This window comes from Achromobacter sp. SD115 (genome assembly GCF_017355315.1).
GTDB lineage: Bacteria > Pseudomonadota > Gammaproteobacteria > Burkholderiales > Burkholderiaceae_B > Achromobacter > Achromobacter xylosoxidans_B.
Genome location: NZ_JADIJM010000007.1, coordinates 113,780 through 171,450, shown reverse-complemented (window position 1 = coordinate 171,450; position 57,671 = coordinate 113,780). Strand labels below are relative to the sequence as shown.

Annotated in this window: 50 protein-coding genes (2 of these 50 running past the window's edge); 30 read left to right on the top strand and 20 right to left on the bottom strand. The window is 67.2% G+C overall.

Going from position 1 to position 57,671, the window contains the following annotated elements:
- The 7 genes from IPU70_RS12545 to IPU70_RS12515 all read right to left on the bottom strand — a co-directional run.
- A protein-coding gene (locus IPU70_RS12545) for a PepSY domain-containing protein (protein WP_207467656.1) crosses the window boundary here: on the bottom strand, nt 1-379 show its start. Its footprint begins 1,481 nt before the window's first position; only the first 379 of its 1,860 coding nucleotides appear in the window; the start codon lies at nt 377-379; its stop codon lies beyond the left edge, outside the window.
- Nucleotides 380-449: 70 nt separating this feature from the next.
- Nucleotides 450-2,918, bottom strand: a complete 2,469-nt coding sequence (locus IPU70_RS12540) for a TonB-dependent receptor (RefSeq protein WP_207467655.1) — start codon at nt 2,916-2,918, stop codon at nt 450-452.
- A 121-nt stretch (nt 2,919-3,039) separates the two neighbouring features.
- The gene (locus IPU70_RS12535; protein ID WP_242702453.1) at nt 3,040-4,062 is read right to left on the bottom strand and encodes a FecR domain-containing protein; all 1,023 of its coding nucleotides are present in this window, start codon (nt 4,060-4,062) and stop codon (nt 3,040-3,042) included.
- A gap of 38 nt (nt 4,063-4,100) precedes the next feature.
- Nucleotides 4,101-4,769, bottom strand: a complete 669-nt coding sequence (locus tag IPU70_RS12530) for an RNA polymerase sigma factor (protein WP_013393579.1) — start codon at nt 4,767-4,769, stop codon at nt 4,101-4,103.
- 107 nt (nt 4,770-4,876) lie between these two features.
- Nucleotides 4,877-5,344, bottom strand: coding sequence for a YMGG-like glycine zipper-containing protein (locus tag IPU70_RS12525; RefSeq protein WP_013393578.1), 468 nt, complete (start codon nt 5,342-5,344; stop codon nt 4,877-4,879).
- A 94-nt stretch (nt 5,345-5,438) separates the two neighbouring features.
- Complete coding sequence (locus IPU70_RS12520) at nt 5,439-6,338, bottom strand: GNAT family N-acetyltransferase (protein WP_207467653.1); 900 nt, start codon at nt 6,336-6,338, stop codon at nt 5,439-5,441.
- A gap of 232 nt (nt 6,339-6,570) precedes the next feature.
- Complete coding sequence (locus tag IPU70_RS12515; RefSeq protein ID WP_207467652.1) at nt 6,571-7,419, bottom strand: DUF4189 domain-containing protein; 849 nt, start codon at nt 7,417-7,419, stop codon at nt 6,571-6,573.
- Between the two features lie 371 nt (nt 7,420-7,790).
- Between IPU70_RS12515 and IPU70_RS12510 the strand changes: the two genes are divergently transcribed.
- From IPU70_RS12510 to IPU70_RS12485, 6 genes are all read left to right on the top strand, one after another.
- Nucleotides 7,791-8,354 (top strand): hypothetical protein, encoded by a 564-nt coding sequence (locus IPU70_RS12510; protein WP_013393576.1) that lies wholly within the window; start codon nt 7,791-7,793, stop codon nt 8,352-8,354.
- A 13-nt stretch (nt 8,355-8,367) separates the two neighbouring features.
- Entirely contained in the window at nt 8,368-9,114 is a 747-nt protein-coding gene (locus IPU70_RS12505) for a hypothetical protein (RefSeq protein ID WP_207467651.1), read from the top strand.
- 24 nt (nt 9,115-9,138) lie between these two features.
- Nucleotides 9,139-9,615 carry a GNAT family N-acetyltransferase gene (locus tag IPU70_RS12500; RefSeq protein WP_371818924.1) on the top strand — a complete coding sequence of 159 codons (477 nt, stop codon included), beginning with the start codon at nt 9,139-9,141 and terminating at the stop codon, nt 9,613-9,615.
- 145 nt (nt 9,616-9,760) lie between these two features.
- On the top strand, nt 9,761-10,933 hold the full coding sequence (locus tag IPU70_RS12495) for an efflux RND transporter periplasmic adaptor subunit (RefSeq protein ID WP_207467649.1): 1,173 nt from the start codon (nt 9,761-9,763) through the stop codon (nt 10,931-10,933).
- Nucleotides 10,930-14,010: a multidrug efflux RND transporter permease subunit gene (locus IPU70_RS12490; protein ID WP_207467647.1), complete on the top strand. Its 3,081-nt coding sequence runs from the start codon at nt 10,930-10,932 to the stop codon at nt 14,008-14,010. Before IPU70_RS12495 ends, IPU70_RS12490 begins: the two co-directional genes overlap by 4 nt.
- Nucleotides 14,007-17,096 (top strand): efflux RND transporter permease subunit, encoded by a 3,090-nt coding sequence (locus tag IPU70_RS12485; protein WP_207467645.1) that lies wholly within the window; start codon nt 14,007-14,009, stop codon nt 17,094-17,096. Before IPU70_RS12490 ends, IPU70_RS12485 begins: the two co-directional genes overlap by 4 nt.
- Nucleotides 17,097-17,117: 21 nt before the next feature.
- Here the strand turns inward: IPU70_RS12485 and IPU70_RS12480 are convergent, their stop codons facing one another.
- The 4 genes from IPU70_RS12480 to IPU70_RS12465 form a co-directional block, all read right to left on the bottom strand.
- Nucleotides 17,118-18,098, bottom strand: a complete 981-nt coding sequence (locus IPU70_RS12480) for a tripartite tricarboxylate transporter substrate binding protein (RefSeq protein ID WP_242702451.1) — start codon at nt 18,096-18,098, stop codon at nt 17,118-17,120.
- A 33-nt stretch (nt 18,099-18,131) separates the two neighbouring features.
- Complete coding sequence (locus IPU70_RS12475) at nt 18,132-19,118, bottom strand: tripartite tricarboxylate transporter substrate binding protein (RefSeq protein ID WP_207467642.1); 987 nt, start codon at nt 19,116-19,118, stop codon at nt 18,132-18,134.
- Nucleotides 19,119-19,120: 2 nt separating this feature from the next.
- The gene (locus tag IPU70_RS12470) at nt 19,121-20,317 is read right to left on the bottom strand and encodes a CaiB/BaiF CoA-transferase family protein (protein ID WP_207467641.1); all 1,197 of its coding nucleotides are present in this window, start codon (nt 20,315-20,317) and stop codon (nt 19,121-19,123) included.
- Between the two features lie 91 nt (nt 20,318-20,408).
- The gene (locus IPU70_RS12465) at nt 20,409-21,347 is read right to left on the bottom strand and encodes a hydroxymethylglutaryl-CoA lyase (RefSeq protein ID WP_207467640.1); all 939 of its coding nucleotides are present in this window, start codon (nt 21,345-21,347) and stop codon (nt 20,409-20,411) included.
- 199 nt (nt 21,348-21,546) lie between these two features.
- On the opposite strand from IPU70_RS12465, the gene IPU70_RS12460 reads away from it, so the two are divergent.
- Nucleotides 21,547-22,275, top strand: a complete 729-nt coding sequence (locus IPU70_RS12460) for an IclR family transcriptional regulator (RefSeq protein ID WP_207467639.1) — start codon at nt 21,547-21,549, stop codon at nt 22,273-22,275.
- A 412-nt stretch (nt 22,276-22,687) separates the two neighbouring features.
- Here IPU70_RS12460 and IPU70_RS12455 read toward each other — a convergent pair whose 3' ends face one another.
- Nucleotides 22,688-23,398 (bottom strand): TetR/AcrR family transcriptional regulator, encoded by a 711-nt coding sequence (locus IPU70_RS12455; RefSeq protein ID WP_207467638.1) that lies wholly within the window; start codon nt 23,396-23,398, stop codon nt 22,688-22,690.
- Nucleotides 23,399-23,617: 219 nt separating this feature from the next.
- Here IPU70_RS12455 and IPU70_RS12450 point away from each other — a divergent pair, with 219 nt between their 5' ends.
- The 6 genes from IPU70_RS12450 (at nt 23,618) to IPU70_RS12425 (ending at nt 30,203) form a co-directional block, all read left to right on the top strand.
- Nucleotides 23,618-24,877 (top strand): alpha/beta hydrolase, encoded by a 1,260-nt coding sequence (locus IPU70_RS12450; RefSeq protein WP_207467636.1) that lies wholly within the window; start codon nt 23,618-23,620, stop codon nt 24,875-24,877.
- Nucleotides 24,878-24,900: 23 nt separating this feature from the next.
- On the top strand, nt 24,901-25,800 hold the full coding sequence (locus IPU70_RS12445) for a VOC family protein (RefSeq protein WP_207467635.1): 900 nt from the start codon (nt 24,901-24,903) through the stop codon (nt 25,798-25,800).
- Nucleotides 25,801-25,824: 24 nt separating this feature from the next.
- On the top strand, nt 25,825-27,513 hold the full coding sequence (locus IPU70_RS12440; RefSeq protein WP_207467634.1) for an AMP-binding protein: 1,689 nt from the start codon (nt 25,825-25,827) through the stop codon (nt 27,511-27,513).
- On the top strand, nt 27,500-27,976 hold the full coding sequence (locus IPU70_RS12435; protein WP_207467633.1) for a thioesterase family protein: 477 nt from the start codon (nt 27,500-27,502) through the stop codon (nt 27,974-27,976). Before IPU70_RS12440 ends, IPU70_RS12435 begins: the two co-directional genes overlap by 14 nt.
- Nucleotides 27,973-29,121, top strand: coding sequence for an FAD-dependent monooxygenase (locus tag IPU70_RS12430; protein ID WP_207467632.1), 1,149 nt, complete (start codon nt 27,973-27,975; stop codon nt 29,119-29,121). The genes IPU70_RS12435 and IPU70_RS12430 overlap by 4 nt, the downstream gene beginning before the upstream one ends.
- Before the next feature lie 107 nt (nt 29,122-29,228).
- Nucleotides 29,229-30,203 carry a tripartite tricarboxylate transporter substrate binding protein gene (locus IPU70_RS12425; protein WP_013393561.1) on the top strand — a complete coding sequence of 325 codons (975 nt, stop codon included), beginning with the start codon at nt 29,229-29,231 and terminating at the stop codon, nt 30,201-30,203.
- Nucleotides 30,204-30,275: 72 nt separating this feature from the next.
- On the opposite strand, the gene IPU70_RS12420 is transcribed toward IPU70_RS12425, so the two are convergent.
- Nucleotides 30,276-31,193: a LysR family transcriptional regulator gene (locus IPU70_RS12420; protein WP_207467631.1), complete on the bottom strand. Its 918-nt coding sequence runs from the start codon at nt 31,191-31,193 to the stop codon at nt 30,276-30,278.
- 111 nt (nt 31,194-31,304) lie between these two features.
- Here IPU70_RS12420 and IPU70_RS12415 point away from each other — a divergent pair, with 111 nt between their 5' ends.
- Entirely contained in the window at nt 31,305-32,726 is a 1,422-nt protein-coding gene (locus tag IPU70_RS12415; RefSeq protein WP_207467630.1) for a M20 family metallopeptidase, read from the top strand.
- Between the two features lie 14 nt (nt 32,727-32,740).
- Complete coding sequence (locus tag IPU70_RS12410) at nt 32,741-33,721, top strand: tripartite tricarboxylate transporter substrate binding protein (protein WP_207467629.1); 981 nt, start codon at nt 32,741-32,743, stop codon at nt 33,719-33,721.
- A gap of 23 nt (nt 33,722-33,744) precedes the next feature.
- Here the strand turns inward: IPU70_RS12410 and IPU70_RS12405 are convergent, their stop codons facing one another.
- The 3 genes from IPU70_RS12405 to IPU70_RS12400 all read right to left on the bottom strand — a co-directional run bounded on the left by IPU70_RS12405 (nt 33,745) and on the right by IPU70_RS12400 (nt 35,194).
- Nucleotides 33,745-34,299, bottom strand: coding sequence for a YSC84-related protein (locus IPU70_RS12405; RefSeq protein WP_193353249.1), 555 nt, complete (start codon nt 34,297-34,299; stop codon nt 33,745-33,747).
- A 148-nt stretch (nt 34,300-34,447) separates the two neighbouring features.
- Nucleotides 34,448-34,570, bottom strand: a complete 123-nt coding sequence (locus tag IPU70_RS32980; protein WP_256439234.1) for a hypothetical protein — start codon at nt 34,568-34,570, stop codon at nt 34,448-34,450.
- A gap of 9 nt (nt 34,571-34,579) precedes the next feature.
- Entirely contained in the window at nt 34,580-35,194 is a 615-nt protein-coding gene (locus IPU70_RS12400; protein WP_207467628.1) for a hypothetical protein, read from the bottom strand.
- Between the two features lie 287 nt (nt 35,195-35,481).
- Between IPU70_RS12400 and IPU70_RS12395 the strand changes: the two genes are divergently transcribed.
- The 8 genes from IPU70_RS12395 (at nt 35,482) to IPU70_RS12360 (ending at nt 45,143) form a co-directional block, all read left to right on the top strand.
- Nucleotides 35,482-37,089, top strand: coding sequence for a PepSY domain-containing protein (locus tag IPU70_RS12395; RefSeq protein WP_207467627.1), 1,608 nt, complete (start codon nt 35,482-35,484; stop codon nt 37,087-37,089).
- Nucleotides 37,086-37,436: a DUF3325 domain-containing protein gene (locus IPU70_RS12390; protein ID WP_207467625.1), complete on the top strand. Its 351-nt coding sequence runs from the start codon at nt 37,086-37,088 to the stop codon at nt 37,434-37,436. Before IPU70_RS12395 ends, IPU70_RS12390 begins: the two co-directional genes overlap by 4 nt.
- A 129-nt stretch (nt 37,437-37,565) precedes the next feature.
- Nucleotides 37,566-39,560, top strand: a complete 1,995-nt coding sequence (locus IPU70_RS12385; protein WP_041655537.1) for a ribonucleoside triphosphate reductase — start codon at nt 37,566-37,568, stop codon at nt 39,558-39,560.
- 73 nt (nt 39,561-39,633) lie between these two features.
- A complete protein-coding gene (nrdD, locus tag IPU70_RS12380; protein WP_013393551.1) occupies nt 39,634-39,816 on the top strand; it encodes an anaerobic ribonucleoside-triphosphate reductase in 183 nt (60 codons plus the stop codon).
- Nucleotides 39,782-40,594 carry an anaerobic ribonucleoside-triphosphate reductase activating protein gene (locus IPU70_RS12375; RefSeq protein ID WP_207467624.1) on the top strand — a complete coding sequence of 271 codons (813 nt, stop codon included), beginning with the start codon at nt 39,782-39,784 and terminating at the stop codon, nt 40,592-40,594. The genes nrdD and IPU70_RS12375 overlap by 35 nt, the downstream gene beginning before the upstream one ends.
- 89 nt (nt 40,595-40,683) lie before the next feature.
- Nucleotides 40,684-41,841, top strand: coding sequence for a nitronate monooxygenase family protein (locus IPU70_RS12370; protein ID WP_013393549.1), 1,158 nt, complete (start codon nt 40,684-40,686; stop codon nt 41,839-41,841).
- Between the two features lie 96 nt (nt 41,842-41,937).
- Complete coding sequence (locus IPU70_RS12365; RefSeq protein WP_371818922.1) at nt 41,938-42,573, top strand: TetR/AcrR family transcriptional regulator; 636 nt, start codon at nt 41,938-41,940, stop codon at nt 42,571-42,573.
- A complete protein-coding gene (locus IPU70_RS12360; RefSeq protein ID WP_207467622.1) occupies nt 42,570-45,143 on the top strand; it encodes a PEP/pyruvate-binding domain-containing protein in 2,574 nt (857 codons plus the stop codon). Before IPU70_RS12365 ends, IPU70_RS12360 begins: the two co-directional genes overlap by 4 nt.
- Nucleotides 45,144-45,189: 46 nt before the next feature.
- Here the strand turns inward: IPU70_RS12360 and IPU70_RS33085 are convergent, their stop codons facing one another.
- Together IPU70_RS33085 and IPU70_RS12350 are read right to left on the bottom strand one after the other, a co-directional pair.
- Entirely contained in the window at nt 45,190-46,662 is a 1,473-nt protein-coding gene (locus tag IPU70_RS33085) for a HAMP domain-containing sensor histidine kinase (protein WP_207467621.1), read from the bottom strand.
- Nucleotides 46,659-47,387, bottom strand: coding sequence for a response regulator transcription factor (locus tag IPU70_RS12350; RefSeq protein ID WP_207467620.1), 729 nt, complete (start codon nt 47,385-47,387; stop codon nt 46,659-46,661). The genes IPU70_RS33085 and IPU70_RS12350 overlap by 4 nt, the downstream gene beginning before the upstream one ends.
- Before the next feature lie 150 nt (nt 47,388-47,537).
- On the opposite strand from IPU70_RS12350, the gene IPU70_RS12345 reads away from it, so the two are divergent.
- From IPU70_RS12345 to msrA, 5 genes are read left to right on the top strand one after another with little or no spacing between them, the layout of a single operon-like run.
- Complete coding sequence (locus IPU70_RS12345) at nt 47,538-48,170, top strand: cytochrome b/b6 domain-containing protein (RefSeq protein ID WP_207467619.1); 633 nt, start codon at nt 47,538-47,540, stop codon at nt 48,168-48,170.
- A 10-nt stretch (nt 48,171-48,180) separates the two neighbouring features.
- Nucleotides 48,181-48,972, top strand: a complete 792-nt coding sequence (locus IPU70_RS12340; protein ID WP_207467617.1) for a molybdopterin-dependent oxidoreductase — start codon at nt 48,181-48,183, stop codon at nt 48,970-48,972.
- Nucleotides 48,973-49,006: 34 nt separating this feature from the next.
- Nucleotides 49,007-49,366 carry a pentapeptide MXKDX repeat protein gene (locus IPU70_RS12335; protein WP_207467616.1) on the top strand — a complete coding sequence of 120 codons (360 nt, stop codon included), beginning with the start codon at nt 49,007-49,009 and terminating at the stop codon, nt 49,364-49,366.
- Between the two features lie 34 nt (nt 49,367-49,400).
- Nucleotides 49,401-49,901: a peptide-methionine (R)-S-oxide reductase MsrB gene (msrB, locus tag IPU70_RS12330; RefSeq protein ID WP_207467615.1), complete on the top strand. Its 501-nt coding sequence runs from the start codon at nt 49,401-49,403 to the stop codon at nt 49,899-49,901.
- A gap of 43 nt (nt 49,902-49,944) precedes the next feature.
- Nucleotides 49,945-50,637 carry a peptide-methionine (S)-S-oxide reductase MsrA gene (msrA, locus tag IPU70_RS12325; RefSeq protein ID WP_207467614.1) on the top strand — a complete coding sequence of 231 codons (693 nt, stop codon included), beginning with the start codon at nt 49,945-49,947 and terminating at the stop codon, nt 50,635-50,637.
- Nucleotides 50,638-50,707: 70 nt separating this feature from the next.
- Here msrA and IPU70_RS12320 read toward each other — a convergent pair whose 3' ends face one another.
- Nucleotides 50,708-51,754: a GNAT family N-acetyltransferase gene (locus tag IPU70_RS12320; protein WP_207467613.1), complete on the bottom strand. Its 1,047-nt coding sequence runs from the start codon at nt 51,752-51,754 to the stop codon at nt 50,708-50,710.
- 706 nt (nt 51,755-52,460) lie between these two features.
- Here IPU70_RS12320 and IPU70_RS12315 point away from each other — a divergent pair.
- Together IPU70_RS12315 and IPU70_RS12310 are read left to right on the top strand one after the other, a co-directional pair.
- Nucleotides 52,461-56,561, top strand: coding sequence for a non-ribosomal peptide synthetase (locus IPU70_RS12315; protein ID WP_207467612.1), 4,101 nt, complete (start codon nt 52,461-52,463; stop codon nt 56,559-56,561).
- A 259-nt stretch (nt 56,562-56,820) separates the two neighbouring features.
- Nucleotides 56,821-57,321, top strand: a complete 501-nt coding sequence (locus IPU70_RS12310) for a hypothetical protein (protein ID WP_207467611.1) — start codon at nt 56,821-56,823, stop codon at nt 57,319-57,321.
- A gap of 39 nt (nt 57,322-57,360) precedes the next feature.
- On the opposite strand, the gene IPU70_RS12305 is transcribed toward IPU70_RS12310, so the two are convergent.
- On the bottom strand, nt 57,361-57,671 hold the final stretch of the coding sequence (locus IPU70_RS12305) for a TonB-dependent siderophore receptor (RefSeq protein ID WP_371818933.1). It continues 2,056 nt past the right edge of the window; 311 of the gene's 2,367 nt are visible here — the last part of the coding sequence; its start codon lies off the right edge, out of view; its stop codon occupies nt 57,361-57,363.

The window sequence follows — 57,671 nt, the reverse complement described above, 5'->3', positions numbered from 1 at the left end:
GCAAGGTGTAGTGGAAGGACATGAAATGCCGGCCGCCCTCCGTCTCGCGCATCTGGGGCGCAGGCTGCACCGCGCCCGTCCGCGAGTCCAGCCAGACCTCATGACGAACGCCATCGCCCGTGCGCCAGGACAGCTGCACGGGCCAGCCTGGCTGAGCCGGCAGGGAGATGTCCCAGGCGGAAGCCGCCGCTGCCCGCGACGACAACTCCTGCGTCGCGCGCGCCAGCCACTGCCGCGCGTCGGCTGCGGGAGCCGGCGGCGGCCCCGCTTCCATCCAGCGCGTGATGGGTTCCCGGAAGACGCTGAGCGTGCCGGTCAGGAAAATCGCGCACAGCAGCCAGCCGCAGGTCAGGCCGCACCAGGTGTGCAGCCAGGACATGCTCTGGCGGAATCCCCCCTTCACGCCGACGCCCGCTGGCCGCTGCAATCACCGGCCCGCGCATGGCCGGTCACAGCGTACCCCGCAAGGTCAGCATCACGTTGCGAGGTTCGCCATAATGGTTGCCGCGACGGATCTGGCTGACCATGCCGTAATAGTCCTTGTCGAACGCGTTCGCCACGTTCAGGCTGGCGGACCAATGCTTGTTGATGCGATAGCCCGCGCGCAGATCCCATACGGCGCGGCCGGGCGCGCCCATCCGCACCGACTCGTCGTCGTAGGCATCGTATGAGTAGCCGCTTTGCGCCGACACGCCGCCGCCGACGCTGAAGGCATTCCAGCGGCCCGGCAGTTGGTACGTGGTGGACAGGCGGAACAGATGGCGCGGGGTCTCCGCGCTGATCGTCCCGCCCTCGTCGTCGCGGCTGGTGAGGTAGGTGTAGCCTGCCATCACCTGCCAACCCGGCGAGATCGCACCGCTCGCTTCCAGTTCGAAACCCTTGCTGCGCAGGGTGCCGCCGTTGCGATAGCAAACGGGGTTGCCCTGCGTCCCCGGGCAGCTTCCGGTGGCCGCCATGTCTTCCACCGCGATGCCGGACTTCTTCACGGCGAACACCGCCGCGGAAACGTTCAGGCGCCCGTCGTAGAGTTCACCCTTCACCCCGGCCTCGTAGTTGGCGCCGATGGCAGGGTCCAGCGGCTTGCCCGAAGACGTTACGTAGCTGCTCTGCGGCTGGTAGGTGTCCGCATAGCTGGTGTAGACGGACCATTGCTGGTCCAGGTCGTAGACCAGTCCGGCGTAGGGTGTGAATTCATGCTTCTGCTCATAGTCCCGGGTCATCTTGCCCGTCATCCCATCGTTGGACCGGTACTTCAGCCAGCTGAACTTGCCGCCCAGCAGCAAGTGCAGCGGGTCCGCCAGTTGCAGCCGCATGCTGCCGTACAGGCTGGTCTGCTCCAGCCGCGACGTTTCCCCGCTGTCCCAGGCCGGACGCGCGGGCTTCGGGATGGAGGAATGGTCAGGGTCATACACGTTGATGGGCGTGTCGCTGTCCAGATTCGCCCATTTCTGGTTGACGCGCTGGCGCGACCAGCTGGCGCCAAGCAGGACCTGGTGCGTGCCGCCCAGCGCCTGGAAACTGCCCGTGGTGTTCAGGTCGATGCCGTCGCTCTTCACGTGCGCATCGTTGAAATAGATGGTGTAGAAGCGCGAACCCACGCCGGTCGCCCGATCCACGCCGCCGATCGGAATGGCCACGCGCTGGTCCAGATCGACCTCGGTATGGTTGAGCGACAGCCGCGCCTTCCAGTCCTTGTTGAACCGGTGCTCGGCTTCGGCGAACACTTCGTTCACCTGACCCTTCTGCCGGTTCCAGTCCTGCAGCAGCGAGGTCGAACGCGACACGTCCAGTGCGCCGCCGTCGGTATAGCGCGGCAGGCCGAAAATCCAGTAGCCGTCCGTGTCGGTGGCTTGGTGGCGCGCACCGAACGTCAGCGTGGTGTCGCTCCCGAGATCGGCGTCGATAACGCCGTAGACCAGGGGCGATTTCGACTTGGTGCCGTCATAGAAGTAATGGCGGTCCTGGTACGCGGTGACCAGCCGGCCGCGCACCGTGCCGGACTCGTTGAGCGGCCCGCCGCCGTCGAGTTCCATGCGGTAGTTGTCCCAAGAACCCACCGTCGTGAATCCCTCGAAATGGCCTTCGCCGCGCGGACGCTTGCGCACCATGTTGATCGCGCCGCTGGGATCCGCCGAGCCCAGCATCAAGCCCGCCGCGCCGCGCAGCACTTCCACCCGGTCGAAGACGGCGGTATCGATGGGCAGCCAGCCCACCGGGGCGTAGACCACGCCGGCCACGCCGTCGACCAGGTAGTTGTTGTCGTCTACCGTGAACCCGCGTATCGAGAACTTGTGGTTGCCAAAGTTTCTTGCGGACTTCGTTACGCCAGTCGTCTGCGCCAGCGCCTCGTCCAGCGTGGTCAGGTTCTTATCGGTGAGCAACTGGCGCGTGAGCACGCTGACCGACTGCGGCGTCTCCCTGACCGACTGCGTCATCTTGCTGATCGTGATGGCATCGCTGGTGTACGAGCCGGTTCCTTCGGTGGTCGGACCACCCATGCCGCTGCCGGTGACCGTCACCGATTGCAGCATCACCGCGTCGGACGAGGATTGCCCGACCACCGTCAAGGTGTACACGTTCGGCCTGGCGCTATTGACGCGCACATTCGTGCCGGCCAGCAGTTGGTCGAGCGCTTCCCGCGGCGTGTAGCGGCCATTGACCGCAGGGGCGCGCTTGCCCGCCACCACCGCCTCGTCGAACAGCACCTGATGCCGGGATTGCTCGGAGAACAGTCTCAAGGCATGCTCCAGCGGCTGCGCCGGAATGCTGAAATCCGCCTGCGCCTGCTGCGCCTGCACTGCGACGGGCGACGCCAGAACGGCAAGCGCGCACGCCACCATCACCGGCATGGCCCTGAGCTGCATGCCCGCCGTCAACGCGCCGCCAGCAAGCGCGTCTTTCAACAATCCCCGTCCCATTCCCACTCCCATTGTTGTTGGCCGCTACCGGCCTTGCGGGAGTAAACGGATTCCGGGACGGGATTGGGAACCCGCGCACCGCATATAAACAAAAATAATTTTCAGCTAGATTTCCGGACGCTCAGCGGTCCAGGATGAGATAGCCGCCGTCAGGCGCGCGCTTGACCTGCACCGGCAGCAAATCCGGCAAGGCTTCCAGGAATGCGGCGGGCGCGTTGGTCGCGGCGAAGCCCGAGACGGGCAGGGATTTCAGGCCCGGGCTGGCCAGCGCAACCGGCTTGCCCAGGTACTGCGCGACTTCCTGGGCCACCTCGCCCAACGGCGTGCGCCGGTACACCAGACGGCCATTGCGCCATCCGCCCACGCCGTCCGGCACCGCCGCCACCGCCTGATAGGTGGCGTTTCGCGCATCCACGGTCACGCCTTGCTCCGCGCCCAACGACAACTCCGACCCAGCCTTGCCGCGATCGGGCTGCACCCGCACACGGCCATGCGACACCTTGACGATGACTTCATCGGGCGTGTTGCGCACATTGAAGGCCGTGCCCACCACGGTGATCCGGCTCTGGCGCGCATCGACGGTAAATGGCCGGCCTGTGTCCGGCGCCACGTCAAAGAACCCTTCGCCCTGGTTCAGCACCAGTTCGCGGCGCCGCGGATAGTAGCGGACCTCCAGCGTGCTGCCGAAATTCAGCGCGACATGGGAGCCGTCGGGCAGGTCCAGCTGACGCACCTCTCCCGCCGCCGTGCTCACGCTCAGCACATAGCCAGGCGTGTTGTCCCAGCGATACCAGCCGTAGCCGCCGCCCACGACCAGCGCCGCACAGGCGGCGGCGAAAGCCTTCGAGAAGACGGGTTGCCCCAGCAACGCCCCCCAGAATCCTGGCTGGACGGCTCGGCGGCCGGACGCATTTCCCGGCGCTTTTCGCGGCGAGGATCTGGTTGGACTTGCGGTGGCCTGCCCGTCGGAGGCCAGCGCAGGCCGCGGCGCCTGCGACAAGTCCTGCCAGGTTCGCGACACCCGCGAATACGCCTGCCGATGCGCGGGACGGGCGGCAAGCCAGGCATGCAGTTCCTGCTCATCCGCGTCCGACCAGCTGGCGTCCTGGCGACGCACCAGCCACTCGGCGGCCGCCTCATGCAAGGCGAGCCTATCCGGCGAGGCTGAGGAAGACGTATCGGTCATGACGAGGCGGAGTCGCTATTGTTGTTATTGTCCAGGCCGGCGTCATCGCCGACGGGCCGATGCAATTGCTGCATTTGCGCAACCGTAGCATAGTGCACCCGGACCTCGCAGTAGGCGATGGCGCGCGCCAGATGCTTGACCACCATGCGCCGCGAAATCTGCATGCGGGCGGCGACTTCGTCCTGGGTCAGCCCATCGAAACGGCTCAGCACAAAGGCTTCGCGCTGGCGCTCGGGGAGTTCCTGCAAGGCAGCGCCCAGCCGCTCCAGACGCTGTTGATGCGCCGCCGCGCGCATGGGACATGAGGCATCGCCCGCCGCCAGCGCCTGCACGCCCACTTCGGCCTCGTCGAACGACACCGTCTGCAGCCGCCGACCCGCCTTGCGTTCGCGGAACTCGTCGGCCACGCCGTTCAACACCGTCCTGCGCAAGTAGGCGCCCTGCTCATCCGTGGAGTCCAACGCGGGACTGGCCGCCACCCATTTGACGACCCCATCGTGCAGCGCATCTTCGGCGCTGCCGATGCTGCCCTTGAACCGGGCCAGGCCACGCATGAGCGGCAGCCGCCAGCGCGCGTAGGCTTTGGCGATCGCGCTGGCGTTCCCGTTCGTGTCGTCGGCGGATGCGGGCGTCGTGTTGGACGCCAGCAAAGGGTTGCGGCTCATGCGGCGCAGGTCGTTTGAAAGTGGCCGGATTGTACTGAGATCTATTCTCAATCGCAACTCAAAGCCGCCCCGCGCCGTTCATCGGTCAGCCCTGCAACCCTCGCGGATCACGGCGCCACTTGATACCCGCGCTGCTGCATGCAAGTGCTATACGTGGAGGCGGCTGCCGAATTCTGCTGCGACGCTTCAGCTCGATCCTGACGGCGGTCCTGGCGTTGCCGCGAACCGCCCACGACCATCCCTGCCGCCGCCGCGTCCTTGGCCTGGTTCTGCCGGTATTGCTGCTTGGCGTCATCGCTCATCCGATCGTAGACCTCCTCGTGCTGATTGCCTCGCGCGCCGGCTACCGCCGCACCCGCTGCCGCGCCGGCTGCTGCGCCACGGACGCGCCCGCCGGATTTAGGATCGTCTGTGCTGGCGCTGGCGCCGCTGCCTGCTAGAGCCTGGCATGCGCTGATGTCTTGCTGGGTGGTTTGGGGCGACTGCCCTTTGAGCGGAGTGACGGTCTGTGCGGCGGCGCACAGGCAGAACAGGGAAAGAAGCGTCGCGGTACTGGGGTATATGGACTTTTTCATGAAAAGCTCCATCGGTGGCGAGAGACCCCGGAGCTTGCAGTGTAGCGCCGTATCCCTGGCCCGAACCACCCGCTTTTGCCGGATGGAGGCGGACTTACATAAAGCCCGGATTGCGCGGCAGATACCGCGTCCAATCGCCGTAATCACGCGCCGACATCAGCACCATGGGCAACGCCAACCGCATGCCCAGTTCAAGAGCGATCGCAAGCGCCGCGCTGGCCCCCGGTATGAAGACCGAAACCTGCTTGCCCGGCCCCGCCGCGGCGATGTCCAGGGCGGCCCGGAATGCGCCAGGCATTGCGTCCCTGCGCATGACCGCCATTGGGCCGATATGACCCGTCGCCCCTATATAGGCGTAGCCAAGGCGCGCGCGCCCATCGTCCAGGAAAACCCCTCTGATGCTGGCATCGTCCAGCAGATACCGATGATGCTTCTCCCGCGAAATGCCAAGGGCTGCCGCATCCAGCTTGCGCAGTGCATCGAAATCAGCACCCGTCCGAGCGATCGGCGTGGCGTGAATAGCGGCGTCCTGCAAGCGCGGCGCCAAGGACTCGCGGTCCACGCGGCACAAATGGATAGGCACCCGCGGCAACAGGCCATGCCGCACATACAGTCCCTGTGACGCGACATTGAAGGCAAAGGTAATCAGGCATTTTTCGCTGGCGCCGGTCTGGCTGGCATGCGCCAAGGTGCTGCGCAGGAGCTTGTCGCCTATGCCTTGCCCCTGCCGGCCGGGAGCGACGAACAGCTCCGCGAGAAACCAGAGACGGTCGCAGACCCAGCTCAGGGCGAAGCCGGCGATATCGCCCTCATCCTCGGCCACCCACAAGCCGCGGGGATCGTCCCGCAGACAAAAGGCCTGGAAATCCGGAGGCCGCGGCGTAGCGATGGATCCGAAACCGTGGCGAACGGCAAGATCGTTGATGCTGCGCGTGACCAGTTCCTGCGCCCGCGACAGGTCCCCCGCATGCGCGGGCCGAACGATGAGGGTCATGGAAACCTCCTCTATCCGGGATCAACCGGATGAGCCGGTGGCAGACTCGGGCTGCGACGCCTGCGTGGAAAAGCCCCGGCGGCCATGGCGCTGCGCGTCGCAAGCCATCTTCCACAGAATCGTTCCGGCCACGCCTTTGGTCAAGTACTGCCCGACGCCGAAGACTGCGCCATCGCGCCGGGGCGCTGGCCTCGGCCGCAGTCCTGTTCGGATCGTGGCCTGAGCATCGCGCTCAGTTGGCCTTTTCGTCCTCGCCCTTGTACCCGCTGATATATGCGCGCCCCGAGCAGCGTACGAAGGCCACGCAGGTCAGGCCGCCGCTCTTGGCGTCGCAGGTAGCGCGCGCTTCGTTGCGCGCGGCCACCGGATCGGGGTTCTTCGCGGTAAAGCTGGTGCCGCGGCCCTCGCTGCCCTTGCCCCAGGCCATGCCGACGCAGGTATCGGTGTAGGTGAGCACCGTGCGGCAGCCGACGCAGTCTTCCCACTTGAGCAAGGCGTCGACCGCTTCCTTTTCGCTCGGATAGCCGTCGGCGTAGGTCAGTTGGCCCGACTCCTTCTCGGCCACGGAGCCCCAGTAGCCGCGCGAATCCAGCTTGGCCGACAGGGCTTCGAGCTGGGCGGGCGTGGCGGTGTCGGGCGCCTTCAGTTCGGCTTCGCTGTAGCCGGGACCGGCGCACAGGGGCATGACGGCAAGCTTGCACTTGCCGTCGGCGCTGTCGTTGGTGCAAGTGCGGATCGCCTTCTTCGCGGCGACTTCCGACGACACGCTGGTGCCCCAGAACAGGTCATTGCGCGAATTACGCGAGAACGCCACGCAGCTGTCCGAAAACGAGGTGACGTTCTTGCAGCCCTTGCCGCCAGCTTTGTTGCACTTCGCCAGCGCGGCGTCCTGCGCTTCCTTGGTGGAGGTTTCGGGCATGACCCAATACAGCTTGGCGTGCGCTTCGTCGGTGGCCACGGCGCCGTAGAGCGTGTCGGCGTGCGCCGACGGCGCGGCGGCGAGACCCAGGGCCAACGCGCCTGCGCCGGCCAGTGCGGCCGCAGTGGAACGGAACTGAACGAGCAATCGCGCGAGCATCATGGGTGTGCAATATCCAGTAGTTGTGACGCGGCGCGCCCCGCGATATCTCATCGCCAAGGGCACCCCCGGGGCGCAGAACGCGCGGATCGTAGCACGTTACAGTTTGTCTTCCGCGAGCCGGTTTGGCGCGTTTCCAGGTATTACGTAACCAATTTTGCGGCGCCTGAAAACTGATGTGCCACTATTTTTTCGGTAACATCGGCCCCTTCCGGCGCAGCGTTGCGCGGGCGCTTGCGGGTTCTCCGCTGCCCTGTCAGCGTTGCGGCCGAGCGATACGACTCGTCACGAAACGAAACCAAAACAAGACAAAATCTTGCGGCCGCTGAATTATGTTGCGGCACGCCGGATCTTTGAGGGAGCTTGGGCTCAGCATGAATACATCGCGACTCCGTTCGACCTGGTGGCTGGGCCGCGCCCTGCCGGTGTCGCTGGCCCTGGCTGCCTTGGGCGGCTGCGCGCCGATGCCCACCGGAGGCAGCTCGACGCTGCCGTCGCTGACCAATATCTTCTCGTCGGGGCTGTCGCTATCGCCCAGCGTGAACGTGGCCAAGAACATGAAGGGCCGTCCGGTGGCCGACGCCATCACGGCGCTGGGCGAGCCGTCGAAAAAGCGCGGGGTGGGCAACACCATGGAGCTGATCTGGTCCGATTACCAGACCGCACCCTATACAGAATGGGTTTCGACCGGCACCTCGCAGCAGGTGGTCGGCATGATTCCCGCCACCTCGACCAGCGCCGCCACGCCCGTGTTCCAGAATACCAACCACGGCTACTACAGCGGCCGCACGAAGGTCTATGAATGCAGCGTGGTGATGCGCATGCAGAACAGCATCATCATCGACAGCCAGGTGGACGGCAACGTCTGCCCCGAGTTCATCGCCGCGCTGCGCAAATGGGCCGGTGAGCGCGAAGCCAACAACTACCGCAGCAAGTAAGGCGCAGACCCCCTTGTCGACCAAACCCGGAGCACGCCGCTTCCTCGCAGCGACGGCTGGCGCCATCCGCCTGCACGGCCGCGCCATGCTGGCCGCCGCGCCCTGGTCCTTGGCGGTATTCACCCTGTCGCTGCCCTTCGCCTTGTTGATTGCCAACCTGTTTCCGTATGGAGGCTGGTTGTTTCTCGCCTTGGCGCTGATCAATCTGATCGCCTTGGCGCGCATGACCTTCGCCTGGCATTGCGTCGTCGCTCTGCCAGCCTCGCCAGGCGTCGCCGCCGCCCGCGGCGGCGCGGCGCAAGCCCGCCATCTGGCGCTGCTCGGCATACTGGTCATCGCGGTGACGGCTGTGGCCCGCGCCACCGGGGACCTGCCCTATGTAATCTACATGGTGCTGAGCGGGTCGAACGACACTCTGTTCTGGGGCGCCCTGTTCGCCTCGCTGGCGCTGATCTGGGCGCCGGTGCTGTACGCGCTTGCGGTGTATGGTCTGGGACTGCCGCGCGCGGCAGTGACCGGCGAGTACGGTTTTCGCGGCACGCGGGGCGCGATGCCTTACAAGCGCTGGCCGCTGATGCTCGCGCTCTTGCTGCTGGTCGCGGTGGCGGGCCACGCCGGCTCCAGCTTGCGCATGCTCGCGTACGACTACACGGCCACCGGCCTGGCGCAGAGCGCGGTGAGCGTGCTGCTTTGCATTCCGATCACGTTCGCGGTAGCAACGATGTATGCCGTCGCGTATCGCGATTCGGTCAATCGGTAGCATTGTGGAACATTGCAAAGACCCGTGAATAAACAAGACATGGCCCTCTCGCTGCACAGGTTTTCCGACATCCCTGTCGAAGACTGGCTGGAGTTATTGAACCACCCGGCAGTAATACGCCACATGCCGCTCACGGTTGGCAATTGGACCGCTCACGCCGCCTCCGACTGGGCCAAGGGAAAAGACGCGCAGTGGCTGGATCACGGGTACGGCCCCTGGTCAATTCGAATCGGCGGCAAGTTCGCCGGCTGGGGCGGTTTTCAGCGGGAAGGTGAAGAAGCCGACCTGGCCTTGGTTCTGTTGCCGGCGTACTGGGGACAAGGCGCCAGAATTTTTCGCCACTTGATGAGCCTGCGGGCTGAACTGGGCATTGGCCCAGTAAGCGTCCTGCTGCCGCCGAACCGGTCCCGATTCAAAGGTCTGGCCAGACTCGGGTTCGTATTTGCGGGAGAGTTGACCTACGAAGGCCAACGATTCCTGAAATTCCGCACCTGCGACTAGGCAATGGCCGCGGCGAGGCCCCGCCACCACGTGGTCGATCACTCGCCGTCCTCGGCAACCTGACGATCTCCTGACGCAAAAACGCGAATAGTTTTTATTCATATAGAATTCCGACTGTCCGTAACCCCCACGCTTGGCAGTCCTGATGTCCCAGCCCCCCTCCACGGGCCCCGCTTCCCCACGTCAACGCCTGGTCCTGATTGCCGCTGCATTCGCGCTGGCAACCCTGGCCACCCTGGCGTTCTGGTACGCCGGATCCAAGGGTTCCCCCGCCGCGCGCCCCCCCGAGTACGGCCAGATTCCGGTTGCCGTCGCGATCGAGGCAGCCACCGCCGGTCCGCTGCAGCGCGATCTGCATGCGCTCGGAACCATTACACCGTTGGCGCAGGTCACGTTGCGCAGCCAGATCGATGGCGAACTGCTGAAGCTGCATTTCACCGAAGGCGAGGCCGTTGCGCGCGGCCAGTTGCTGGCCGAGATCGACGCGCGTCCCTACCTGGCGGCGCTGGCCGCGGCCGAAGGCGAACTGGCGCGGACCCAGGCGCTGCTGGATAACGCCCAGGCGGACCTGCAGCGCTACCGCAAACTGGCGCGGCAGGAAGCGGTGGCGGGCCAGCAACTCGATACCGCCGAAGCCCAGGTGCGCGCCTACGCGGCCCAGCGGCAACGCAACCAGGCCCAGGTGGCCGACGCCCGCCGGCTGCTGGATCACACGCGCATCGTCGCGCCGCACGACGGCCGCATCGGGCTACGCCGTGTCGATGCCGGCAACCACGTACGCGCCGACGACGCCAACGGTCTGACCACGCTGGTCCAGACCCGGCCCATCTCGGCCCTCTTCAGCATTTCGGAAACGCGCCTGGACATCCTGCGCCAGGCCCAGGCGCGCGACGCCGCGCTACGGGTCCAGGCCTGGGATGCGGATGACCGCCGCCTGTTGGCCGAGGGCACGCTGGAAGCGCTGGACAATCGCATCCAGGCCGCCAGCGGCACGGTCAAGCTGCGCGCGCGCTTTTCCAATGCCGACGAGTCGCTGTTTCCGAACCAGTTCGTGAACATCCGCCTGGCGGTGGTGCAACAGGACAACGTCATTACCATCCCCACGGCGGCCATCCAATATGGATCCGAAGGCGCCTTTGTGTTCGTCATCGGGGAAGACAGTCGCGCCAGCCGCCGCGTGCTGGAGCTGGGCCCCGCCAACGCCGGCCGCATCGTCGTGCAATCCGGCCTGGCCGAGAATGAGCGCGTGGTGGTCGAAGGCGTGGACCGCCTGCATGACGGCCGCGACGTGCAGATAGTCGAACCGCAGAAATCATGAGCCTGTCGCGCCCCTTTATCCTGCGCCCTGTCGCCACGTCCTTCCTGATGATCGCCCTGTTGCTGTCGGGCATCCTGGCGTGGCGCATGCTGCCCGTGGCGGCGCTGCCGCAGGTGGACTACCCCATCATCCAGGTCACCACGCAGTATCCCGGGGCCAGTCCGAACGTGACGGCGCGCACCGTCACCGCGCCGCTGGAACGGCGCTTCGGGCAGATACCGGGCCTGAAGCAGATGTCCTCCACCAGCGGCAGCGGCATCTCGGTGATCACGCTGCAATTTTCGCTGGACGTGTCGCTGGGCGTGGCCGAGCAGGAAGTCCAGGCAGCCATCAGCGCCAGCGGCGCACTGCTGCCCAACGACCTGCCGACGCCGCCCGTATACCGCAAGGTCAACCCCGCCGACGTGCCGATCCTGACCCTGGCGGTCACCTCGGACTCCCTGCCGCTGCCCCAGGTCTACGACCTGGTCGACACGCGCATGACGCAGCGCCTGTCGCAGTTGTCCGGCGTGGGCATGGTCAGCCTGGCCGGTGGCCAGCGGCCGGCGGTGCGGGTGCAGGTCAATCCCATGGCGCTGGCCGCGCGCGGACTGCAGCTGGCCGACGTGCAGGAAGCCATCTCCAAGGCCAATTCGAACCAGCCCAAGGGCAGCTTCGACGGGCCGGTGCGCTCGGTCATCATGGACGCCAACGACCAATTGCAAAGCGCCGAGGAGTACCGCGAGCTGATCGTGGCCTGGCGCAACGGCGCGCCGGTGCGGCTGGGCCAGGTTGCTACCGTCGAGGACGGGGCGGAAGACCGCTACCTGGCCGCCTGGGTCGACAAGCAACCGGCCGTGCTGGTCAACATCCAGCGCCAGCCGGGCGCCAACGTCATCGCCGTGGCCGACCAGGTCAAGGCCCTGCTGCCGCAGTTGACGGCCAGCCTGCCGGCGGCCGCGCAGGTTCGCGTGCTGACGGACCGTACCGAAAGCATCCGCGCGTCGGTGCGCGGCGTGCAATGGGAGCTGGCCTTCGCCGTGGGCCTGGTGGTGCTGGTGACCTTCCTGTTCCTGCGCAACCTGCCCGCCACGCTGATACCCAGCCTGGCCGTGCCGCTGTCCCTGATCGGCACCTTCGGCTTCATGCACCTGGCGGGGTTCTCCACCAACAACCTGACCTTGATGGCGCTGACCATAGGCGCGGGCTTCGTGGTGGACGATGCCATCGTGATGCTGGAGAACATTGCACGCTACCGCGAGCAGGGCCACAGCCCCATGGCGGCGGCGCTCAAGGGCGCCGGGCAGATCGGCTTCACGCTGGTGTCCCTGACGCTGTCGCTGATCGCGGTGCTGATCCCGCTACTGTTCATGGAAGACGTGGTCGGCAGGCTGTTCCGCGAGTTCGCGGTTACGCTGGCGGTCGCCATTCTGATATCCCTGGCGGTGTCGCTGACGCTGACGCCCATGATGTGCGCGCGGCTGCTGCCGGCGCACGAGCCGACGCGCCCCGGGCTGCTGGACCGCGTCCAGGCGCGTTACGCCGGCTGGCTGGACCTGACCTTGCGCCATCAGCGGCTGACACTGGCCGTGATGCTGGCAACCGTGGCGCTGACCGGCCTGCTGTACCTGGCCGTGCCCAAGGGCTTCTTTCCGACGCAGGACGGCGGCACGCTGCAAGGCGTGACGCAATCGTCCCAAAGCACTTCGTTCGACGCCATGTCGCGCCGCCAGCAGGCGGTGGCCGAGGCGATACTGGCGGACCCGGACGTGGCCAGCCTGTCGTCCTTCATCGGCATCGACAGCATGAACGCCACGCTGAACACCGGCCGGCTGCTGATCAACCTGAAGCTCTGGTCGGAGCGCAGCGCGCCGCTGGCGGACATCATGGCGCGGCTCGATGCGCGCGCCCGCGCGGTCCACGGCATCTCGCTGTTCCTGCAGCCGGTGCAGGAGCTCAATATCGAGGACCGCGTCAGCCGCGGCCAGTACCAGTTCACGCTGACTTCGCCGGACAGCGAGCTGCTGGCGCGCTGGAGCCATGCGCTGACGGCGCGCCTGGCGCAGGCGCCCGAACTGGCCGACATCTCCAGCGACCTGCAAGGCGACGGCCGCCAGGCCTATCTGCAGGTCTCGCGCGACGCCGCGGCCCGCCTGGGCGTGACGATGGACGACGTGGCGCAGACGCTTTACAACGCCTTCGGCCAGCGCCAGGTGGCCACGCTGTTCACCCAGTCGAACCAGTACCGGGTCGTGCTGGAAGTGGACCGCAAGCTGGCGCTGGACCCGGACGCGCTGGAACGCATCCATCTGCAGACCGAAGACGGGCAAGCAATCCCCCTGTCGGCGCTGGCCGCCGTCAGCGAACGCGCGGTGCCGCTGGCCGTGAACCACTTGTCGCAGTTTCCCGCGGTCAACCTGTCGTTCAACCTGCCGGCGGACGGCTCGCTGGGCGAGGCCATCGCCGCGATCGAATCGGCGCGGCAGGAAATCGGCATGCCGCTCAGCGTGGAGCTGCGTCTGCAAGGCGCGGCGGCGGCGTTCCAGGCTTCGCTGTCGAATACGCTGTGGCTGATGCTGGCCGCGGTGGTCACCATGTACCTGGTGCTGGGCATGCTGTATGAAAGCGCCATTCATCCGGTGACCATCCTGTCCACCCTGCCCTCGGCCGCGGTGGGCGCCTTACTCGCGCTGCTGCTTACCGGACGTCCGCTGGACCTGATCGCGGTCATCGGCATCATCCTGCTGATCGGGCTGGTGAAGAAGAACGGCATCATGATGGTGGACTTCGCGCTGGAGGCCGAACGCTCGCGCGGCCTGGCGCCGCAGGCCGCGATCCGCGAGGCCGCCCTGCTGCGCCTGCGCCCCATCCTGATGACCACGCTGGCCGCGCTGTTCGGCGCGCTGCCGCTGATGCTGGCCACGGGTTCGGGCGCGGAGTTGCGCCAGCCGCTGGGCTGGGTCATGGTGGGCGGGCTGCTGGTCAGCCAGGTGCTGACCCTGTTCACCACGCCCGCCGTGTACCTGTTCTTCCATCGCCTGGGCCAGCGCCGCGGCGCCGCGGCCGCCAAGCCCGGGGTTGAAGGCCCGGCGCCATGATCCGCGCCTTGCTGCACCGCCCGACCGCCTGCATCTTCCTGGCGATCGCGCTGACCCTGCTGGGCGCGGTCGCGTGGCGGCTGCTGCCGGTGGCGCCGTTGCCCCAGGTCGACTTCCCCACCATCGAAGTACGGGCCGAGCTGCCGGGCGCCAGCCCCGAAAGCATGGCCAGCACCGTGGCCGCGCCGCTGGAACGCGCACTGGGCAGCATCGCGGGCGTCAGTTCGATGAGCTCGTCCAGCAACCAGGGCGCCACCCGCGTGCAGTTGCAGTTCGACCTGGACCGCGACATCAACGAAGCCGCCCGCGACGTGCAGGCCGCCATCAACGCCGCCCGCGCCGAGCTGCCTTCCGGCATGCCCGGCAATCCCAGCTACCGCAAGGTCAATCCGTCTCAGGCGCCCATCATGGCGCTGGCGCTCAGTTCGTCCACGCGCCCCGCGGGCGAGCTCTACGACCTGGGTTCGACGGTGCTGGCGCAGAAGATCTCGCAGATCAACGGCGTGGGCGAAGTGACCATGGGCGGCAGTTCCCTGCCCGCGGTGCGGGTGCAGGTCAATTCCAACGCCCTGGCCCACTATGGCGTGGCGCTGGACGACGTGCGCCAGGCCATCGCCGACGCCGCGCCCATGCGGCCGCAGGGCCAGCTGGACTCCGCCAGCCGGCGCTGGGAGGTCGGCACGCCCGAACAGCCCCGCGCCGCGCGCGACTACGAAAGCCTGATCGTGCGCCACCAGGACGGCGCGGTGATCCGGCTGTCGCAGATCGCTCGCGTCAGCGACTCGGTCGAGAACCGCTACAGCAGCGGCTTTCATAACCGCAACCCGGCCGTGGTTCTGACCATCAGCCGCCAACCCGGCTCGAACATCATCGAAACCATAGACGCCATCAACCAGGCCCTGCCCGGGCTGCGCGCGCTGATGCCGGCCGACGTGGACCTGACCGTGGCGCTGGACCGCTCGCCCGGCATCAACGCCACCCTGCGCGAAGCGCATATCACGCTGGCGCTGGCCACCGCGTTGGTGATCCTGGTGGTGTGGGCGTTCCTGGGCAATGCGCGGGCTGCCGCGATACCAAGCGTGGCGATTCCGGTGTGCCTGATCGCCACCTTTGCCGTCATGTACCTGTGGGGCTTCTCGCTGAACAACCTGTCGCTGATGGCGCTGATCGTCGCGGCCGGCCTGGTGGTCGACGACGCCATCGTGGTGCTGGAGAACATCTCGCGCCACATCGAGCGCGGCCTGTCGCCGCGCAAGGCCGCGCTGCGCGGCGTGCGCGAGGTGGGCTTCACGCTGGTGGCCATGACGGTCGCGCTGAGCGTGGTCTTCGTGTCCATCCTGTTCATGGGCGGCCTGGTCGAGCGGCTGTTCCGCGAGTTCTCCATCACCCTGGTCGCCGCCACCGTCATCTCGCTGGTGGTCTCGGTGGCCATCATCCCCAGCCTGTGCGCCCGCTGGCTCAAGCCCGCCAATCCGGCGGCGTCCGGCGCGGACATACGCCCGTCGCGCATGCAGGCGGCCTTCGAACGCATCCACGCCTGGTACGGCAGCACCCTGTGGCGGGTGCTGGGCCACGCCCGGCTGACGCTGTTACTGCTGGCTGGCGTAGTCGGGCTGAATGTCTACCTGTACGTGCAGGCGCCCAAGGGCTTCCTGCCGGTGCAGGACACCGGCCAACTGGTGGGCTTCGTGCGCGGCGACGACGGCTTTTCGTTCCAGGTCATGCAGCCCAAGATCGACATGTACCGCCAACTGGTGCTCAAGCATCCGGCGGTGCAGGACGTCATCGGCTACAACGGCGGCAGCCTGGGGATCAGCAATTCCCTGTTCCTGATCCGCCTGAAGCCCGCCGCCGAACGCAAGGAATCGTCGACCGAGGTCATCAACTGGCTGCGCACCAACGCCCCGGCGGTGCCGGGCGGCATGTTCTTCCTGAACGTGGACCAGGACCTGCGTATGCCCGGCGGCTTCGGCAACTCCGGCGACCATGAGCTGGCCATCATGGCCAGCGACGTGCCGGCCTTGCGGCAATGGTCGCGCAAGATCTCCAAGGCCATGCAGGAGATACCCGAGCTGCGCGACGTGGACGCGCAAGGCGATGGCGCCACCCAGCAAGTGGTGATCGACATCGACCGCGCCGCGGCCCAGCGCCTGGGCGTGGACATGGGCACCATCAGCAGCGTGCTCAGCAACTCCTTCAGCCAGCGCCAGGTCGCGACTTTGTATGACGCCATGAACCAGTACCGCGTGGTGCTGGAACTGGATCCCCGCTACACCGAGGATCCCGAGGTCCTGGAACAGGTGCAGGTGGTAGCGGCGGACGGCACCCGCGTGCCGTTGACCGCCTTCGCCACCTACGACTACGGGCTGGTGAACGATCGCGTGTTCCATGACGGCCTGTTCGCGGCCGTGGGCGTGGGCTTTTCGCTGGCCGAGGGCGTGTCGCTGGAGCAGGCCCTGGTGGCCATCGACGCCGCCATGGCCAAGCTGATGGTGCCCTCTTACATCCAGACCCGTCTGGGCGGCGACGCGCGCAACTTCCAGCAAAGCCTGCAGGACCAGCCCTGGCTGATCCTGGCGGTGCTGGTGGCGATCTACCTGGTACTGGGCATCCTGTATGAAAGCCCGCTGCATCCGCTCACCATCCTGTCGACCCTGCCCTCGGCCGGCGTGGGCGCGCTGCTGGCGCTGCGGCTGGCGGGCATCGAATTCACGCTCATCGCGCTATTGGGGCTGTTCCTGCTGGTGGGCATCGTCATGAAGAACGCCATCCTGATGATCGACTTCGCGCTCAGCCTGGAACGGCGCGAAGGACTGACGCCCGAACAAGCCATCCACCGCGCCGCCATGCTGCGGCTGCGGCCCATCGTCATGACCAACCTGGCGGGGCTGCTGGGCGCCCTGCCCCTGGTGCTGGGCATGGGCGAAGGCTCGGAGCTGCGCCGCCCGCTGGGCATCGCCATCGTCGGCGGCCTGCTGATCAGCCAGTTCCTGACGCTGTACACCACGCCCATCGTGTATCTGGCGCTGGAACGGCTGCGGCTGAAATGGAAGGCTGGCCGGCTGCGTCCTGGCCCCGAGGCCTGAAGCGCGGGCCAGCCTGCAAGTTCAGTCCGGGAGTATTCCCGCCGCCTTGATGACCTGCGCCCACTTGCGCTGCTCGGCCAGCTGGAAGTCCGCCAGTTCGCCCGGCGTGCCGCCCGCCGGAATCGCACCCAGTTCAGCCAGCCGCTGCTTCACCGCGGCGTCGCCCAAAGCCTGGTTGATGGCCAAGGACAGCTTTTGCTGCACTGCCTGCGGCGTGCCTGCGGGCGCATACATCGCGAACCAGGACGAGGCCTCGAAATCCGGCGCGCCCAAGGCCTCGGCCATCGTCGGCACTTGCGGATAGTCCGGCAGCCGCTGCGCGGTCGTGACGGCCAGCATGCGCAATTTTCCTGCCTTCACGAAGGGCGTGCTGGTCAGCAGCGTATCGAACATGACCTGGACCTGCCCGGCCACCAGATCGGTCACGGCCGGGCTTGAGCCCTTGTAGGGAATGTGGGTCATGGAGGTGTTGGTCTTGTACTTGAAGTACTCCGGCACCAAGTGGGAAGACCCGCCATTCCCCGCCGAGCCGTAGTTCACGCGGTCGGGGTGGGCTTTCAGGTAGTCCACCAGCTCGCCCACGGTCCGCACCGGCATCTGTTGCGGGTTGACCACGACCGCGATGGGCACGGTGAGGACCAGCGCCAGGGGCGTGAAGTCCTTGTTCGCGTCGTAGGGAATGTCGGGATAGAGCCCCGGATTGATCGCCATGGTGCCGATGCTGGCCATCATCAGCGTGTATCCGTCCGGCTTGCTGCGCGCAACGTCGCCGGCGCCGATGAAGCCATGCGCGCCGGCCTTGTTCTCGATGACGAAAGGCGTGTCCAGACGGTCGGCGAGCGCCTTGCCGAGCACGCGCGCGGCGATGTCGGTCGGACCGCCGGCGGGGAACGGAACGACCAGCCGGATGGGACGTTCGGGCCATTGCGCCCCGGTATTGCCCAGGGCGGGCTGCGCCGCGACAGCGCACGCGAGCGCGGCGGCTACTAAAAGATGCTTCATTGATTTGTCTCCTGGCATGTTCTACGGGGCGCCTCAGGCGGCGGTCTGGATGCCGGCTTCGCGTATCAGGCGCGCCCACTTCTTCTGTTCTTCCTGGATGTAGCGCTGCGCGGCCTCCGGCGAGCCGCCCATGGCCGTGCTGCCCTCGGCGGTGAACATGGCCACCGTGGCCGGATCGGCCAGCACCTTCTCCACGACCGCATTGACGGCCTTGACGACCTCGGGCGGCGTGCCGGCCGGCGCGACCAGCGCCTTCCAGTCCAGCGCCTCGAATCCCTCGTAGCCGGACTCGGCCACGGTAGGCACATCGGGCAGGATCGCCAGCCGCGCGCGGGAACTGACGGCCAGCGGTCGCAGCACCTTGCCCTTGAGCATTTCCTGGGCCGCCTGCGGCGTGGCGAACATGTAGTCGGTATTGCCGCCCAACAGGTCGTTGAGCGCCGGCGCCGCGCCACGGTATGGCACGTTCAACACCTGGAACTTGCCCTGATAGGCGAGCAGTTCGCCCGCCAGATGGCCCACCGTGCCGGAACCCGCCAGAGCCTGCTTGATGCCGCCGGGATCGGCGCGCGCATCCTTGACCAGGTCGGCCAGGGTCTGCCAGCGCGCGTTGGCCTTGACCACCAGCACCACCGGCAGCGAAGCGATCAGGGAGACTGCGGCGAAGTCCTTTTCCGCGTCGAACGGAATCTGCGGCATCAGGGCAGGATTGATGGCCAGGTTGGCGGTCTGGCCCAAGCCCAGCATGTAGCCGTCCGGCTTGGCCTTGGCCACGAAGTCCATGCCGATGTTGCCGCCTGCGCCGGGGCGGTTTTCCACCACCACCGACCAGCCGGCCATTGCCGTGACCTTGGCCGCGATGGCGCGCGCCACCGAGTCCGTGCCGCCGCCCGGGGTGTAGGGAACGATAAGGCGCACGGGTCGGCCGTTCGGATAGCGGCCCGCGGTCTGGGCGCGCAGCGGCAAGGCGGCGGCGCAAAGCGCGGTGCCCAGGAAGGCGCGGCGGGATAGCGTGATCATGGTTAGTCTCCTTGTGTGATTTGCCTTGCTTTCAAGGCCGCGATTTCATCGTCGCGATAGCCGACGCCGCGCAGCAACGCGTCGGTGTGTTCGCCCACCGCCGGCGGCTGCAGGCGTATTCCGGGCTGGGCGCCGCCCAGCGTGAAGGGCGCCAGCGGCACCCGCGATTCCCGGCCGTCTTCCAGCACGATGGGTGCCAGGCCGCCCGTGGCCGCCAGATGGGGATCCTCGAACAGCTGCTCCGGCCGCGTGATCGGCGCGAAGGGCAGGCCTTCGCGCTCGAACACCGCCGCCAAATCGGCCGCGCTGCGCACCGCCAGATGCGAGCGCAACTGCGGCATCAACCAATCGCGTGCCTGCACGCGGTCGTTGTTGCTGGCCAGGCGGGGGTCGGCCAGCAGCTCGTCCAGCCCGAAAGCGCGGCAGAAGATGCCCCATTGCTTGTCGCTGACCACGGCCAGGAAGATCTGTTCGCCGCCCTTGACGGTGAACACGTCGTAGATGGCCCAGGCCGAAATGCGGCTGGGCATGGGCGCGGCGGCCCGGCCGGTAACCGCGTACTGCATCATGTGCTGGCCCACCAGGAAGACGTTGTTCTCGAACAGCGAGGCCTGCACTTCGGTACCCTCGCCTGTCTGCTCTCGCTGAGCCAGCGCCGCCATGGCGCCGATGGCGCCGAACATGCCGCCCATGATGTCGTTGACGCTGGCGCCCGCCCGCAGCGGATCGCCGGGGCGTCCCGTCATGTAGGCCAGGCCGCCCATCATCTGCACGACTTCGTCCAGCGCCGTCCGGTGTTCGTAGGGACCGGGCAGGAAGCCCTTGTGGCTGACGTAGATGAGGCGGGGATTGCGCTGCTTGAGCGTGGCGTAGTCCAGGCCCAGCTTCTCCATCACGCCGGCCTTGAAGTTCTCGCTGACGATGTCGGCCGAATCGATCAGGCGCAATGCGGCCTCGATTCCCTCGGGCTGCTTCAGGTCCAGGGCGATGCTCTTCTTGTTGCGGTTGAACATGGGGAAGAAGCCCGCGCCCGACCCGAGCAAGCGGCGCGTGCTGTCGCCACCCACGGGTTCAACCTTGATGACTTCGGCCCCCAGGTCCGCCAGCAGCATGCCGCAGGTGGGACCCATGACCATGTGGGTGAATTCGACGACGCGGATGTGTTCGTATGGAAGGCGCGGATGGGCGTGGCTGGACATGGGCGTGGATCTTCTGCAAGTCGCGGCGGTGCCGGCAAAAGCCGGTCTAGCCGCATGTTTCTGGTGTGTAGGGCCGCAGGGGCATGGGCGATCAAGCCCGCCGGACGAATCCCTTGGGCAAGCCGGCGTCGGGAGTCATGCCGTACAGCGGTTCGCCGGGCAGGCCGGCGGCCAGCGGCGCGCGCGCGGCGACGATTCCATCCAGGTCGATACCGGTGCGCACGCCCATGGCTTCGAACATGAAGACCAGGTCCTCTGTCACGACGTTGCCGGACGCGCCCGGCGCATAGGGGCATCCGCCCAGCCCGCCCAGTGAACTGTCGAAGGTGCGCACGCCCTCCTCCCAGGCCGCCAGGCAGTTGGCCAGGCCCAGGCCGCGGGTGTTGTGCATGTGGGCCGCGCCCGCCTTGTCGCCAAGCTCGGCGCGCAGGCGGCGGAACAGCCGGCGCACCTGCGCCGGGTTGGCGTAACCCACGGTGTCCGACAGCCCCGATTCATCGGCCCCCGCCGCCACGCACAGCGCGGCCAGGCGGATGACCTCGTCTTCGGGGACGCTGCCCTGCAAGGTGCAGCCGAAGGCCGTCGAGATGCCGGCCTCCAGCTTGACCGCCGGCGCCAACTCGTCGCGCAGCCGCGCGATGGCGCGCACTTCCTCCACCATGTCCTCGGGTGTCTTGCGCACGTTGGCCAAGGAATGTTCGCGGCTGGCCGAGACCGGCATGGTCAGCTTGTGGACGCCGGCCCGCAGCGCCGCCTCGGCGCCGCGGACGTTGGGGACCAGGGCCATGACCGTGATGCCGGCATGCCCCGCCGCATGGCGCACCACTTCAGCGGCGTCCGCCATCTGCGGCAGCAGGCGCGCCGGCACGAAGGAAGCGACTTCGATCTCGCGCACGCCGGCCGCGACCAAGGCGTCGATCCAGCGCAACTTGTCCGACGTGGCCATCGTTGCCTTGACGGACTGCAAGCCATCGCGCGGGCCGACCTCGCTGATCAGGACGTCGGGTGTGCGGGCGTTGGATCGGGCCATGATGAAATTCCTGAAAATTCTATCTAATAGAACTAAATTCTCTACAATAGAATTATTGTGCGAGCAGGTTTACGCTGTCAAGCGCCAAGCCCCCAGGGAAAACCACAGATCCAGCGCTGGACGCCGCCTACAATGCGCATGATTCGTTCTAAAAGATGGAATATGGCCCGACCCATGACTCGACGCACCGGAGAGCAGAATGCCGCGTAAAGCCGCCACGGAATCGCTCGCCGACGCCGACGCCGCCGCAGGCGGCGTGGCGGCGGTGGACCGCGCGTTGAGCCTGATGTCGGCGTTCACGCCCCGCGACAAGGCCCTGTCCCTGGGCGAACTGGCCGAGCGCACGCGCCTGTACAAAAGCACCGTCCTGCGGCTGCTGGCGTCGCTGGAACATGCTGGATGGATCCAGCGCCTGGACGACGGCCGCTATGCCCTGGGCGGGGAAGTCGCGCGCCTGCACGGCATCTATGCTTCCTCGTTTTCGCTGGAGCACGTCGTCCTGCCGGTGCTGCGCGACCTGGTCGCGGCCACCGGCGAAAGCGCCGCCTACCACGTACGTCAGGGCGACGCGCGCCTGTGCCTGTACCGCGTGGATTCGCCGCATCCCGTGCGCGACCACATCCGCGCGGGCGATCTGCTGCCACTGGATCGCGGCAGCGGCGGACGCGTGTTGACGGCCTACGACCCGGTGCTAGGCCACGCGCCCGGGCCCGAGCAGGAGCTGTACGCCCGCATCCGCGCCGACGGCTACTTCGCCGCCATGGGCGACCGATTGGCGGAAGTGGCGGGCATATCCGCGCCCGTCTTTCTGCTCAATGGCGAGATCGCCGCCGCAGTGACGCTGACCGCACCCATCCATCGTTATGTCGCCGCCCACCTGGCAGCGGTGCAGGAGGCGGCGCGGCGCCTGACGGGGAAAGTCGGTTAGCGGACCCGGGCACGGCGGACGCTGCTGCGGCCAGGCAGTACAAGAGAACCGTGCTTGCGTACGATGGACAAGGCCGAAGCGGATAAACAATGCATTTCCCGCCACCGCCGGAGCCCCCCCCGAGGCGGGGCTCTTGAGCCGCCGGCGTCCGGACTGCGGGATTCCGATGCTCGCCCCGGTGGGGCTGCGCTTCGGATCCCTCCGCCCGGCCACCGGCTCAAGGCATCTGCCCATGCACGGGGTCCAAATCCAATGCATTAGGCCACTGCCAGCCGAGGACCCCGGAGCCATCCGAAGCGCAGCCCCAGCGGGGCGAGCATCGGAATGGCGCAGGGCAGCCTCGGCGGCTAAAGAACCCTGACATCCGCAAGCTCAAAGCCCTGCCGCCCCAAGCCGCCCGCGTCCGTGGCAATCAGGGCTGCTGCCCGCCAGGCAGCACCAGCTTTTCCAGGTAATCCAGATCCTCGCGCACCAGCCGCAAGGACTCGCTCACGTCCGGCGAGCGCGGCCGGCGCGAGGCGTCGCGCAGCAGCGATTGCACGGCCATGTCGGCCATGATGGCCGCAACTTCCGCGCGGCCCAGCCTGCCGTCCGGCTTGTACCACCACGCCGACCAGTTGCACATGCCGATCAGGCTGAAGGCCGCGACGTGCGGGTCGACCATGCGGAACTGGCCGTCGCGGATGCCGTTTTCGATGACCCGGCTGAAGTTCTCCAGCACGTTGCGGCGCGACGCCTGCACGGCCGCGCGCTGCTTGGGCGTCATGTCGGCCTCGGTCCGGTCGGCCACGCGGAATTCGGCGGTGCGCGACAAGATCAGGTCGGCATGCTGCGTGACCAGGGCGCGCAGCGCTTCGACCGGATCCAGGTCCTCGCGCGTGGCGGTTTCGCCCGCCATTTTCTTGGCCGCGCTCAGCACGTCTTCAGTCAGCGAACGCAGGATCGCGTCCTTGCTCTTGAAGTAGTAGTAGACGGCAGTGCGGCTCAGGCCCAGGGACTCGGCGATGTCCTGGATGCTGGTGCCGCCGGAGCCGCGCTTGATGAAAAGCGTGGCTGCGGCGTCGAGTATGGCGGTGCGCAGCGCTTCGCCCTTCAGCGCTCCCTTGGTGCTTGCGTCGTTCACGTTGCGATGTTCCTCGAATAGACCGTCCGGGACGGCCCCGTCCCGAAATTATGGCATGCGCGATTCTGCTTCCAGGCCGCGCCGGCCACTGTTTTGCCCCTGTTGAGCCCCTCATTTTTGACGTTACTGTCAATTTTTTAAATTTAATTGACACTAAAGTCAAATATTCGTCTAATACGTCAAACCGAGGTCCACGGACCATCGACACAGGAGACGAATGTGACTACCGCCGCCCCCTCCAGCCAGATCACCGCAGGCTTTCTCAACACCGATTGGAATCCTCGCGACCTGCCCGCCGGCGCCTCGACCCGCAACGTCGTGCTGCGCACCGCGGACGGCGCCGCCACCTCCGGATCGCTGTACCAGCCGGCCGGCCCGCGCCCCGACACCGTGGTCTGCGTGATGCATCCGCGCGAGTTCATGGCCTGCCATTACCTGATTCCCGACATCGTCGGCGCCGGCCTTGCCGCCTGGTCGCAAGGCGCCCGCTCGGTCGGCAACGATCTCAGGCTGGAACATGAACAGGCGCTGCAGGACGTGGCCGCCGGCCTGCGTTTCCTGCGCGAGCAGGGCTTCAAGAAGATCGTGCTGCTGGGCAATTCCGGCGGCGCCGGCCTGTACGCCTTCTACGCGCAGCAGGCCGGTCTGCCCGCCAGCGAGCGCGTCGCCCGCACGCCGGGCGGCAAGGCCAGCGGGCTGGATGAACTGGACATGCCCGAGGTGCATGGGCTGGTGCTGGTGGGCCCGCACCCCGGCCAGGGCGCGCTGCTGCTGAACTGCATCGACCCGTCCGTCGCCGACGAGAACGACGCTCTGTCGGTGGCACCGGAACTCGATCCGCTGGCGCCCGAAAACGGCTACCGGCCCAAAGGCCAGGCCCGCTACGCGCCAGAGTTCGTCACGCGCTACCGGCAGGCGCAGCGCGACCGCGTGGCCCGCCTGGACGCGCAGGCGCGGCAGATCATCGCCGACCGCCTGGCGGCCCGCGCCGACGTCAAGAGCGGCGCCGACGCTTCCGCCGGGCGCCGTCGCCAAGCCGCGCACACGCCTGTGCTGGTGGTCTGGCGCACCGACGCCGACCTGCGCTGCCTGGACCTCAGCCTGGATCCTTCCGACCGCCACCCGGGCTCGCTCTGGGGCAAGGATCCCTACGCGTCGAACTACGGCGCCGTCGGCTTCGCCCGCTTCTGCACGCCCGAGAGCTGGCTGTCGACCTGGTCCGGCCTGTCGTCCAACGCCAGCATGGAACGCACGGCCAGCGGCATCGTCCAGCCGACCCTGATCATCGAATACACCGGCGACCAGGCCTGTTTCCCTTCCGACGTGCGCGCCATCCATGACGCCATCCCCGCGCCGGACAAGACCCACCTGCGCATCCGCGGCGACCACCACGGCCGCGCCCTGGCTGAAACCGAAGAACCCGGGCGCTACGCCGCCGGCCGCGAACTGGCCGCCTGGCTGCGCCAGCGTTTCCTCTAATCCGAATGTCGACGGAGCAAGTCATGACTGCAACCCCCAAGACCCCCGCCTCCCTGCGCCTGCACGGCGTGGACCACACGGCGCGGCCTACCTGGCGCCTGCGCGAAACCGTCGCCTTCTACCGCGACATCCTCGGCCTGCCGCTGGTCCATGTGATCTCGGCGCGCGGCTGGGGTCCCGCCACGCACCCGGACTTCCTGCACTTCTTTTTCGACAGCGGCCAGGGCAGCACGATCGCTTTCTTCTACTACCTGGGTTCGGACGAACCCGAGGCGCTGCGCGGGCGCAGCAGCATGCGGCCGCTGCCCGAGGACCATGTATTCGACGCCACCCACACCGCCTGGCTGGTCGACAGCGAAGACGAGCTCAAGGCCTGGAAGCAGAAGCTGCAGGACGCCGGGCTGGAAGTCTCCGTCGAAACCCGCCATGAAGTGATCGAGTCCATCTACGTGCGCGATCCCAATGGTTACTTCATCGAATTCACGCGCAAGCTGCGCCCCCTGGGCGAGGTCGACGCGATCGACGCCGACCTGACGCTGCGGGCGGCCATGCAGGCTGAGGCCGAGGCCGAAGCGGCCGGCGGGCGCATCCGTCATATCGACGACGTCTGGGCGCGCAAGGCCGCGCTGCTGGAAGACCGGCTGGAGATGGCGGACAGCGCCGCCGAGCCGCGCGTGCGGATCTTCGTGCCCCGGGTCGAGGAATTCTCTTCCCTGGTGCAGGACGCTTCCGAGCGCGACAACTGCACCGTGGTGCCGGGCGAGCATTTCGACTGCATCGTCGCCGACGGCCCGCTGGAGTTCCAGCGCAAGGCCCTGGGACTCAAGCCCGCCGTCTGGTACGGCTTGTTCACCGGCGGCGTCAGCGGCACGATCGACGTATTGGATCGGGACCGCGTCCTGATCTCGGCCGCGCGCCACTGAGACACGGGCCAGGAGGAGACAACCATGCGAGATATACGCCACCCCATAGAGGGCGTGATCTACCACCACGCCGAACGGGCGCGCCAGTACTTCGCCAGCGGTGCCTGGGAGCGCTCGACCGTGGGCGCGGCGCTGCACGCCACCGCCCTGCGCTGCCCCGAGCGCACCGCGCTGATCATCGACGAAGGCAGCCTGAGTTTCCGCGAACTGGACGAACAGACCGACCGGCTGGCCGCCGCCTTGCTGAAGCTGGGCCTGGCGCCGGCGGACCGCGCCATCTTCCAGATGGGCACCACGCTCGAAACGGCGCTTGCCCTGCTGGCCTGCTACAAGGCGGGCATCGTTCCCGTCTGTTCGCTGCCGCAGCACCGCGAACTGGAGATCGGCCAGTTGACGCGCCAGACCCGCGCCCGCGGCTACTTCGTGCAAGCCGACTTCGGCAAGTTCGACCTGCCGGCCTTCGCCGCAGGCATGCTGGCGGCGAGCGAAACGCTGGAGCACCTGGTCGTGGCGCGCGGCGACTCGCCGCACGGCGTGTCGCTCCATGCGCTGCTGGACGCGATGCCGCTGGCCGAGGCCCGCCTCATCCTCGCGGACCAAGGCCCCGGCTGCGAAGACGTGCTGAGCTTCCAGCTGTCGGGCGGCACCACCGGCATGCCCAAGATCATCCCGCGCTTCCATGCCGAGTACCTGGGCCATTCGCTGGCCTGCGCCCGGCGCTACAAGATGCAGGACGACGACCGCATCATCTGGGCGCTGCCCCTGCTGCACAACGCCGCCCAGGTCTATGTGCTGATTCCCGTGATCGCCATGGGCGTGTCCGCGGTGCTGATGCCACGGGTCGACGTGCCGCGCATGCTGGAGCTGATCGAGCGCCACCGCGTCACCCGCGCCATGTCCATCGGGCCGATAGCGCCGCAACTCATGGCTTTTCCGGACCTGGCGCGCTACGACCTGTCCACGCTGCGCCTGTTCATCACCATGAGCGCGGCCGACCGGCTCGAAGCCCACCTGAACGTGCCCTGCTCCAACTTGTTCGGCATCACCGAAGGCCTGCTGCTGGGCTCGCCCGCCGACGCGTCCGAGTACGAGCGGCACCACACGCAGGGGCGTTCGGGCTGCCCCGAAGATGACATCCGCCTGCTCGCGCCCGGCACCGAGGAGACGGTGGCCGAGGGGCAGATGGGAGAGCTCTGCTTCCGCGGTCCCGCCACGCTGCCGGGGTTCTTCGACGCCCCTGCCGCCAACGCCTCGGCCTATACCTCGGATGGCTATTACCGCACCGGCGACATGATGACGGCGCGCGTGGTCGATGGCCAAACCTGCTACGCCTTCGAGGGCCGCCTGCGCGACAACATCAACCGCGGCGGCGAGAAGATCGGCTGCGAGGAAGTCGAGGCGCTGGTGGGCGCGCATCCGAGCATTTCCGAGGCGCGGCTGGTGGCCATGCCCGACCCGTTCTATGGCGAAAAAGGCTGTGTCTTCGTCATCGTCCGGCCCGGGCATAAGGCGCCGAGCCTGACGGAACTGGCGGATTTCCTCACCGGCCAGGGGCTCGCCAAATACAAGTGCCCGGAACGCATCGAACAGATCGAAGCCTTTCCCGTGACCAAGGTCGGCAAACTCGACAAGGCCGCCCTGCGCCATAGCGTCGCGGAAATGCTCAACCAGGAGGCCGCCAAGGCCAGGGAGAACGGCAATGACCAGCACTGAATACGTACTGAGCGAGACGCCGTTCATCGTGCGCCGCCGCGTCAAATGGGGCGACTGCGATCCCGCCGGCGTGGTCTACACCGTCACCTTCGGCGAATACGTGCTGTCGGCGGCTGAACTGTTCTACGGCCATCTGTTCAACGGCACGCCGCAGCGCATCAAGGACGAGCATGGTTTCGGCACGCCGACGCGCGCGCTGTCCTTCGACTTCCAGGCCTCGCTGTGGCCGGACGAGGAATTCGACATGTGCGTCAGGGTCGAGGAAATCCGCACCCGCACCTACACCCTGCACATCGCCGGGAGCGTGCGCGGCCAGTCCGCCTTCGACGCCCGGTTGACGCCGATCTGCGTGGCGCGCGGCGAACGGCGCGCCATCGAAGTGCCCGCCGCGCTGCGCGGCGCATTGCAGTCCTATCAGGAAGCCTGCGCGCAGGCCGAAGCAAACAGGAGCCAAGCAAAATGAAGATCGCCATCATCGGAGCAGGCCCCGCCGGCCTGTACTTTTCACTGCTGGCCAAGAAGCATGCCCCGCAGCACGACATCACCGTGTACGAACAGAATCCGCGCGGCGCCACCTACGGCTGGGGCGTAGTGTTCTCGGACATCGGCCTGTCCTTCCTGCGCGAGGCCGACCCGGAATTCTTCAAGGCCTTCGTGGCGCACCACGAACGCTGCGACTACATGGAGATCATCCACCAGGGCGCCCGCGTCCAGGTCCAGGGCAACCATTTCTCGCGCACGGCCCGCATCGACATGCTGGAAGTCCTGGAAAACGCCTGCCTGGAAGCCGGCGTGAAAATCCTGCACGGGCAGCGGATCGAGGACGTCGGGCGGCTGGCCTCGGAAGTAGACATGGTGGTGGCCGCCGACGGCAGCAACAGCGCCGTGCGAAAGCAGTACGCCGAGCACTTCCGCCCCAGCTTCGAACGCCGCCGCAACAAGTTCGCCTGGTACGGCACGCGCCAGCGCTTCCACCCGGTGTCGCTGATCTTCCGCGAAACGGACCACGGCATCTTCATCGCCCACAGCTACCAGTACAGCAAGGACCTCAGCACCTTCCTGGTGGAGGTCGATCCGGACACCTGGCAGCGCGCCGGCCTGGACACGGCCAGCGAGGACGCAAGCCGCCGCTATTGCGCCGAGGTGTTCCGCGCCGACCTGGGCGCGAACGAACTGCTGGGCAACCGCTCCTTGTGGTTCGAGGCCAGCATCGTGCGCAACGAGCGCTGGTCGCACGGCAACATCGTCCTGCTGGGCGATGCACTGCGCACCGTGCATTTCTCGCTGGGCTCCGGCACCCGCATGGCGATGCAGGACGCGATCGCCCTGCATCAGGGCCTGACGCAGCATCCCGACGACACGCAGGCCGCATTCGCGCACTTTGAAGCGCAGCGCCGCCCGGCGTCGGCCAACTTCCAGGCCGCCGCCGCACGCAGCCTGGACTGGTACGAGAACGTGGCCGAGAAGATGCAGCTGGACCCGGTGTCCTTCGTCTACGACTACATGCGCCGCACCGGCCAGGTCAGCCACGACGACCTGCGCCAGCGCGATCCGGGCTTCGCCGCTGCCTACGAGGCGCTGCATCCGGAAGCGGCCGCGGCATCCTGAAGCGCTGTTTTGAGTACCCGGCCTCAGCGCTTTAATCCGCGCTTGCGGCCTCAACGACAAGCGGCGCCGGGAAGCGCCGCGAACCATCCATGGAAAGTGGAGGAGACATGAAAAATACCCTCTGGTGCATGGCGCTGACTGGCGCCCTGGCCTGCGCCTCGGCACAGGCCCAATCCGACAAATACCCCGAACGGCCGGTGCGCATCGTACTGCCGTACTCGGTGGGCAGCGGTCCCGACGCCGTCGCCCGCATGCTGGGCGAACAGCTCACGGCTGCCTGGAAACAGCCGCTCATCGTCGAGAACAAGCCCGGCGCCAACGGCTGGCTGGCGATCGGCGAGGTCAAGCGCGCCACGCCCGACGGCTATTCGCTGGCCGTGGTGGACAACACCCATATGACGCTGCAGCCGCAGCTCTACCGCAACCTGCCCTTTGATCCGGTCAAGGATTTCGTTCCGGTGGCGCCGATCTACACCACGCATTTCTTCATGGTCGTATCGGCCTCGTCGCCCTGGAACAACGTCACCGATCTGATCGCGGCGGCCAAGGCCCAGCCCGGCAAGCTGACCTACGGCACCTGGGGCATGGGCAGCGTGGCGCACGTGGGTACCTCCATGTTCCAGACCGCCACGCAGACCAACATGACCCACGTCCCCTTCAAGGACCTGGCCCAGCTCTACACAGCGGTGGCCAACGGCGAAGTAGACTGGGCCTTCGGCACCGCCGCCACGGTGCAGAACCTGTACCAGGCCAAGCGGGTCAAGCTGCTGGCGCTGGCGGCGCCGTCGCGCCTGGGATCCTACGCCGACGTACCCACGGTCAGCGAAGCGGGCGGCCCCAAGGACTTCGAACTGAAGACCTGGGTCGCGGCCTTCGCGCCCAAGGGCACGCCGGATGCCGTGGTCAAGCGCATCAATGACGCCATCGCCCAGGCCGTGGTCACGCCCGCCGTGCGCAAGCGCTTCGAGACCTATGGCTTTGACGCCTGGCCGCAGGACGCCGCCGCGCTGGCCCAGGCCCGCGATGCGGACTCGGCGCGCTTTGCGGCCGTGGTCAAGGAGGCCAATATCTCTTTGGACTGACGCCGGTAAGGGGCCGCGCGCCGCGGCCTCCTCTCGGACGAGCGGCTATGACGTCTGCCTTGGGCCTTCCCCTCAGGCGTCCGCCTCCGGCGCCTTGGGCGTGGCTGTCAGCCGCTGCGCCATGAACTCCAGGAACTCGCGGGCCAGCGCCGGCAGCGTCCGGCCCTGCAGTGTCAGGACCTGGATGCTCCGCTGCCGCATCTCCGGATTGCTGAACGGCACCGCGGCCAGACCCTCGCCGTCGCGCTGCCCCAACATGGTCAGGTAGCCCGACAGCGCCACAATGTCGCTGCCTGGCAGCATGGGCAGGAAGGCCGCGGAATGGTTGGACACGTAGGCCGGCTCGATGTGCAGTCCCGCGTTGGCGCAAGCCGCGTCAAACAGCTGCCGCACCGTGGTGCCCTGATCGCCCAGCGACAGCGGCACCTTCGTCAGGTCGCACATGCTGAGGCTGCGCCGGCTGGCCAGCGGATGGTTGCGGCACATCACTGCGTAGACCGGGGCGCGCACCAGCAGCTCGGTCTTGAGGCGGTCATCCTGCGCGGTGGTATAGCGCAGCGCCAGCTGCGACAGGCCTTCCAGAATGTGGCGGCTGACTTCCTCAGGGCGTTCCACGTGCAGATGGAAGCGGGCCTCGGGCCGCACCCGTTTGAATTCGGCCATGCACATGGGCAGGAAGCGGTGGGCGAAGCCCTCGGTACAGGCCAGACGTATGGTCACGTCGCCCAGATGGCTGCGCTGGCGGATGTCTGTGGTGACGCGCTCGGCTTCCAGCGCCGCGGCATTGGCATAGGCGGCCAATTGGCGGCCGGCCTCGCTCAGTTCCATGCCACGCGCCTGCCGCTCGAACAACGCAATGCCCAGCCCGTCCTCCAGCTTGGCGATCTGCCGGCTGACGGCCGAGGCCGCCACATGCTGCGCCGCCGCCGCGCCCGCGATCGAGCCGCAGCGCGCGACCTCCAGGAAGTACCTCAGGCCCAGTGAAATCATGGCGTCCCCTTACCCATGCCTTTATAGCAATGAAAGAATGCTAATTATCTAATTGTGGCATGTGGTGAAGCGTAATAACTTTGTGCCTCCCTCAGCATCCCAGGCACCGAAGTGATACGCGAACACGTCCTGCTCCAAGCCGTTCAAGCCTATGACAACGGCGTCCTTCAAGCGGCGCTGGCCCGCCGCATCGCCTACGCGACGGAAAGCGAGGTGGCTGACCAAGCCCCCGCCCAGCACGCATACCTGAAAGAAGAGCTGGTTCCGCTGCTGCAGGAACTGGGCTTCGCCTGTAAGGTCCATCCCAATCCCTCGGGCGCCGACCTGCCCATCCTGGTGGCGCGCCGCATCGAGCAGGCCGGCCTGCCGACGGTGCTGATGTATGGCCACGGCGACGTGGTGCGCGGCAATGCCGCCAAATGGGAAGCCGGGCGCGATCCCTGGCGTTTGCAGGTCGAGGGCGACCGCTGGTACGGGCGCGGCACCGCCGACAACAAGGGCCAGCACAGCATCAACCTGGAAGCGCTGCGCCAAGTCATCGCCGCGCGCGGCGGCGCGCTGGGTTTCAACGCGATCTGGCTGATCGAGACCGGCGAGGAAGCGGGCTCCCCCGGGCTGGCCGCCTTCTGCGAGGCCCAACGCGAAGCCCTGGCGGCGGACGTATTCATCGCCAGTGACGGGCCGCGCCTGAGCGCGCAGCGCCCGACCCTATTCATGGGCTCGCGCGGCGCGGTGAACTTCGAACTGAAACTGCGGGCTCGCGAACGCGGCTACCACTCGGGCAACTGGGGCGGCCTGCTGGCCAACCCCGCCATCGTGCTGGCGCATGCGATCGCCACATTGGTCGATGCGCGCGGTCGCATCACGGTGCCGGGCCTGCGCCCGCCCCCTATTCCGGACGCGGTGGCCGAGGCGTTGGCCGACCTGGAAGTCGGCGGCGGCGAGGACGATCCCGACATCAATGCCTGGTGGGGCGAACCCGGGCTGAGCGCGCCCGAAAAGGTATTCGGCTGGAACAGCCTGGACGTCCTGACGTTTGGCGCCGGCGATCCGGCCAAGCCGGTCAACGCCATACCGCCCGAGGCCATAGCCTGGTGCCAGTTGCGCTTCGTGGTAGGCACGGATTGGCGCGCGCTGGAGACCCATGTGAAGGAACATTTGCGCGCGGCGGGCTTCGAGGACGTGCAGGTACGCATCGGCATGCAGGCCGGCGCCACCCGCCTGTCACCCGACAATCCCTGGGTTCGCTGGGCCGCGGCCTCGCTGGAGCGCAGCACCGGCAAGCGGCCGGCGCTGCTGCCAAACCTGGGCGGATCGCTGCCCAACGACATCTTCGCCGACCAGCTGGGCCTGCCCACCTTGTGGGTGCCGCATTCCTATCCCGCGTGCGCCCAGCACGCGCCCAACGAACACCTGCTGGGCAGCGTCGCCCGCGAAGGGCTGGCGATCATGGCTGGCCTGTTCTGGGACCTGGGCGATCAGGGCAACGCCCTGCGCCAGGCGGCCGCCAGCTCGTCTTCCAACGCCAACTGACCGGGACCTCCGTCATGACCGTCAAACTCCGCGCCGCCCTGGCGGCCGCAAGCCTTGCCGCCCTCGCGCCTGCCGGCGGCGCCCACGCCGCCTATCCCGAACAGGCGATCAAGATCGTCGTGCCCTTTACCCCAGGCGGGGCGACCGACGCCGTGGCGCGGCTGCTGGCCAACAAGCTGTCCGGCAAATTCGGCCAGGCCGTCATCGTGGAGAACCGTCCCGGCGCCTCCACCGTGATCGGCGCGGAAGCGGCAGCGCGCGCGCAGCCCGACGGCTACACGCTGATGCTGTCGGGCAGCACCACCTACACCGTGCTGCCGGCGCTCAAGCCCGGCCTGCCCTACGACCCGCAGAAGAGCTACGAACACATCGCCATCGTCGCGATGGCGCCCGTGGTGCTGCTGGCCAAGAACGGGCTGGCGGCCGGCACCATCCAGGAAGCGGCCGCGCTGGCCAAACAGCGCAGCGGCAAGGACAGCCTGATGTACGGCACCTTCGGCGCCGGATCGGCCCCCCATCTGGCAGGCGAGATGTACGCGGAGGCCGCGGGCGCGAAGATGACGCCGGTGCCCTACAAGGGCAGCGCGCAGCTGGTCACGGCGATGATAGGCGGCGAGGTCGACCTGGGCGTGGACACCGTGTCTTCGGCCGCGCCGCAGGTCCGCGCCGGCAAGATCCGCGCCTTGGCCGTGACGGGCGAACGCCGCATGCCGCAACTGCCCGACGTGCCCACCTTCACCGAAGCGGGCATGCCGGACGTGTCCTTCGTCGGCTGGTACGCGCTGGTGGCGCCGGCGCGCACGCCGGCCCCGGTGGTGGACACGCTGAGCCGCGCCGTGGCGGAAATCATGGAGGATCCGCAGGTGCGCAAGTCCGTGGCCGACCTGGCGCTGGATCCCGTCTATTTGCCCGGGCCGGCATTCAAGGCGCAGATCACCAAGGAACTGCGCACCTTTTCAGAGGTCGCTGCGCGCGCCGGCATCACCCTGGACTAGCCGCGGCAGGCTGGCGCCTGGCCTCAGTCCGGCTGGGTGCGGGTGATCTTGGACCCTTGCAGGCCCATGCCGGCCATCAGTCCCTGTCCGCCGAATGGCACGGCGTATACATCCTGGCTCAGGGTGGTGGTGGTAATGCTGGCGGCATAGCTGTCGTCCACCACGACCAGGCTGGGGCCGGCGCCGAGCGACCAGCCGTCGCTCTGGTCCAGGTACTGCAGCGCCGGCTCGTTCATGAAGAACAGCGCATAGCTGAACTCCTGCGCGCCGGCCTGAAGGCCGAACGAGACCGCCGATATGTTGTAGTAACCCTGGACCTTGCCGCCCCGGATGAGCGCGCCGTTGCCGGTTTCCGCGCCGACCAGCAGGCCGCCCTTCAGGATGCGGGGGAACACCAGCACGCCCACCGCCTTCTTGCCCAGTTCACGTGTCCTGGGTTCCTGCTGGTACAGGCGATCCAGCGCGCTGCGCGCCTCCCGGCTGAGCTCGGCCGCGGACTCCGCCCTGGCCTGTGGCGCCAGGAAAAAACAGGCAGCCCACAAAAAAAGGCTGGCCGACAGCCAACCCCAACGGTACATAGGCAAAACGGACGCGCGACGCATACAGCCCCCTTGTCTGAAGGACGGCAAGCGCCAAGCGCGCTCGCCCCGACTTGCCAGTGCAGTATTGGCAGGCGCATGTGGCTTGTCAAGAGGCGTCCGCACCCGTGCTGGCGCCTGGGCATTCTCACACCATGGGCGGCGACGTCTCCCTTTCGGGATGGTGGTGCCTGGCCAGGGCATCGATGAATGCGGACACGCTCTTGGCCGCGTCCACGCCGCGCTTGCCTGCTGCTTTCTTGCCTGGCATCGAAATCTCCTAGTGGCTCAGCATCTTGCCGCGCGCCTGCTCGGCCCGCGATGCGCCAATGGCGGTCTCCACCTGCTTGACCTCTTCGGGAGGCGGCAGCACCGCAGGGAATCCCAAAGAGTGGATCCACAATTCGCGCGACCAGCCTTGCGTGTGATAGAGGTGGTGGTCCTCGTCCGTAGCGACGGCGTCATACGCCTGCTTGAGCACCTTGGCCTGGTCGCCGCTGTGCTGCTCGGCGATCACGCCGATCAGGGACCAGTTCGCGTGGTCCTTGGTTTCGGCCAGCACCACGCATTCAGTGGCGACCAGTTGGGCAGCGTCCGGGTCGCCTGCGTTGATCGCCATCTTCATGGCCTTGACCAGCGATTCGCCGATATGGCGCACCACCTGCCTGCCCGGGGGTTGCGCCTCCGGATCCAGGCGCAACTGCTCGAACACCGTCAACAGCACCCGACGATGGGTGCGCGTTTCTTCCAGGTAGCCCAGCCATTCCTTCTTCAGATCCTCATTCACCGCGCAGGACACGGCGGTTTCATACACGGCCAGGCCTCCTATCTCGGTTTCCAGGGCCTGATACAGCAACTCCTCGATTTGCGAGGTATTTCCGGCTTTGCGTTTCATTGGGTGCTCCTCTTTCGTTCACGTGGGCATCCGCGCATGCCCGCGGCGGATATGCGGATGGAACGCCTCCCCAGCAACCGCCATGCCCGGCTCTAGCATCTGCGGCTCCGCCGGGGCGGCCTGCGCCGATTGCCGCGGCCGAAGCAATAGATACAGGGCAGCGACACGGACAACCTCGTCCCCATTTAGACTAGAATTGGAACTATTCTCAATAAAATCAGACCGTCCGGCTCGCGACGGCGCCAACAAGAAAGAGGCTCGTCCTGAAATCCGGTTTCCGCCTGTCCATGGCCTGGCTCCACACCTGGGTCGGCCTGTGGTTTTCCTGGCAGCTGTTCGCCGTCTTCCTGACGGGCTCGCTGGCCGTATTCTCCGAACCCATCACGCACTGGATGACGCCCGAGCACCAGGAGGCGGAAGCACGGGCCGCGCAAAAGGAAAGCGTCCCGGTAGACCGCGCCCGCAGGCTGGAACTGGCCGTGGACTATATGGCCCGCAACCATGCGGGCGCAGGCATGTGGGAGATCTGGCCGGTCGACCGCTTTCACGACAACGGGCTGACGGCCTATTGGTTCGACAAGAACGGCCAGTATGCCGACGCCGAACTGGACCCCGACACGGGCGCGGAACTTGACGACCACCACGAGGCCGAAGTCCGCGCCACGCAGGGCGGCTCGCATTTCGTGGATTTCCACTACACCTTGCACGACGCCGGCCTGGGCTTGTGGATCGTGGCCTTCGCCAGCATGGCCATGCTGGTCGCACTGATTTCGGGCGTGGTCACGCACAAGCGCATCTTCAAGGACTTCTTCACTTTCCGCGCGAAGAAGGGCCAGCGCTCCTGGCTGGACGCGCACAACGCGGTGGCGGTCCTGACCCTGCCTTTCCAGTTCATGATTGCCTACACCGGCATCGTCATATCCAGCGCGATACTGATGCCCGCCCCCATAGCGGCAACCTATGGCGCCGACCCGCGGGCCAGCCGCCTGTTTCTGGCCGAACTGTCCGGCGAGGACCGGCCTGCGCGCACCGGCGCGGCGCAGCGCATGCCGGCGCTGGAACCCATCGTGGCCCGCGGCGAGCAACTGATCGGGCAGACGGCGCGCGCCATCGTCATCAACAACCCCGAAGACAGCTCCATGCGCATCGGCGTCTATGGCTGGAATGAAGCCACCGACGACGCCCGGAACCTCAGCGCCACCACCGGCATGGCCGAATTTTCCGCCAGCGGCGAACTGCTGCGCGTACGGTCTCCAGGCGGGGTCCACGGCGGCGCGCCTTCCCTGACATTCCAGGTGATGAGCGGTCTGCATATGGTCAAGTTCGGCGGCCTGGCCATGAAATGGCTGTACTTCATCTGCGGCCTGGCCGGCGCGGCCATGATGGGTACGGGCGCGCTGTTGTTCATGGTCAAGCGCCGCGCCAAACATGGCGGCGAATTCGGCAGCGCGACGGCGCGCGTGTACCGGTTGATAGAAGGCTTGAACGTGGCCGCGCTGGCCGGACTGGCCATCGCCTGCATCGGCTACTTCTGGGCCAACCGCCTGCTGCCCGTGGCGCTGGAAAACCGCGCGCTGTGGGAGCTGCGTTGCTTCTTCGCCATATGGGCGCTGACGCTGGCGCATGCCTGGCTGTGCAGCCCGCGCCGCGCCTGGATCTCGCAACTGGCCCTGCTGTCGGCGCTGTGCCTGCTGCTGCCGGCGCTGTCGCTCGTCACGCTGGGCGACCATCCCCTGGCGCAGATCGCCCGCGGCGACTGGGAAAGCGCGGGCGTCGAACTGACGTCCGTCGCGTTCGGCGTATTATCGGGCTGGGCGGCCCTGTTGTTGTGGCGGCGGCCCGCAAGCGCGCCCGCCCGGCGCAATCCCCGCAGTGACGCAGAGGCGGCCGCATGAACATCAACGACCTGTACGCAATTTCCATGGCGCTGCTGCTGACCTACTCGGGCATGGCTTGCCTGAGCCTGGCCATGCCGCGCCATTACGACCAGATCTGGGGACGCGATCCGTCCGCCGGCCACACCCGCGTGCTGCGCGGCGCGGGTGTGCTGCTGCTGGCGCTGGCCTTGCTGCCCTGCGTCGGGCTGTGGGGCAATACCGTGGGCGTGGTGGCATGGCTGGGCTGGCTCTCGGCCGGCGCCCTGCTCTGGGTCGGCATGCTGTCCTGGGCACCCCGCCCGGCGGCCCGCACCGCCGCGCTGGCCGTGGCGATATCCCTGGCCGGGGTCGGCATCGGTTTCTGAAGTTTCCAAAGCTTCCGAAGCGCGCGTTTGACGCGCATCAAGCAAGACTGACATCCTGGGCGAACGGGGCGATACGCGCACCATATGTGGTGGTAGAGTTTTCACACCCTACTACATATGGTGTCAGTCATGCATATCCAGCACATCCTCAAGCGCGACGGCCGGGTCGCGGCGTTCGACCGCGACAAGATCGCCCAAGCCATGGCGGCGGCCGGCCAGAGCACCGGGGAACTGGACTTGGCAGGCGCGCAAACGCTGACCGACGGCGTCATCGCCGCGCTGGCCGGCAACCCTTGCCCCGGCGTCGAAACCATCCAGAACCGCGTCGAGGAAGCCCTGGTCCAGGCGGGCCACTGGCGCACCGCGCGCGCCTACATCGTGCACCGCGAACAGCACGCCCGGCTGCGCTCGCTGCGCCACACGCTGGTGGACGTGGAAAGCGCCATGGAGGAATACCTGGACCAGCGCGACTGGCGCGTCAACGCCAACGCCAACCAAGGCTATAGCCTCGGTGGCCTGATCCTGAACGTGGCGGGCAAGGTCACCGCCAACTACTGGCTGTCCAACGTGTTCGCGCCCGAAGCCGGCCGCGCCCACCGCGAAGGCGACATCCACATCCACGACCTGGACATGTTGAGCGGCTATTGCGCCGGCTGGTCGCTGCGTCAACTGCTGACCGAAGGCTTCAACGGCATCCCCGGCAAGGTGGAAGCGACGCCGGCGCGCCACATGTCGGCGGCCATCGGCCAGATCGTCAACTTCCTGGGCACGCTGCAAAACGAATGGGCCGGCGCGCAGGCGTTCAGCTCCTTCGACACCTACATGGCCCCCTTCATCCGCCGCGACGCCATGACGTACGCGGAAGTGAAGCAGTCCATGCAGGAACTCATCTACAACCTCAACGTGCCCAGCCGCTGGGGTACGCAGACGCCCTTCACCAACCTCACGTTCGACTGGACCTGCCCGCCGGACCTGAAAGAGCAGATCCCGTACATCGGCGGCGAGGAAATGCCGTTCTCCTACGGCGAACTGCAGACCGAGATGGACATGATCAACCGCGCCTACATCGAGGTCATGATGGCCGGCGATGCCAAGGGCCGCGTGTTCACCTTCCCCATCCCGACCTACAACATCACGCCCGACTTCGACTGGGACCACCCCAACACCGAGCGCCTGTTCGAGATGACGGCGCGCTATGGCCTGCCCTATTTCCAGAACTTCCTGAACTCGGACCTGGAACCGCACATGGTGCGCTCGATGTGCTGCCGCCTGCAGCTCGACCTGCGCGAGCTGCTCAAGCGCGGCAACGGCCTGTTCGGCTCGGCCGAGCAGACCGGCTCGGTCGGCGTGGTCACGGTCAACTGCGCGCGCCTGGGCTACACCTGCCGCGGCGACGAAGCGCGGCTGATGCAGCGCCTGGACCACCTGCTGGAGCTGGGCCGCGACGTGCTGGAAACCAAACGCAAGGTGGTGCAGCGCTATATCGACCAAGGCCTCTATCCCTATACCCGCCGCTACCTCGGCACCCTGCGCAACCACTTCAGCACGCTGGGTGTGAATGGCATCAACGAGATGGTCCGCAACTTCACGGACGACGCCGAGGACATCACCTCCGCGGCGGGACACGCCCTGGCCGTCCGCCTCCTGGACCGGGTGCGCGCCCGCATGACCGAATTCCAGGAAGAGACCGGCCATCTGTACAACCTGGAAGCCACGCCCGCCGAAGGCACCACCTACCGCTTCGCCCGCGAAGACCGCAAACGCTATCCCGCCATCCTGCAGGCGGGCAGCGAGACGCAGCCCTACTACACCAACTCCAGCCAGCTGCCGGTGGGCCACACCGACGATCCCTTCCATGCGCTGGAACTGCAGGAAACGCTGCAAGGCAAGTACACCGGCGGCACCGTGCTGCACCTGTACATGAACGAGGCCGTGTCGTCCGCCGCCGCGTGCAAGCAGCTGGTGCGCCGCGCGCTGTCGAACTTCCGGCTGCCCTACATCACGGTCACGCCGACCTTCTCCATCTGCCCCAACCACGGTTATCTGGCGGGGCACCACGAGTTCTGCCCGAAATGCGATGCCGAGCTGCTGGCCAAGCAATCGGCATGCTGCACCCCGGCCTAGGACCTGGTCACGACGACAGGCCCCGACCGGACCGCCGGGCAGCCGCCCGGCATTCACTCCCTGAGGAACCGCCATGCAAACCTTGATCGCTCCCGAAGTCACCACCGCTCCCGCCCTGCGGCTGGACGACAGCCAGCGCGTGCGCTGCGAGATCTGGACCCGCGTCATGGGCTACCACCGCCCCGTCGCTTCCTTCAACACCGGCAAACAAGGCGAATTCAATGAACGCCGCTTCTTCGTCGAACGCAGCGCCTGAAGGCGCACCGCAAGCCGCCGCGTCCACCCCGGGCTGCGGCCCGGGCACGCGGCGGCTGACGGCGCGGCCGGCCTACCCGGCGCCGCCGCAACCGGTGGCCCAGCCCCTGCCGCGGCATTCGCCCGCGGTCGGCGGGCTGGTGCCTTTTTCCACGGTGGACTGGCCGGGGCAGCTGGCCGCGGTCGTATTCATCGCGGGCTGCCCCTGGCGCTGCCACTACTGCCACAACGTCGAACTGCAGACCCGCGCCGCACGCTACGACTGGCGCGAGACGCGCGTCTTCCTGGAAACGCGCAAGGGCCTGCTGGACGCCATCGTGTTCTCCGGCGGCGAGCCCTTGAGCGAGCCGCGCCTGCCGCAGATGATCCGCGACGTCAGGCGCATGGGTTACCGCGTCGGGCTGCATACCGCCGGCATCTATCCCCTGCGCCTGGCCGACGTGCTGCGGCACCTCGACTGGGTCGGCCTGGACATCAAGGCCGACGCCCAGGGCTATGACGACATTACCGGGCGGCGCGATTCGCAGCGCCCCGCGCTGGCATGCCTGGCGCAGCTGCTGGCGGCCGGCGTCGACTTCGAGTGCCGCATCACCTGGCATCCGGACTGGCTGGACGAAACCCGGCTGCTGGCGCTGGCGCGCGAACTGGCGCGCCGCGGCGTGCGGCGCTTTGCCGTGCAGGGCGCGCGCCGCTCGCCCGACGCGCCGCCGGTACGCGCGCTCGGCGCGCCGGCCCTGGCGCTGCTGATGCAATGGTTCGAAGAGTTCGCCTATCGCTGAGCGGGGTGCTGCTCCGCTTGATCCTGCGCAAGGCGACCCGCTCCCCCTTGCTCTAGCCTCTGTCCACTTGAAAAGAGGAAAGACTCATCATGACGTGGTTCAAATCACTCACCCTCGCCGGACGCGAATTGCTGCCCATTGTCCAGGGCGGCATGGGCGTCGGCGTATCCGCCCATCGCCTGGCCGGCGCGGTCGCCAGCCAGAACGCCATGGGCACCATCGCCAGTGTGGATTTGCGCCATCACCATCCCGATCTGATGGAAAAAACCGAGCGCTGCCATGACCGCGACGTCATCGACGGCGCCAACCAGGTAGCCCTGGACCGCGAAATACGCGCGGCGCTGGACACGGCGCAAGGCCGCGGCCTGGTGGCCGTGAACGTGATGAAGGCGGTGCGCGACCATCCCGCCCTGGTGCGTCAGGCCTGCGAAAGCGGCGCCCATGCCATCGTCATGGGCGCCGGCCTGCCGCTGGACCTGCCCGAGATGACCGCCGACTACCCCAAGGTCGCGCTGGTGCCGATCCTGTCCGAGGCGCGCGGCGTGGCCGTGGTGCTGAAGAAATGGATGAAAAAGGGCCGCATGGCCGACGCCGTGGTGATCGAACACCCCGGCCATGCCGGCGGCCATCTGGGCGCGGCCCGTCTGGACGACATCCACAGCGAACGCTTCGACTTCCAGCACGTGCTGGCCGATTGCCACAAGCTGTTCCAGGAACTGGCGCTGGGTTCGGACGCGCCGCGCCTGATCGTGGCGGGCGGCGTGGGCAGCCACGAGCAGGTGCGCCATTGGCTGGCCAACGGCGCCGACGGTGTGCAGGTCGGCACGGCCTTTGCCGTCACCCAGGAAGGCGATGCGCACGAGAACTTCAAGCGCGTGCTGATCGACGCCGATCCGGACAAGCTGGCCGAATTCACCAGCGTGGCGGGCCTGCCCGCCCGCGCCGTGGAAACGCCGTGGCTGACGCGTTATCTGCGCCAGGAAAAAACGCTGCAGGCCAACACCCGCTGCGACGCGCGGCGCTGCAGCCAGCGCATGGACTGCCTGACGCAATGCGGGCTGCGCGACGGCCTTTCGCGCTTCGGCCAATTCTGCATCGACCTGAAGCTGGCGGCCGCCATGCGCGGCGAAGTCAGCCGCGGGCTGTTCTTCCGCGGCGCCTCCAAGCTGCCCTTCGGCAGCGCCATGCGCTCCGTGCGCGAATTGATGGACTACCTGCTGCACGGCGAGATGCCCGCCACGGCTTAAGACCGACGGCTTTCTGGCGGGCTTTCGGAAAATAATTGAACGACGTACAATATTATTCTTCGTTCAATTATTTTCGTGCCCATGGACTCTTCCGCCTTGCCCCCCTCCGAATCCACGGCTCCCGAAGCCGGGCGCCGCGAACGCAAGCGCCTGCAGACCCTGGACCATCTGGCGCAAACGGCCTGGCGGCTATTCGAAACCCTGGGCTATGACGCAGTCACCATGGAACAGATCGCCGCTCAGGCGGACGTGTCCAAGGGAACGCTCTACAACCATTTTCCCGTCAAGGAAGCCCTGCTCGCGCATCGCTTCCACGAGGAACTGGCCGCCAGTGTCCACGCGCTCCAGCCCGCGCTGCGCGCCCTGCCTTCCCTCGCGCAGCGCCTGACGCGGCTGCTGCATGCCTCGGCGCACTGGTCCGAATCGCACCGCGCCTATCTGGGTCCCTACCTGCGCTACCGGCTGTCGACGCTGCAGCCCGGCACGCGCGACGACGACCGCTATCCGCGCAGCGGCATGCAGGCGCTGTACAGCGCGCTGATCGAAGAGGCGCAGGCCGCTGGCCAGGCCCGGACCGATCTTGCCGCCAGTCAACTGGCCCACCAGCTCCAATTCCTGTACCTGGGCGCGATGCTGCGCTGGCTCGACCTGCCCGGCGCCAGCCTGAAGGCGGAGTTCGACGCCGCCATCAGCCTCTTCGTGCGCGGCGTGGCGCCCGCGGCCGCGCCATGACTGCCGCCGTGCTGGATTGGGCCGGCGCTGCCCTGGCCGGCCCCCAGGCCGCGGGCGGCAAGGGCTGGCAGCTGGGCCGCATGGCCCAATTGGGCGTGCCTATGCCGGACGGCTTCGTGCTGCCCGCCGCGCTCAGCCTGGACCGCAAGCCGGGCCAACCGCCGCCGCCCGCCGTGGCCCAAGCCCTGCGCGATGCACTGTCTGCGCGCGGCTGGCTCGAGCGGCCGCTGGCCTTGCGTTCGTCCGCCCCCCAGGAAGACTCGGCGGGCGCTTCGTTCGCGGGTATCCATCTGTCCTGCCTCAATGTGCGCGGCGCCGAAGCGGCAATCGACGCCGTCCGGCAGATCTGGGATTCGCAATGGACGCCGCAGGCCCGCGCCTACCGGCAGAAGCTGGGACTGAACCCCGCCGGCATGGCGGTGGTCGTCATGCCGCTGATCGACGCGGTCGCCTCCGGCATCGCCTTTACCATCGACCCGGTCTCGGGACGGCATGACGAGATGCTCATCCACGCCAACTGGGGCTTGGGCGAATCGCTTGTGGACGGCGAGGCGGACGGCGACGAATATCGCCTGCGCGAAAACTATCTGCGCCAGGCCTGGCCGCTGGCCGAACGGCGCATCGGCGCCAAGCACCACGCCAGCCAGCCCGCCGGCGTCTCGGGCACCGTGCTTGCGCCCACGCCCGCCGCGCGCGCGGCCCAGGCCGTGCTGACCGACACGCAGGCCGAAGCCCTGGGCAACATCGTGCGCGACGCGGCGCGCGCCCTGGACTATGCCGGAGGCGGCTACGACATCGAATGGGTCTGGGATGGACGGCACTTCTGGATCGTGCAGGCCCGCCCCATCACCGCGGCGGCGCGCCATACCTATCCGGCGTTGCGCGCGCAGCCCGCGTACTGGTCGCGCGGCAACACCCGCGAGGTCCTGCCGCTGGCCCTGTCGGCGCTGGAATGGGATACGGGCCGCGTCATGGCGCAACGCATGCTGACCACGGGTTTTGAACTCAGCGGCTACGCCACCCTGCCGGGCGTACGGCTGGCGGCACTGTTCCAGGGTCGGGTCTATCTGGACGCCTCCGTCATCCAGTGGGTCGGCCATGACGCGCTGGGCGTGCCCCCGAAAGCCATGAATGCGCTGCTGGGCGGCCCCCAGCCCGAGATCGCGGTGCCGCCCCTGACGCTGGCGCAACGCCTGCGGCATGGTGCGCGCATCCTGCGCTACCTGCGCCGCGCAGCCCCCTTGCGCAAGCAGGCGGAACTGGACCTGCCGCGACTGTTCGCCCGCGCCCAGGCCTGGCTGGACCAGCCCGCGCCCGCGTCCAACGCCGAGTTGGGCGCCCGTTTGCGGGAGCAGTTCCACACAGTGCTGGCGGCGGACCAACTTTTCTTCCTGCAGGGTTCAGGCGGCGGCGCGCTGCATAAGCTGCTGGAAATGGTTGAGAAAGCCTGCCCGGGCGAAGGCCACGCGCTCACGGCCGCGCTGCTGGCCGGCGGCGAACCCAGCGTGACCGCGGCGCAAAGCTATGCCCTGATGGCGCTGGCCAGGCTGGCCGCCGCCGACGCGCGGGCCATGGATTGGCTGCGCGATCCGGCGCGCGACAGCGCCGGCTGGCACAACGCCTTGCAGGACGGCAGTCCCTTCAAGCAGGCCTTCGCGGACTTCCTGCGCCAGTATGGCCACCGCGCCGTTTATGAAACCTATCTGCGCAACCCGCGCTGGCGCGAAAACCCCGCCTACCTGCTGGACAGCGTGCTGCAACTGGCCGACGCCGATCTGGGCGCCTTGCGCGCCCGACAGGACAGCGCGGCCAGCCAGGCCCGCCAGCGCCTGCGCGCGGCATTGCCTTTCTGGCAACGGCCGCTGGCCGCCAAGCTGCTGACCGCGGCCGGCCTCGAAGGCAGGCAGCGCGAAGCCGCGCGCAGCGTGCTGGTGGCCTATCTGGCGGTAGCCCGCAAGAACGCCCTGGCGCTGGGCCGGCGCTTCGTCCGTCCAGACGGCCTGGCCGCCGCGGACGACGTCTTCCATCTGACCGCCGCCGAACTCGTCGCCCTGGCCGAAGCCAGGCTGGCTCCCGCCGCCGCGGGCCGCCGCGCCGCCCTACGCCATGCGCAGCTGGAGTCCTGGGCCGCGACCCCGGATCGGGACGTCATCGCCGAATATGCCGAGGCCGGTGCAACCGTGCTGACGCCCCCTGCGGCTGCCTATTCCGGTTCCACCGGTTGCTGGCGCGGCACCCCCGCCGCCGGCGGCCACGCGCAGGCAAGCGCCTTCATCGCCCGCACGCCATCCGAAGGCCTGGCCATGCCGGCGGGCGGCATCCTCGTCGCCGCGTCCACCGACCCGGCCTGGACGCCGCTGTTCCTGCGAGCGGGCGCGCTGGTCATGGAGGCTGGCGGCTATCTGTCGCATGGCGCCATCGTGGCGCGCGAGTTCGGCATCCCGGCGGTGGTCAATGTGCAGGGCATCATGCAACAGGTCGCCACGGGCGACGTCCTGGAGGTGGATGCCTCGCGCGGCATGGTGCGGCGGCTGGCGCGCGCGGCCACCCCTGGCGCTCGCGACGAGTAAATGCCGCCCAGCGCCTCCTGGCGTCCTGTGCCGCAGGGCCGGGACGCTAACGCGCGGCAGCCAGGTCGAACTGGAACACCGCGCCCGATCCGGCGTGGTCCACCAGCCTGATCTCGCTGTGATGCAGCTGCAAAATGCGCTGCACGATCACCAGCCCCAGGCCGCCGCCATCGGCCGGACCACGGTTCAAGGCGCTGGCCCGGGTGAAGAGTCCTGCGCGCAGCGCCTGCGGTATCCCCTCACCGGTATCGCTGACCTGCACCTGCACCAGGTTCTGCGCGCTGCCCAGCCGCAGTTCGATCTTGCCGCCCGGCGGACTGTGGCGGATGGCGTTGTCCAGCAGGTTGGTCAGCACGCGTTCGATCAGGCCCAGGTCCGCGCGCACCGGCGGCAGCTCCTGCGGGATGTCGGTAGTCAGGCGCTGCTGGCGGGCTTCGGCCGCCAGTTCGAACTTCTGGATCACGTCCTGCACCAGTTCCGGCAGCGAAAAGGTTTCCGGTTCGAGCCGCACCAGCCCGGACTCCAGGCGCGCCAGTTCGAAGAGTTCCTGCGCCAGGCGGCCGACCTTGCGGCTTTGCGCAAGCGCAATGTCCAGGTAGCGGCGGCGTTCATCCGGATCCAGCGACTGGTCCTTCAGCCTCAGCGTTTCCAGATAGCCGTGCAGCGAGGTCAACGGCGTGCGCAGATCGTGCGAGATGTTGGCGACCAGGTCGCGCCGCTGCTGGTCCTGGCGCGTCAGTTCGCGCCACTGGTCCGAGATGCGTTTGCCCATCTGCACGAAGCTGCGCCGCAGCACCGCGATCTCGTCGCCATTGCGGTCCGAGGCGTCGCCCGGACGCTCCAGCGCTGCCAGGGCCTGCCCGTCGTCGCCGTCGAAGGCGCGCACGGCGCGCGTCAAGCCGCGCAGCGGGCGCGTGATCAAGGCGAAGGCCGCCAGGCCAGCCACCAGCCCCAGCAGCGCGACCAGCGCGATGGACCACAACGTCGTGCGCAACACGGAACTGCGCGACACCGCCATCGCCAGCGCGTCGTGCGCCTGGCCCTGCAGCACCACATAGACGTAGCCCTTCTCCTGCCCGCCCACGCGCACCGGCGCGGCGCTGAAGACCTTGCGCGCGTCCAGGCTGCGCGGGTCGTCGCCCGTGATGGGCAGCATCTCGCCCGCCAGCAAGCGCCGGACGGGGCCCAAGTCGACGCGGTCGCGCTTGATCTGACCGGCCGGCGCGGCATCGCCCACGATGCGGCCGTCGTTGGACAGCAGGTAGACCTCCACGGCCGGATTCACCGCCATCAGCATATCGAACAGCGAACGCACCGCGGCGGGCTTCCAGCCATTGGTGTCCATCAATTCGTTGGCGCCGGCGATGTGCTGCGCCAGGCCGCTGGACAGGCGCTGCACCACCTCTTGCTCGTAGCGGGAATTGGCCGCGATCTGCAGCCAGGCCGAAGCGCCGCAACACGCCAACAGCAGTAAGGCGAATACGGCGGACAGCCGTTGGGTGAGCGTGAACCGCTTCATGATGCGCCTCCCGCGCCGGCCGGTCCCGCGGCGAATTTGTAGCCCTTGCCCCAGACCGTCAGAATGCGTTGCGGATCGGACGGGTCCGCCTCGATCTTGGTGCGCAGCCGGTTGATGTGGGTATTGACCGTGTGTTCATAGCCTTCGTGCTGGTAGCCCCATACCTGGTTCAGCAGATCCATGCGCGAGAAAACCTTGTCCGGATGCCGCGCGAAGAAATGCAGCAGGTCGAACTCGCGCGGCGTCAGGTCCAGCCGGCGGCCGTCCACCTCGGCCGTGCGCGCCACCGGATCGATGGACACGCCATGCAGGGCCAGGCTACCCGCATCGATGCGCGCATTGCGCTCCAAGGCCTCGCTGCGGCGCAGCAGCGCCCGCACCCGCGCCACCAGCTCCAGCATGGAGAACGGCTTGGCCAGGTAGTCGTCCGCACCCAGCTCCAGGCCCAGGATGCGGTGCACCTCGCTGGAACGCGCGCTGGTGATGATGATGGGGGTGTAGCGCGCCATGGCGCGGGCCCGCTTGCAGATTTCCAGGCCGTCTATGCCGGGCAGCATCAGGTCCAGCACCAGGGCGTCCCAGCTGCCTTCCTCCAGCCGCCGCATGCCTTCGTTGCCGTCGGCGGCATGCTCCACCGCATAACCTTCGTCCCGCAGATGCAGGCGCAGCAGTTCGGCGATGTGGGCGTCGTCTTCGACGATGAGTACGCGTCGGGGCGTGTCCATGGGCGGGAAACTCTATAGAGGGGCTATGCGCCTATTGTCGCCAATCCGCGCCGCCGAGTTATCACAATTAATTTAAGTTTGCGTGAGGACTTCGGTATCGGCCCCGGAGAAGAATGGCTCCAACGACAACAAGCCCTCCGGAGCCCCGCCATGCTGGCCACTCCCGCAAGCCACGACGCGCCGTCCATGCCGCCGGCAAACGCTCCCATCCATCCGGGCTGGCTGCGCATCATGCACTGGCTCAATGCCCTGGCCGTGGTCATCATGGTCACCAGTGGCTGGCGCATCTACAACGCCTCGCCCCTGTTCGACTTCGTGTTCCCTCGTGAGATCACGCTGGGCGGCTGGCTGGGGGGCGCCCTGCAATGGCACTTCGCCGGCATGTGGCTGCTGTTCTTCAACGGTGTCCTGTACCTGGCCATGAATCTGGCCACCGGCCGCCTCTGGCGCAAGTTCTTCCCCTTGAGCATCCGCGGCCTGACCGCCGACCTGGGCGCGGCGCTGCGCGGCAAGCTCGCCCACGCCGACCCGCGCCGCTACAACCAGGTGCAGCGCCTGGCCTACCTGTTCGTGATGGTTGATATCGCCGTGCTGGTCCTGTCCGGACTGGTGCTGTGGAAGTCGGTGCAATTCGACCTGCTGCGTGAACTGATGGGCGGATACGAAGCCGCGCGCCGCGTGCATTTCACCGCCATGGCCTTGCTGACGGCGTTCGTGGCGGTCCACCTGGTGATGGTGGCGCTGGTGCCGCGCAGCCTGATCGCCATGATCCGCGGCAAATAAGGAGCCCTCCGTGAGCCAGCACAAACGCCCCTCCCTGCCCGGCCTGGACGGCCCGGCCATCCTCAAGGAAGCCGGAAAGATCCTGGAAAAGCGGATCGAACAGCCCTCGCGCCGCGCCTTCCTGCGCAGCAGCCTGACTTTGGGCGGGTTGGCCATGCTGTCGGGCTGCTCGCTGTCGGACGATGAAAGCGTGGAAAAAGCGCTGACGGCGGTTTCGCGCTTCAACGACCGGGTACAGGGCTGGATCTTCGACCCCAACAAGCTGGCGCCGACCTATGCCGAATCCATGATCACGCGGCCCTTCCCGTTCAACGCCTACTACGGCATCGACGAGGTGCGGCATGTGGACGAGGAATCGTTCCGGCTGGAAGTCAGTGGCCTGGTCGCCGACACGCGCCGCTGGCGGCTGGAAGAACTGCGCGCCATGGCGCAGATCGACCAGGTGACGCGGCACATCTGCGTGGAAGGCTGGAGCGCCATCGGCAAATGGGGCGGCGTGCCGTTCTCTGCCTTTCTCAAGCGCGTGGGCGCGGACCTGAACGCCAAGTACGTCGGTTTCAAGTGCGCCGACGACTACTACACCAGCATCGACATGCCCACGGCGCTGCATCCCCAGACCATCCTGGCGCTGACCTACGACGGCCAGACGCTGCCACCCGAGTACGGCTTCCCCATGAAGCTGCGCATGCCCACCAAGCTTGGCTACAAGAACCCCAAGCACATACAGGCAATTTTCGTCACCAACACCTACCCAGGCGGTTACTGGGAGGACCAGGGCTACAACTGGTTCGGCGGCAGCTAGGTGGAATCTTTCATACTCCATAAAGGAACGCATCATGAAGAAAATCGCTACCACCGCCGCGCTGTCCCTGTGCCTGGCCTTCGGCGCCGCGGCCGTCCACGCCGCCGACAACATGAGCAAGGACGCCACGGGCGGCGGCTCGATGTCCAAGGATTCCATGTCCAAGGACGGCATGTCGAAGGGCGGCATGTCCAAGGATTCGATGTCCAAGGACGGCATGTCGAAAGACGGCATGTCCAAGGATTCCATGTCCAAGGACGGCATGTCGAAGGGCGGCATGTCGAAGGATTCGATGTCCAAGGACGGTATGTCGAAAGATGGCATGTCCAAGGATTCCATGTCCAAGGACGGCATGTCGAAAGGCGGCATGTCCAAGGACGGCATGAGCAAATAACACCCACCCGAGCAGCCCTGATCCGGAGCATGTCATGAGACTACACCGCAGGCAGTTCCTGGGCCTGGGCGGCGCGGCGGCCATCGCCGCCGGCCTGGCCCCGGTCCTGGCCGCGCGCGGCGGCCCGGCCGCCGCCGCCCAGACCTTTCCCTACACGCTGAGCGACGCGCAATGGCGCGAACGGCTGTCGCGCGAGCAATATGACGTTCTGCGCCGCGAAGCGACCGAGCGCCCCTATTCCAGTCCGCTGGACAAGGAGTATCGCAAGGGCGCCTACGCCTGCGCCGGCTGCGCCCATCCGCTGTTCTCCTCTTCCACCAAGTTCGACAGCGGCACCGGCTGGCCCAGCTTCTGGCAACCGCTGGACGGCGCCGTCGGCGAGACCAAGGACCGCAGCTTCGGCATGACGCGCGTCGCCGTGCATTGCGCCAACTGCGGCGGCCACCTGGGCCATGTCTTCGATGACGGCCCGCGTCCGACCGGACTACGCTATTGCATGAATGGCGTGGCCCTGGCGTTCACTCCCCAGGCCTGAATATCTGGCCCCACCTTCCGGCCTTCCGCCACCAGGAGATACCATGTCCGCCACCCGCCTGCCCCAAAAACTCTGCGCCGCGCTGGCCGCCGCCTGCGGCCTGCTGGGCGCCGCCGCAGCCAGCGCCGCCGAACAGGCCTTCATCATTCCGCCCCCGGCGCTGGACCAGCCCGCGGCCGCCGCGCCACAGAAAGCCGTCATCGCCGGCGGCTGCTTCTGGGGCGTGCAGGCCGTGTTCCAGCACGTCAAGGGCGTGACCTCGGCGGTCTCCGGCTATGCCGGCGGCCAGGCATCCACCGCCAACTACGACACCGTCAGCGGCGGCCGCAGTGGCCACGCCGAAGCCGTCGAGATCACCTACGACCCCGCCCAGGTCAGCTACGGCCAACTGCTGCAGATCTATTTTTCGGTGGCCCATGACCCGACCCAGCTCAACCGCCAGGGTCCCGACAGCGGCACCCAATACCGGTCCGCGGTCTTCCCCGCCGACGACAGCCAGCGCAGGGTGGCCGAAGCCTACATCGCGCAGTTGAACAAGGCCGGCGCCTATCCCAAGGCGCTGGCCACGACGATAGAGCCGCTGAAGGCCTTCTACCCCGCCGAGGACTACCACCAGGACTATCTCGTGCGCCATCCATACAGCATGTACATCATGGTCAACGACGTGCCCAAGGTCGAGAACCTGGCCAAGACCTTTCCGCAGCGGTACCGGGACAAGCCGGTGCTGGTGAAGTGAAAACAATATGGAGTTGCCAGGGTTCAGTGGACAAGAGAGTAGCGTCTGAACCCTGGCACCTCCACTGCGCTCAGACTGCGTCGGCGCACGGCCACCACAGCGCATCGGCAAAGAAGCGCTCGCGCAGCAAGGTAACGAGCAGGGCGCGTTTATGCGGGAAGTCGAATTCCTTGACCTTGGCGTAGCCGGAGCGATCAAGGTTGCGGATCTGCTGCAGGTGATCGCGCCGCGGCTCGCCCACGGCACGACGCGTGCGGGCGTCGTCCAGCAGCATGTAGTGGGAGATGGACGTGAGCCAGGCGGTGGCGAAGGCCTTGCCGCGAAAGGCCGGCTCACCGATCAGCACATGCCAGCCGCGGTCGTAGTCGTCCGCTTCGCAAAATGGGCCAATTCGGTTTTCCTTGGCCCAGTACACCTCGAAATAGCCGAAGGGCTCGCCATCCAGGCTGGCGATCATGGGATAGACATGCGGATCGGCGGCCATGGTCTGCAGGTAGTGGCGGTGTTGCTCCAGCGTACCTTCTTCCTGCCAGATGACTACTACGTCCGGATCGTTCATCCAGCGGCTAAAAAGGGCTAGATCAGCCTCAATATCCAGCGCGCGGTAGCTGAAGGTTTTCTTCAACCAGGGGATATAGCGCTGATATAGCAAACCGGTCGGTTTGGGCGGGCGTAAGGGGTGGCGGACCTTGTCATGGTGATAGCGCAAGGGCGTTGGCTGTCCGAGATGGGTAAGCCATAGCGGCGCGTATTGGAACAGCACCTCTCGCTCGATTTGCCAGCGGCCTGGGCCCGCCGCGCGCGCTACGCCGCTGTACAGCAAGGCACGAGGCACCTGGCTTGCGACGATATCGCAGCGCGCCTGGCCGGCGGCACTGGTAAAGGTGGATTCCAGGGCCGCCAGCCACTGCACTTCGCCAGCGCCATCCGGCGCCTGCAGCAGCAGCGTCCCCTCGGCTTCGTACAGCGGCCAGATTTGCGGCTGATCGCAGCCTTCCTGCCAGAGCAGCAACTGATCACCTTCGCGTTGCGCGCTGAAGTGCTGTCCGTACGGGTACGAGCGCAGCGCGACGTCCCGCGGCCAGCTTATATCACGGTTTCGTGTAGTCGATGACATGATGACTCCCGTCGGTATAGCTCGCGATATCTGCGAGTCGTTCATGCAAATTGCCCTTTGCAAGACGCAAGCACGGCGGATTTGTTTAGCACCGCCAGCGCGTGCACTGGCGCCAAACACCCGCAAGCTTTGCCCTTCCAGCACAACCGGGACAGCGATGTCGCCGAGACGCGAAAGCACGCTAGGTGGGCGATGGGTACGGCACACGAGCTGAACGTAGCGCCCAGCTGCTGGCACAGGGGGGTATACGCGAGGCCGTGGTGGTGGCCCGCCACGAGGCCGCCGCCGCTAGCCTGGTGGTCTATGTATCGGCCACGGGCAGGCGGCGCAGTTCAGGGTCAGCCCTGCCGCGCCGCAGCGTGCCGCAGCGTTGGCCGACGTGGACGCCTTTATCGATTCATTGCTGTAAGCATCCTTATGCGCCTGAGATTGTGCGGAATTCGAAAACTTCGGTTTGCAATACGGACCAGCGCAGCGAGACTCCCTCGCTGCTGGCGAGGGCGGGGGGAGTGGAATCAAGTAGAGAGAATCGCGGGATCGTCCGCCAAAACCGGTGAGCGCCCGGCTTCGCCGGGTGCTTGATGCCGGGTTCATCCATCACTGCAGTCTGAGCGTACAGAACAGACCCTAAACAAGCGTTCCGCTGGCCCGTCATCACCGTATGGCCTTACCGGCACCTGCCGGTACACATTGCGGAGCCCGACGGATGGATCAGGACAACAGCGTTTTACAACGTATCGCCAAGAAATTTTCGGCCCTGGGCGCCGAACAGCGTCGCGCGGTGTATCAGAAATTGCAGACCGAAGGGTGGACCATCGGCCAGTTTCCCATCCTGCAGCGCCAGCACGCGCAGGCCACGGAAACCGCCTCCTACAGCCAACAGCGCATGCATTTCCTGTGGCAGTTGGAGCCGGAGAGCTCGGCCTACCACATCTCCGGCGCCTTGCGCCTGCATGGCCGGATCGACGGTGCCGTGCTGCAGCGCGCCTTCACCACTCTGGTCGCCCGCCACAAGGCCTTGCGCACCGTCTTCACCATCGCTGACGACGGTGCCGTGCTGCAGCACATCCTGCCCCCCGCGCCCTTTGCCCTCACCCAACATAATCTGCGCACCCAGCCACAGCATGAGCGCGAAGCCGCCCTGCACCAAACCGCTACCGCCCTGCAGCGTGCCCCCTTTGATCTGGCCTGCGGGCCCCTGCTGCGCGTCGGCCTGCTCCACGCCACCGACGACGAGGCCATCCTGGTGCTGGTGCTGCACCATATCGTGGCCGATGGTTGGTCCCTGCAGCGTATCCTCGAGGAGGTCGTCCAGCTCTATCAGGCCGCGCTGAGTGGAGCCGAAGCCACCCTGGCGCCCCTGCCCATCGACTATGCCGACTACGCCCTGTGGCAGCGCCAGTGGCTGGAGGCCGGCGAGCGCGAACGCCAGTTGACCTATTGGACCGCCCAGCTCGGCGGCGACCATCCCGTGCTGCAACTGCCGGCCGACCGTCCGCGCCGCGCCGATGGCGCCTACCAGACGGCCTATGTGCAATTGACCCTGCCGCCCCCCTTGACCCAAGCCTTGCGCACCGTCGGTAAACGCACCGGCAGTACCCTGTTCATGCTGCTGCTCAGCGCCTTCCAGGCCTTGCTGCATCGCCATAGCGGCCTGGCCGATATCCGCGTCGGCGTGCCCATCGCCAACCGCCATCGTGTCGAGACCGAGGCCGTGGTGGGCTTGTTCGTCAATACCCAGGTGCTGCGCGGTCAAGTGGCCGGCCACAGCACCTTGGCCGAGCTGCTGGCCCAGACCCGCGAGCAGGCCATAGGCGCGCAGGCCCATCAGGATTTGCCGTTCGAACAATTGGTCGAGGCCCTGCAGCCGGAGCGCACCCTGGGCGTTTCCCCGCTGTTCCAGGTGATGTTCAACCATCTGCAAGAGGGCAGCAGCACGCTGCAGCAATTGTCCGGCCTCGCCATCAGCGATTACCCCCTGGGCGAGCGCGGGGCCCAGTTCGAGCTGGCGCTCAACAGCAACGAGGATGCCCAAGGCCAACTCACCTTGAGCTTCGATTACGCCCGCGAACTGTTCGACGAGGCCACCGTCCAACGCTGGAGCGGCCATTACCTGGCCTTGCTCACCGCCCTGGCCTACGCGCCGGACACCCCCATCGACGAGGTGGCGCTGCTCTCGGACGCGGAACGCCAGCAGCTGCAGCAGTGGGGGGTCAATCCCACCCGCTACCCCGAGGTCGAACCGGTGCATCGGCTGTTCGAAGCCCAGGCCGCCGCCCAGCCCAACGCCATCGCCCTGGTGTTCGAGGACACCCAGCTCAGCTACCGCGAGCTCGATGCCCGCGCCAACCGCCTGGCCCATCGGCTGATCGAACTCGGCGTGCGGCCCGAAACGCGCGTCGGCATCGCCTCGGAGCGTTCGGTGGACATGGTCGTCGGCCTGCTCGCCATCCTCAAGGCGGGCGGCGCCTATGTGCCGCTCGACCCCGACTACCCCACTGATCGCCTGGCCTACATGGTCAACGATGCCGGCCTCGGCCTGCTGATGACCCACTCCCAGCTGCAACACCGCCTGCCCGCCACCGCCGTGCCGGTACTGCACCTCGATGCCCCGCCCCAGGCCGACTACCCGGCCTCCGCACCACAAGTGACGGTGCATGGCGAACAGCTCGCCTATGTGATCTATACCTCCGGCTCCACCGGCCAGCCCAAGGGCGTCGCGGTGGCACACGGCCCTATCAGCATGCATTGCCAGGCCACCGCACCGCTATACGGCATGGGGCCGCAAACCCGCGAGCTGCACTTCCTTTCCTTTGCCTTCGATGGCGCGCATGAACGACTACTGACCATTCTGCATGCCGGCGGCGCCGTGCTACTGCGCGATGCCGCACTATGGACGCCCAGCCAGACGCTACAGGCCATCACCCGCTGGCAGGCCACGCATGGCGGTTTCCCCCCGGCCTATCTGCGCGAGGTGATGGAGGCCGCGCGCCAGGCACCGCAGCCGCACCAGCTGCAGCTGTGCTCGTTCGGCGGCGAAGCCATGCCGGCCGATACCCTGGCCGGCGTACGGCAACACCTGCGTGCACGCACCTTGATCAATGGTTATGGCCCCACCGAAACCGTGGTGACGCCGGTGCTGTGGAAATCCGACCTGGATGAGCCTTGCCACTCGGCCTATGCGCCAATCGGCCGCCCGGTGGGCGACCGCGTGGCATATGTGCTGGACGCCGAGCTGCGTCTAGCCCCACCCGGCGTTACCGGCGAACTGTATCTAGGCGGCTATGGCCTGGCCCGCGGTTACCTCAACCGCCCTGGTCTCACGGCCGAGCGCTTCGTCGCCGATCCCTTCGACGAGGCCGGCGGACGCCTCTACCGCACCGGCGACCTGGTGCGCTGGAACAACGACGGCCAGCTGGAATACCTCGGCCGCATCGACCATCAGGTCAAGATCCGCGGCTTCCGGATCGAATTGGGCGAAATCGAAGCCCAGCTGCTGGCACTGGAGGCAATACGCGAGGCCGTGGTGGTGGCCCGGCACGAGGCCGGCGCCGCGCGCCTGGTGGCTTATGTATCGGCCACCGCCGACACGACGATCGAGGTCACGCACTTGCGCAACGCCCTGGCCGCCCATCTGCCCGATTACATGGTGCCCTCGGCCTTCGTGCTGCTGGACAACCTGCCGCTCAACCCCAATGGCAAGGTCGACCGCAAGGCACTGCCGGCCCCTGACTTTGCCGCAACCACCGCCTACGCGGCGCCGCAAGGCGAGCTGGAGACACAACTGGCCGCCATCTGGGCCAACGTGCTGGGCGTGGCCCGGGTCGGCCGCCACGACAGCTTCTTCGAACTTGGCGGACATTCGCTACTGGCGCTGACCTTGCTGCAGCGCATCCACCGCCACTTCGGCGAGGGCAGCCTCACGCTGCTGGAGCTTATGCGCACGCCGCAGTTGGCCGCCATGGCGCAACAGCTGGTACGGCAGCCCTGCGGCAGCCGGGTGCAGGTGACGGTGACCCACAGCGCGGCGCGCGGCACGCCGCTGTTCATCCTGCCCGGCATCTTGGTCAACGGCGGCGAATTCGCCAGCATCGTCCAAGCTCAGCAAGGCATCCGGCCGGTGCATTGCTTCGCCAGTCATGTCCTGACGCCGAACCGCTGGCAGGGGTTTAACATCGCCGCGCTGGCCGACGAAATGGCGACCTACATCCGGCACTGCGTGGGCAATGGCCCATGCCATCTACTGGGCTGGTCCGTGGGCGGGCATCTGGTGTACGAAGTGGCGATACGGTTGCATGGCCAGGTGACGCTGGGCCTGGTCGGGCTGGCGGATGTCGTGGAAATCCGCGCGCAGGATGGCCCGGCGCTGGACGAAGCGGCGCAGAAAGAGGCGCTGCAGCTATGCGAGCGCTGGCTGGCGCAATCCAGCATGGCGGGGCGCTGGCGCCAACTGCTGGCCCGAATGTCGCCGGCGCGCCTGCGGGGCTGTTATCGCCAATTGCTCGACGCCGGCGACAACGGTTTGCCGCTAGACGGCGAAGGCATCGACGCGGCGGAAAGCAAGCTGTGGATGGAGATCGACTGCGGCGCCGCGCTCGACCGGTGGCAACATACCCCCGCCCCGCTGCAGCTACACCATTGGCAGGCTGCCGAGACGGCACAGCCGTTCGATTGGCAACAACTGGCCCAATCCGTGGCGGTGAGCATGGTGGCACAGGCCCGCCATCTGGACATCATCCACCAACCGCAATTCGTCGCGGAGCTGGGGCAGCAACTGCGCGCCTACGACGAAGCCGCCGTGGCCTGAGGCGCGCCGCCAGCAACGCGGCAACATCGGCCGCAGCCGGACATACCGCAGTGCTCAACGGCGCCATCGGCTGCGGCGCAACGCTGGGCGGTATCATGCTGGCCAAGACCGGCGTTGCCGGCACCCTATTGTCGGCAGGCGGAATTGCCGCCATCACGATAGCGCTTGCGCTGCGGCAACGGTTTCCGACGCAAGCTGGGAGCTGCAATGCCCCCCAATCGCGGCCCTGCCGGCAAACGAGTCCAGGAGAAGTACAGCAGTGAACGATACCCACAATCCGGAAACGGAATCCCCCGAAGACCGCAAAGAGCAGCAACCCACACTGTGGCGCGACGACGGCTGGACCGCCCGCATCATCAAGAATGAAGAGGACGACGGCTGGGCCGTGGAGATGACCATGGACGGCGAAGCCGAGCCGGCCCTGGTCGGCCCGTGGACCATGGGCCGCGATAAGAAGAACCCCAAGCCGCTCGACTCGCCCGCCTTCATCACGCTGGTCAAGACCGCCCGGGAAGTTCTGCGCCGCCACGAGCAGCAATTGCACGCGACGCTGCACAAGAGCGTGAAGATCGACGCCGCCGCCGGCCGTCTGACCGTCAAGCTGGATATCGTTCCCGATGAAGACGAGCCGTATGCCGTACTGAGCGCCTACGATGAATCCGGCGAGCAACTGGCCCAAACCCAGGTCGCACCGACGTACAAGCTGAGCGTGCAGCGCGCATCGGAGTGGGCCAGCGGCGGTTTCGGGAAGCACGGCTGACACGCGCGCAAACAGCATCCGCCCTGGCCCGCCCTGCGCTCAATACCTGTAGTTCACGCCCAGCATGGCGCTAAATGGCGCGCCGTAGTAGTTGCTGTATACGTTCGTGCTTGCGTAGTACTTCTTGTCGAACACGTTGTTCAGGTTCAAGGTCGCCGACCACTGCCGGCTGAACTGATACCGCGCCATCAGGTCCACCAGGGCATAGCCGCTTTGCGACGACTCGAACGGCTGTCCACCAGGTCCGCGGCTGGTGTACTCGCTGCCGCTCTCCCAGCGCAAGCCGCCCCCCACCGTCAGGGCGTTCAATGCACCGGACAGGCGATAGGTGGTGTACAGCTTGGCGATGT

Bases quoted from the DNA above. Each gene is read 5' to 3' on its own strand.
- IPU70_RS12540 (WP_207467655.1), bottom strand. From the start codon at position 2,918: ATGGGACGGGGATTGTTGAAAGACGCGCTTGCTGGCGGCGCGTTGACG.
- IPU70_RS12530 (WP_013393579.1), bottom strand. From the start codon at position 4,769: ATGAGCCGCAACCCTTTGCTGGCGTCCAACACGACGCCCGCATCCGCC.
- IPU70_RS12525 (WP_013393578.1), bottom strand. From the start codon at position 5,344: ATGAAAAAGTCCATATACCCCAGTACCGCGACGCTTCTTTCCCTGTTC.
- IPU70_RS12520 (WP_207467653.1), bottom strand. From the start codon at position 6,338: ATGACCCTCATCGTTCGGCCCGCGCATGCGGGGGACCTGTCGCGGGCG.
- IPU70_RS12515 (WP_207467652.1), bottom strand. From the start codon at position 7,419: ATGATGCTCGCGCGATTGCTCGTTCAGTTCCGTTCCACTGCGGCCGCA.
- IPU70_RS12510 (WP_013393576.1), top strand. From the start codon at position 7,791: ATGAATACATCGCGACTCCGTTCGACCTGGTGGCTGGGCCGCGCCCTG.
- IPU70_RS12495 (WP_207467649.1), top strand. From the start codon at position 9,761: ATGTCCCAGCCCCCCTCCACGGGCCCCGCTTCCCCACGTCAACGCCTG.
- IPU70_RS12490 (WP_207467647.1), top strand. From the start codon at position 10,930: ATGAGCCTGTCGCGCCCCTTTATCCTGCGCCCTGTCGCCACGTCCTTC.
- IPU70_RS12485 (WP_207467645.1), top strand. From the start codon at position 14,007: ATGATCCGCGCCTTGCTGCACCGCCCGACCGCCTGCATCTTCCTGGCG.
- IPU70_RS12480 (WP_242702451.1), bottom strand. From the start codon at position 18,098: ATGAAGCATCTTTTAGTAGCCGCCGCGCTCGCGTGCGCTGTCGCGGCG.
- IPU70_RS12475 (WP_207467642.1), bottom strand. From the start codon at position 19,118: ATGATCACGCTATCCCGCCGCGCCTTCCTGGGCACCGCGCTTTGCGCC.
- IPU70_RS12470 (WP_207467641.1), bottom strand. From the start codon at position 20,317: ATGTCCAGCCACGCCCATCCGCGCCTTCCATACGAACACATCCGCGTC.
- IPU70_RS12465 (WP_207467640.1), bottom strand. From the start codon at position 21,347: ATGGCCCGATCCAACGCCCGCACACCCGACGTCCTGATCAGCGAGGTC.
- IPU70_RS12460 (WP_207467639.1), top strand. From the start codon at position 21,547: ATGCCGCGTAAAGCCGCCACGGAATCGCTCGCCGACGCCGACGCCGCC.
- IPU70_RS12445 (WP_207467635.1), top strand. From the start codon at position 24,901: ATGACTGCAACCCCCAAGACCCCCGCCTCCCTGCGCCTGCACGGCGTG.
- IPU70_RS12440 (WP_207467634.1), top strand. From the start codon at position 25,825: ATGCGAGATATACGCCACCCCATAGAGGGCGTGATCTACCACCACGCC.
- IPU70_RS12435 (WP_207467633.1), top strand. From the start codon at position 27,500: ATGACCAGCACTGAATACGTACTGAGCGAGACGCCGTTCATCGTGCGC.
- IPU70_RS12430 (WP_207467632.1), top strand. From the start codon at position 27,973: ATGAAGATCGCCATCATCGGAGCAGGCCCCGCCGGCCTGTACTTTTCA.
- IPU70_RS12425 (WP_013393561.1), top strand. From the start codon at position 29,229: ATGAAAAATACCCTCTGGTGCATGGCGCTGACTGGCGCCCTGGCCTGC.
- IPU70_RS12420 (WP_207467631.1), bottom strand. From the start codon at position 31,193: ATGATTTCACTGGGCCTGAGGTACTTCCTGGAGGTCGCGCGCTGCGGC.
- IPU70_RS12410 (WP_207467629.1), top strand. From the start codon at position 32,741: ATGACCGTCAAACTCCGCGCCGCCCTGGCGGCCGCAAGCCTTGCCGCC.
- IPU70_RS12405 (WP_193353249.1), bottom strand. From the start codon at position 34,299: ATGTACCGTTGGGGTTGGCTGTCGGCCAGCCTTTTTTTGTGGGCTGCC.
- IPU70_RS32980 (WP_256439234.1), bottom strand. From the start codon at position 34,570: ATGCCAGGCAAGAAAGCAGCAGGCAAGCGCGGCGTGGACGCGGCCAAG.
- IPU70_RS12400 (WP_207467628.1), bottom strand. From the start codon at position 35,194: ATGAAACGCAAAGCCGGAAATACCTCGCAAATCGAGGAGTTGCTGTAT.
- IPU70_RS12395 (WP_207467627.1), top strand. From the start codon at position 35,482: ATGGCCTGGCTCCACACCTGGGTCGGCCTGTGGTTTTCCTGGCAGCTG.
- IPU70_RS12390 (WP_207467625.1), top strand. From the start codon at position 37,086: ATGAACATCAACGACCTGTACGCAATTTCCATGGCGCTGCTGCTGACC.
- IPU70_RS12385 (WP_041655537.1), top strand. From the start codon at position 37,566: ATGCATATCCAGCACATCCTCAAGCGCGACGGCCGGGTCGCGGCGTTC.
- nrdD (WP_013393551.1), top strand. From the start codon at position 39,634: ATGCAAACCTTGATCGCTCCCGAAGTCACCACCGCTCCCGCCCTGCGG.
- IPU70_RS12375 (WP_207467624.1), top strand. From the start codon at position 39,782: ATGAACGCCGCTTCTTCGTCGAACGCAGCGCCTGAAGGCGCACCGCAA.
- IPU70_RS12370 (WP_013393549.1), top strand. From the start codon at position 40,684: ATGACGTGGTTCAAATCACTCACCCTCGCCGGACGCGAATTGCTGCCC.
- IPU70_RS12360 (WP_207467622.1), top strand. From the start codon at position 42,570: ATGACTGCCGCCGTGCTGGATTGGGCCGGCGCTGCCCTGGCCGGCCCC.
- IPU70_RS33085 (WP_207467621.1), bottom strand. From the start codon at position 46,662: ATGAAGCGGTTCACGCTCACCCAACGGCTGTCCGCCGTATTCGCCTTA.
- IPU70_RS12350 (WP_207467620.1), bottom strand. From the start codon at position 47,387: ATGGACACGCCCCGACGCGTACTCATCGTCGAAGACGACGCCCACATC.
- IPU70_RS12345 (WP_207467619.1), top strand. From the start codon at position 47,538: ATGCTGGCCACTCCCGCAAGCCACGACGCGCCGTCCATGCCGCCGGCA.
- IPU70_RS12335 (WP_207467616.1), top strand. From the start codon at position 49,007: ATGAAGAAAATCGCTACCACCGCCGCGCTGTCCCTGTGCCTGGCCTTC.
- msrB (WP_207467615.1), top strand. From the start codon at position 49,401: ATGAGACTACACCGCAGGCAGTTCCTGGGCCTGGGCGGCGCGGCGGCC.
- msrA (WP_207467614.1), top strand. From the start codon at position 49,945: ATGTCCGCCACCCGCCTGCCCCAAAAACTCTGCGCCGCGCTGGCCGCC.
- IPU70_RS12320 (WP_207467613.1), bottom strand. From the start codon at position 51,754: ATGTCATCGACTACACGAAACCGTGATATAAGCTGGCCGCGGGACGTC.
- IPU70_RS12315 (WP_207467612.1), top strand. From the start codon at position 52,461: ATGGATCAGGACAACAGCGTTTTACAACGTATCGCCAAGAAATTTTCG.